This is a genomic window from Rhodoferax saidenbachensis, from assembly GCF_031457975.1.
Taxonomy (GTDB): domain Bacteria; phylum Pseudomonadota; class Gammaproteobacteria; order Burkholderiales; family Burkholderiaceae_C; genus Allorhodoferax; species Allorhodoferax saidenbachensis_A.
This window is the reverse complement of record NZ_JAVDXO010000003.1, coordinates 166,892-224,562: the sequence shown is the minus strand read 5'-3', so window position 1 is coordinate 224,562 and position 57,671 is coordinate 166,892. Positions and strand designations below refer to the sequence as shown.

Below are 57,671 nucleotides of genomic sequence, written 5' to 3'. Positions count from 1 at the left end.
TCACAATCGCCTTGGCCGATGCAAACAGCGGCATGGCGGCGGTCAGCGGTTCGGTAAAGCGCGCCGATTTGTTGGTCACCACGCCCCATAACAACTGGCGCTCCACGATGGCCTGCAGCAAGGGCGCGACCCCGTCAAAAGAAAACGTGCGATCGGTCATGCAGCGCTCGTAGTTGGCAAAGAACTCGTCGCGCAGTGCCTCATAGCCCGCCTCCTGGGGGCTGATGCCAAACGCAACCCCCAGCATGCCACGCGCACCTGCACCTGCCATGGGACGGTACTGCTCCAGAGGCAAAGACGGCAATCCGCGGCCCACCCGCATCTGGTCGGCGGCAGAGCCCAGATCCGGGGCGCTATCAATCAGTGTGCCATCCAGGTCGAACAACACCGCTGCAATCGGTCCGGTAAAACGTGTCATTGGAAATCCAACGGCTTTTGGGTGGCGAACAGGTAATTCACCTGGGTATTGGTGCTCAAGGCATAGCGCCGCGTCAATGGGTTGTAGCCCAAGCCCTGGGTGGCATGCAGTTCCAACCCCGCGCGTCGGCAGTAGGCGGCCAGCTCACTGGGGCGAATCATCTTGGCGTATTCATGCGTGCCGCGTGGCAGCAGGTTCAACAGGTACTCCGCCCCAAGAATGGCCTGCAAAAATGCACTCCCATTGCGGTTCAGGGTAGAGAAAAACACCCAGCCACCGGGTTTCACCAGCGTAGCGCAGGCCTGCACCACCGACGCCGGGTCGGGCACATGTTCCAGCATTTCCATGCAGGTCACCACATCAAAGCTGGCAGGCCTCTCCTGCGCCAAGGCTTCTGCGCTCACTTCGCGGTACGTCACACGGGGCGTTTGCGCCTCCAGGGCGTGCAGCTGCGCCACCTTAAGCGCTTTGGACGACAAATCGACCCCCAGCACCTCAGCACCCTGGCGAGCCATGGAATCCGCCAGGATGCCACCGCCGCAGCCTATGTCCAGGGTCTGCAAGCCCTGCAGCACACACATAGACTGGATCCACCCCAAGCGCAGGGGATTGATCTGGTGCAGCGGCCGAAACTCGCTGTCCATGTCCCACCAGCGATGGGCTAACTCGGAAAACTTGGCCAACTCGGCCGGATCGGCATTCAGTATGGGGTTCATAGGGCAATGGTGGCACAGACAAGAAAAAACCCGCCGAAGCGGGTTTTTTCACAAACCATGGGAATGGTCGAATTACTTGGCGCGAGTGCCAACCACTTCGATTTCCACGCGGCGGTTCTTGGCACGGCCTTCTTTGGTCTTGTTGTCAGCAACAGGTTGTTTCTCGCCCTTGCCTTCGGTGTACACGCGGTTCTTTTCGATGCCCTTGGACACCAGGTAAGCCTTGACAGCTTCAGAACGTGCAACCGACAACTTTTGGTTGTAAGCGTCAGCACCGGTCGCGTCGGTGTGACCCACAGCGATGATCACTTCCAGGTTGATACCCTTAACCTTGCTCACCAAGTCGTCCAGCTTGGCTTTGCCTTCGGGCTTCAGAACGGCCTTGTCAAAGTCAAAGAACGCATCAGCGGCATAAGTCACTTTGCTGGCAGCGGCTGCGGCAGGAGCTGCGGCAGCGGGGGCTGCTGCCGCAGGTGCAGGAGCGGCTGCGGCGGGCGCAGCAGGAGCTGCAGCAACAGGTGCGGGAGCAGCAATCGCGCCATCGCAGCCAGCAGCGGCCGTAGCGGGAGTCCAGCTGGCATCACGCCAGCATTCGCCGGATGCATTTTTCCAAACTTCGCCACCAGCATTGCGCCAGTTGTGGATTTCTTGCGCGCCAGCAGCAGTAGCCAAAACGGCTGTTGCAATCAGGATTGCTACTTTGTTCAATTGTTTCATGAGACCTTCCTTTGTCGAGACAAACTGCAGCGACGCTGCGACTAATTGTGTGACGCCCAAAGTTTTGTGCACCAGAGACGTTCACGCCATTGTGCCATAGCGCGCAGTCGCTTTTAGAACATCCGTATTCCCCATGTAACTGCTCGCGAGCAAGTCCGTGCTTTGTTGCTCTCAAGCCACAGCACGGCGGCCGTAGAATCAAAGGTTGTCCCTGACATAGCCTGCACCCACCCATGACCCAGTTCGCCAAAGAAACCCTGCCCATCAGCCTAGAAGAGGAAATGCGCCGGAGCTACCTCGACTACGCCATGAGCGTGATCGTGGGCCGCGCCCTGCCCGATGCGCGCGACGGCCTGAAGCCGGTGCACCGCCGCGTGTTGTTTGCGATGCATGAGCTGAACAACGACTGGAACCGTGCTTACAAAAAGTCCGCCCGTATCGTCGGTGACGTCATCGGTAAATACCACCCCCACGGTGACCAGTCGGTTTACGACACCATCGTGCGCATGGCGCAGGACTTCTCCATGCGCCATATGCTGGTGGATGGCCAGGGTAACTTCGGTTCGGTGGACGGCGACAACGCGGCGGCGATGCGGTACACCGAAATTCGCCTGTCCAAGATGGCCCACGAATTGTTGGCCGATTTGGATAAGGAGACGGTCGACTTCGGGCCTAACTATGACGGCTCGGAAAAAGAACCCTTGGTTCTGCCCACCCGCATCCCCAACCTGCTGGTGAACGGCTCCGGCGGTATTGCTGTGGGTATGGCGACCAACATCCCGCCACACAACCTGAATGAAGTGGTGGATGCATGCTTGCATCTGCTGAAAAATCCCGGTGCGTCCATTGACGAACTCATGGAAATCATCCCGGCGCCTGACTTCCCCACCGCCGGCATCATTTACGGCATCAATGGCGTGAAGGACGGCTACCGCACGGGCCGCGGCCGCGTGGTGATGCGCGCCAAGTGCCACTTTGAAGACATCGACAAGGGCCAGCGCCAGGCCATCATCGTCGACGAGCTGCCCTACCAGGTCAACAAGAAGACGCTGCAAGAGCGCATGGCTGAGCTGGTGCACGAAAAGAAGATTGAAGGCATTAGCCACATCCAGGACGAGTCGGATAAATCTGGCATGCGCCTGGTGATTGAACTCAAGCGCGGCGAAGTGCCCGAAGTGGTGCTGAACAACCTGTACAAGCAAACGCAGTTGCAGGACACCTTCGGCATCAACATGGTGGCGCTGGTCAACGGCCAGCCCAAGCTGTGCAACCTGAAGGACCTGATCGAGGTCTTCCTGCAACACCGCCGCGAAGTGGTGACACGCCGCACCGTGTTCAACCTGCGCAAGGCGCGCGAACGCGGCCACGTGCTGGAAGGCCTGGCGGTCGCCATGGCCAACATCGACGAGTTCATCCGCATCATCCGCGAATCGCCTACGCCGCCTGTGGCCAAGGTCGAGCTGATGAACCGCCCCTGGGACAGCAAGCTGGTGCGCGAGATGCTCACCCGCACGCGCGCCGATGGTGGCGTGGTGAATGCCGACGACTACCGCCCCGACGGGCTGGAAAAAGAATTTGGCATGGGCAAAGACGGCCTGTACCGCCTGAGCGACACACAAGCGCAAGAAATTCTGCAGATGCGTCTGCAACGCCTGACCGGCTTGGAGCAGGACAAGGTCGTCGCCGAGTACAAGGAAGTCATGGCCGAGATCGAAGATCTGCTGGACATTCTGGCCAAGCCCGAGCGCGTCTCCACCATCATTGGCGAAGAGCTAGGCCACGTGAAACAGGAATTCGGCCAGACCAAGCTGGGCGCACGCCGCTCGTTGGTCGAGCATTCGTCGTTCGACCTGTCCACCGAAGACCTGATCACGCCGACCGACATGGTCGTCACGATGAGCCACAGCGGCTACATCAAGAGCCAGCCGCTGGGCGAATACCGCGCCCAGAAGCGCGGCGGGCGCGGCAAACAGGCCACTGCGACCAAAGAGGACGACTGGGTCGACCAGCTCTTCGTGGCCAACACGCACGACTACATCCTGTGCTTCTCCAACCGCGGCCGTCTGTACTGGCTCAAGGTCTGGGAAGTGCCACAGGGCTCGCGCGGCTCACGCGGCCGCCCCATCGTCAATATGTTCCCGCTGCAAGAAGGCGAAAAGATCACTGTGGTGCTCGCACTGACCGGTGAAAAACGTACATTCCCGGCCGACCAGTATGTGTTCATGGCCACCAGCATGGGCACGGTCAAGAAGACCGCGCTGGACGAATTCAGCAACCCGCGCAAGGGCGGCATCATTGCCGTGAATCTTGACGAGGGCGACTACCTGATCGGCGCCGCGCTGACCGACGGCAAGCACGATGTGATGCTGTTCAGCGACGGCGGCAAGGCCGTGCGCTTTGACGAAGACGATGTGCGTCCGCTGGGCCGCAATGCCCGTGGCGTGCGCGGCATGTCGCTGGACGTGGGCCAAAGCGTGATTGCCATGCTAGTGGCCGAAGACGAGCAACAAAGCGTGCTAACCGCCACCGAAAACGGCTACGGCAAACGCACCAGCATCACCGAATACACCCGCCACGGCCGTGGCACCAAGGGCATGATTGCCATCCAACAATCCGAGCGCAATGGCAAGGTGGTTGCCGCCACGCTGGTGCACGTGGACGACGAAATCATGCTGATCACCGACAAGGGCGTGCTGGTGCGCACCCGTGTCAGCGAGATCCGCGAGCTGGGCCGTGCCACGCAGGGCGTGACCCTGATCGGTCTGGACGAAGGCTCCAAGCTCAGCGGCCTGCAACGCATTGTGGAAAACGACGCCAACCCGGCCGATGCAGAATCGGGTGAAGATGCCGGCGAAGAAGCCGAAGGCGCGTAAGCCCATCGCAGACGCTCCTGAATTGATAGCTGTTGGCGCATATTTAACGGGGGCTAGCGCCCTATTTAACCCATAACCTGCGAATGCAACGTCCCTACAATTTCTCGGCCGGACCGGCCGCCATGCCGGAGGAAGTGCTGACGCAAGCTGCCGACGAGATGCTGAACTGGCCCGACGCCAGCGGCCAGCGCTGTGGCATGGGCGTGATGGAGATGAGCCACCGCGGCAAAGAGTTTCAGAGCATTTACGAAGCCGCAGAAGCCGACCTGCGTGAACTGCTGGCCGTGCCCGCGAATTTCAAAATCCTGTTCATGCAGGGTGGCGGACTGGCCGAGAATGCCATCGTGCCGCTGAACCTCAGCGCGCAGCGCGCCCCGGCCGGTGAGCAAGGTACAGCCGATTTTGTGGTGACCGGCAGTTGGAGTGACAAATCGCTCAAGGAAGCGGCCAAGTACTGCCACACGAAGGCCGTAGCTACGGGCAAGCCCGAGGGATTCACCCACATCCCCGATGCCGCCACCTGGCAGCTGAGCCCCAACGCAAGCTATGTGCATCTGTGCACCAACGAGACCATCAATGGCGTCGAATTCCACGCACTGCCGGACCTGAAAGCCCTGGGCTCGCATGCCGAACTGGTGATCGATTTCTCGTCCCACGTCGCCTCGCGCCCGGTGGATTGGAGCAAGGTGGGTCTGGCCTTTGGCGGCGCGCAGAAGAACCTGGGCCCTGCGGGCGTGACCGTAGTGATCGTGCGCGAAGACCTGCTGGGCCACGCCCTGCCGGTCTGCCCCAGCGCGTTTGATTACAAAACGGTGGCCGACAACGGCTCCATGTTCAATACGCCCCCCACCTTCGCCATTTATATGGCCGGCTTGGTCTTTAAGTGGCTCAAGCGCCAGGGTGGCGTGGCGGCCATGGAGGCGCGCAACATCGCCAAAGCCGAGCTGCTGTACGCAGCTATCGACGGCAGCAGCCTGTACTTCAACAAGGTGAGCCCAGCCTGCCGCTCGCGCATGAACGTCCCCTTCTTCCTGCGCAACGAGGCGCTGAACGACGACTTTCTGGCCGGTGCCAAGGCAGCAGGGCTGCTGCAGCTCAAGGGCCACAAGTCAGTCGGTGGCATGCGTGCCAGCATCTACAACGCCATGCCGCTGGAAGGCGTACAGGCGCTGGTGCAATACCTGCAAGAGTTCGAACGCACCCACGGCTAAGACACCCACCATGGCACGCACCCTCCCCGAACTCCGAGTCCTGATCGACGCCGTCGACCAGGAGCTGCTGACCCTGCTCTCTCGCCGTGCAGCCTTGGCCAACGAGGTCGGCGAGGTCAAGAAGCTCGATGGCTCTGCCGTCTTCCGCCCCGACCGCGAAGCCCAGGTCATCGCCAACTTGCAACAGGCGAACCAGGGCGCGCTAAAAAGCGAAAGCGTGGCCGTCATCTGGCGCGAAATCATGTCAGCCTGCCGCGCCTTGGAGGCGCCGCAACGCGTGGCCTACCTGGGCCCCAAGGGCACCTTCAGCGAAGAAGCCGCCCTGCGTTTCTTCGGCTCCAGCATCACCCACGTGCCCTGCGCCAACTTTGACGAGGTGTTCCACGCGGCGACTGCGGGCTCGGCAGAATTTGGTGTGATTCCTGTAGAGAACAGCACCGAGGGCGTGGTGACGCGCTCGCTGGACCTGCTGCTCAACTCGCCACTGCACATCGTGGGCGAAATCAGCCTGCTGGTGCGCCACCATCTGCTTCGCAGCACCGCATCGTTGGAGGGCATTGAAGTGGTGCTGGCTCACCCCCAGGCGCTGGCCCAGTGCCAGCAGTGGCTCACCACCCACTTGCCCCATGCCGAGCGCCGCGCTGTCTCCAGCAATGCCGAAGGCGCACGTCTAGCCGCCAGCAACCCAGCCTGGGCTGGCATTGCCAGCGAGCGCGCGGGTTCCGAATTTGGCCTGCACATCGCGTCGCACGCCATCCAGGACGAGGCCTTCAACCGCACCCGCTTTGTCGTGGTCTGCCTGCCCAGCGTGCTGCCAGCCCCTGAGGCGTCCGGCAAGGACTGCACCAGCCTGGTGGTGTCCGTGCCCAACAAACCCGGCGCCGTGCATGACATGCTGGTGCCACTCAAACTCCACGGCGTGTCCATGACACGTTTTGAATCCCGGCCGGCACGTTCCGGCCAATGGGAATACTATTTCTACATCGACTTGCAAGGCCACCCGTCGCAGCCCCACGTGGCGGCGGCCCTGAAAGACTTGTCCAGCCTGTGCGCCTTCTACAAGGTGCTGGGAACCTACCCGCTGGCCGACTGATGCACACCAGGACACCTTATGTTTGAACAGCTTGGCTTGATTGGATGTGGCTTGATGGGCGGCTCGTTTGCCCTGGCCCTCAAACGGGCCGGCCTGGTCAAGCGGGTCGTCGGTTACAGCAAGTCCCCGTCCACCACCGAGCGCGCGCGCCAGATGGGCGTGATCGACATCGAAGCGCCCTCAGCCTTGCTGGCCGTGTCGGGCGCCGACATCGTGCTGGTGGCTGTGCCCGTATCTGCTACCGAGGCCACCTTCAAGGCCATCAAGCACCTGGTCACGCCCAATATGCTGATCATGGACGTGGGTTCCACCAAGCGCGAAGTGATCGACGCGGGCCGCCGCGGCCTGCGTGAGCACATTGGTTCGTTTGTGCCCGCCCACCCCATTGCCGGCAAAGAGCTGTCGGGCGTGGAGCATGCCGATGCCGACCTGTACGCCGGCCGCCAGATCATCCTGACCCCGATTGAGCGCACCCTGACCACCCAGCTGCAAAAAGCCGTGGACGTGTGGACCGCGCTGGGCTGCCGCGTGCTCAAGATGTCACCCGAGCAGCACGACGCGGCCTTTGCTGCGGTCAGCCACCTGCCACACCTGATTGCGTTTGCACTCATGAACGCCATTTCGGGCCAGACCCTGGGCAAGGACTACCTCTCGCTGGCGGGCCCCGGCTTCCGCGACTTCACCCGCATTGCCGCCGGTGACCCCAAGATCTGGCGCGACATCATGGTCTCCAACCGCGAAGAGCTGCTGGAGCAAAGCAAGATTTTCCAGCGCACCCTGCAGGCCATGGAACTCATGATTTCCAGCGGCAATGGCGATGCGCTCGAAGGCCTGATCGAACAGGCCAGCAACACCCGCGCCCACTGGACCATGGCGTCCAAACACAATAAATAATGTTCTCCACTGCCTTTCTGGACCTCCCCCCCCTCGCCCATGCGGCGGGCACCGTCACCCTCCCCGGCTCCAAAAGTATTTCCAACCGCGTGCTGCTGCTCGCCGCCATGAGCGCGGGCACCACCACCGTCCACGACCTGCTGGACTCTGACGACACCCGCGTGATGCTGGTGGCCCTGCGCACGCTGGGCTGCGGAGTGGAAGAATCCGGCGCCATCGTGCGCATCACCGGCCTGGGCGGTAAGCTGCCCAACCCGTCGGCGAAGCTGTTCCTGGGCAACGCCGGCACCGCCATGCGCCCGCTGACCGCCGCCCTGGCCGTGCTGGGTGGCGACTTTGAACTCAGCGGCGTGCCGCGTATGCACGAGCGCCCGATTGGCGACCTGGTGGACGCGCTGCGCCAGCTGGGCTGTCAGATTGACTACCTGGGCAACGACGGCTACCCGCCGCTGCGCCTGGGCCGCCCGACACTGAAGCTTGACGCGCCCATCCAGGTGCGTGGCGATGTGTCCAGCCAATTCCTCACAGCGCTGTTGATGGCGCTTCCACTGGTGGCTGCCAAAGACATCGTGATTGAGGTGGTGGGTGAACTGATTTCTCGTCCCTACATTGAGATCACGCTGAACCTGCTGGCACGCTTTGGCGTGCAGGTGCAGCGCGATGGCTGGCAACGCTTCACCATCCCCACCGGCTGCCAGCTGCAGTCGCCGGGTGACATCCATGTCGAAGCCGACGCCTCCAGCGCTAGCTATTTCATAGCACTTGGCGCAATAACGACGGGGGCTAGTGGCCACAATGGCATAAAAATCCAGGGCGTAGGCGCCGATTCCATCCAGGGCGACATCCGCTTCATGGACGCAGCCCAGGCCATGGGCGCCCAGATCGAAAGTGGGCCGAACTGGCTGAAGATTCAGCGCGATGCCTGGCCTCTGAAGGCCATTGACCTGGACTGCAACCACATCCCTGATGCGGCCATGACCCTGGCCGTGATGGCGCTGTACGCTGACGGCACCACCACCCTGCACAACATCGCCAGCTGGCGTGTGAAAGAAACCGACCGCATCGCCGCCATGGCCACCGAGCTGCGCAAGCTGGGCGCCACCGTGGTGGAGGGGCAGGACTTCATCCAGGTGACTCCCCCAGCCTCCCGTGCCGACTGGAAGGCCGCCAGCATCCACACCTATGACGACCACCGCGTTGCCATGTGTTTCTCGCTGGCCGCCTTCAACCCGGCTGACTTGCCTGTACGCATTGAAGATCCCAAATGCGTGGCCAAGACCTTCCCGGACTACTTTGAGGCGCTGTTTTCGGTCGCCACGGCCAATACCACCGCCATTCCCGTGGTCTGCGTGGACGGCCCCACGGCTTCTGGCAAAGGCACGTTGGCGGCTGTACTGGCCGAAAAGCTGGGTTACCACTTTCTGGACTCCGGCTCGCTCTACCGCATCACCGGGCTGGCGGCCACCCGCGCCGGCATCGCGCTGGACGTCGCCAACGAACAGGCCATCGTCAGCCTGCTGCGCAGCCTGCCCATCCACTTCGAGGGCAGCCACATCTGGCTGGCCAACGAGGATGTGAGCGAGGCCATCCGCACCGAAGACGCGGGTATGAACGCCTCCAAAGTGTCGGCTTTTCCTGCGGTACGGGCTGCGCTGATCGACCTCCAGCGCGGTTTTCGCAAGCTGCCCGGCCTGGTGGCCGACGGGCGCGACATGGGCACGGTGATCTTCCCGGACGCCCCGCTGAAGGTCTACCTGACCGCCAGCGCCGCCTGTCGCGCCGAGCGGCGCTATAAGCAGTTGATTTCAAAGGGAATTCCCACTACAATCGACAGTCTTCGTGCCGACCTGGAGGCGCGCGACGCGCGAGACTCGTCTCGAACCGTCGCCCCCTTGAAGCCTGCAGAAGATGCCCAGTTGCTGGACAACTCGGATTTGACAGTCGAATCGTCTGTTGAAACGGTGTTGGCCTGGTGGCAAGGCAAACAGCCTTTCTAGCCCCGGCTAGCTAGGCAGTTGGTAGAAAACAAAGGCTTGTGCCTTTGTGTGGTCCCCATAGCTCTTCTCGCGCGTCTGCGCACCGGCTCTGGGGTTCAATAACGTAACCCCGCGGTAAAACGCGAATTAACCTGCGGTTAAACCCGCATCACCTCATGTCTGAATCTTTCGCAGCCCTATTTGAAGAGTCTCTACAACGCTCGGAAATGCGCACCGGTGAAGTTATCACCGCTGAAGTCGTCCGTATCGAGCACAGCTTCGTCGTGGTCAACGCTGGCCTCAAGTCCGAAGCCTATGTGCCAATCGAAGAGTTCAAGAGTGACAAGGGCGAACTCGAAGTCCAAGTGGGCGACTTCGTGTCTGTGGCCATCGATTCCGTGGAAAACGGCTATGGCGACACCATCCTTTCCCGCGACAAGGCCAAGCGTCTGGCTTCCTGGATGAGCCTGGAAAAGGCCCTGGAATCCGGCGAATTCGTGACCGGTACCACTTCCGGCAAGGTCAAGGGCGGTCTGACCGTTCTGGTCAACGGCATCCGTGCTTTCCTGCCCGGTTCGCTGGTCGACACACGTCCTACCAAGGACCTGTCTCCCTACGAAAACAAGACCCTGGAATTCAAGGTTATCAAGCTGGACCGCAAGCGCAACAACGTCGTGTTGTCTCGCCGTGCCGTGGTCGAAGCCTCCATGGGCGAAGAACGCGCCAAGCTGATGCACACCCTCAAAGAAGGTTCTGTGGTGCAAGGCGTGGTCAAGAACATCACCGAATACGGTGCATTCGTGGACCTGGGCGGTATCGACGGCCTGCTGCACATCACCGACATGGCATGGCGCCGTGTCCGTCACCCTTCCGAAGTGGTGACCGCTGGTCAAGAGATCACTGCCAAGATCCTGAAGTTCGACACCGAAAAGAACCGCGTGTCTCTGGGTCTGAAGCAAATGGGCGACGATCCCTGGATGGGCGTGAACCGCCGCTACCCCCAAGGTACCCGCATGTTCGGCAAGATCACCAACATCGCCGACTACGGCGCGTTTGTGGAACTGGAACCCGGAATCGAAGGTCTGGTGCACGTGTCCGAAATGGACTGGACCAACAAGAACGTTGCACCTTCGAAGATCGTTGCCTTGGGTGACGAAGTCGAAGTCATGGTTCTGGAAATCGACGAAGACAAGCGTCGCATCTCCCTGGGCATGAAGCAGTGCAAGGCCAACCCATGGCAAGAATTTGCTCAGAACACCAAGCGCGGCGACCGCGTGAAGGGCCCCATCAAGTCCATCACCGACTTCGGCGTGTTCGTGGGTCTGGCTGCCGGTATCGACGGCCTGGTGCACCTGTCCGACCTGTCTTGGAACGAGTCCGGCGAAACCGCCGTGCGCGAATTCAAGAAGGGCCAAGAAGTCGAGGCTTTGGTCTTGGCTGTGGACGTGGACCGCGAACGCATCTCCCTGGGTATCAAGCAGTTGGACTCCGATCCTTTCACCACCTTCGTGTCGGTCAACGACAAGGGCCAGATCGTGACCGGCAAGGTCAAGACCGTGGACGCCAAGGGTGCTGAAATCGACCTGGGTGAAGACATTCTGGGTTACCTGCGCGCTTCCGAAATCAGCCGCGACCGCGTTGAAGACGCACGCAACGTGCTGAAAGAAGGCGACGAAGTGACGGCTGTGGTGGTGAACGTGGATCGCAAGACCCGCAACATCCAGTTGTCCATCAAGGCGAAAGACATGGCTGACCAAAACGAAGCCATGCAATCCCTGAGCCAGCAGTCTGCCCGCGAAAACGCCGGTACGACCAGCCTTGGCGCTCTGTTGCGTGCCAAACTGGACAACAACTCCTAATCAGCTGGGGGCAGATCTAACGGTCTGCCCCACCAAACATCTGATATGTTGTTGACCTGAACGAACGACCGGCTTCCCTTGGGGTGCCGGTCGTTTTTTCTTAGCCTTATCCCTGGATTGCCATGACCCGCTCCGACCTCGTTGAAGAACTGGCCAACCGTTTCAGCCAGCTAACCCACCGCGATGCCGAATTCGCCGTGAAGGCCATTCTGGATGCCATGAACGACGCCCTGGTCCGTGGTCACCGCATTGAAATCCGTGGTTTTGGCAGCTTCTCGATCAACCGCCGCCCGCCCCGCATGGGCCGCAATCCGCGCAGCGGCGAGAGCGTGGCCATTCCCGAAAAACGCGTCCCCCACTTCAAGCCCGGCAAGGCCCTGCGTGAGGCTGTGGACCAACGTACTGCCGAGCTGGAATCCCACCCCAAGGGCTGAGTAGAATTCCTCGCTACTGAGGAGATCAATGAAACAGCTCGTATGGCTCTTTAAGTGGCTACTTAAAGCGGCCATTTTTTTTACCCTGTTCGCCTTCGCCCTGAACAACCAGGGCGATGTGACCGTGCACTTTTTCTTTGGCACGCACTGGACCGCACCGCTGGTGCTGGTGGTGCTGGTGGCCTTTGCCGCCGGTTTGCTGATTGGTGTGCTCGGCATGGTGCCGCGCTGGTGGCGCCACCGCCGGGCCGCCAGCCGCGCACGCCAGGCCGCGGCCACCGCGATTGCCAACGCCAACGCAGAATCCAACAAACCTCCGATGGCCCCACCGCATGGACTTTGACATCACCCTGATCCTCATGGGCCTGCCCGTGGCCTTTGTGCTGGGGTGGCTGGCCTCGCGCATGGACATGCGCCAGCTGCGCATGGAAAACCGCCAGGCGCCCAAGGCCTATTTCAAGGGCCTGAACTTTCTGCTCAACGAGCAGCAAGACCAGGCGATCGACGCCTTCATTGAGGCCGTACAAAACGACCCCGACACCTCGGAACTGCACTTTGCGCTGGGCAACCTGTTCCGCCGCCGGGGCGAGTACGAACGTGCTGTGCGGGTGCACGAGCACCTGCTGTCGCGCGGCGACCTGAGTCTGGACGACCGCCACCGTGCGCAGCACGCGCTGGCACTGGATTACCTCAAGGCTGGCCTGCTGGACCGTGCGGAGGACGCGCTGCTCAAGCTGGAAGGCACACGCTTTGAAGCCCAGGCCCGCCTGGCCCTGTTGGCCAACTACGAACGCTCACGTGACTGGGAGCAGGCCGCACTGGTGGCCCAAAAACTGGAGTCCAGCGACCAGGGCAGCTTCAAGGGCCGCCTGGCGCACTACCTGTGTGAACAGGCCGCCACACTGCGGGCCGCTGGCGAAACCGCCCAGGCACAGTTCCTGTTGCACCAGGCCATTGCCACCGCGCCTGACGTGCCACGCCCGCGCATGGACCTGGCCGACCTGCAGGCCCACAACGGGCACGCGGCCCAGGCCTACGCCACGCTGACCGAGGCCATGCAGGCCGCCCCCGGTGCCGTGGCCCTGATCGCTCCGCTCTTGGCCCAGCAAGCTGTGGCCGCGGGCCAAGGCGTGGCCGCGCTGGCCCTGCTCAAGGATTGCTACGCCCAGGTTGCCTCGCTGGACGTGCTGGACGCCATCGTGGCGCTGGAAGCCGCCAGTAGCGAAACCACGCCCACCGCCCGCGACTGGTACGCCCGCCACCTCGAGAAAGAACCTTCGCTGGTCGCAGCGGCCAAATGGATTGCCGGCGAAAAGCTGGAGCGCGAAGCCTTTCACCCCCAGGTCCAGCGCGCGCTGGACCATGCGGTCAAACCCCTCACACGCTACCGCTGCGCGGCCTGCGGCTTTGAAGCCAAGGTGCACTTCTGGCAATGTCCAGGCTGCCAGGCCTGGGACAGCTACCCCGCACGCCGTGTGGAAGAACTCTGAATCGCTATAACAAGACCATGACGATTTCCAAACTGACTCTTTCAAAAGCCCGCGTGTTGGTCGTGGGCGATGTGATGCTGGACCGCTACTGGTACGGTGCGGTAGACCGCATCAGCCCGGAAGCGCCGGTGCCCGTGGTACGCGTCACGCGCGAAGAAGAGCGCTGCGGTGGCGCCGCCAACGTGGCCTTCAACGCCGCCACGCTGGGCGCCCAGGCGTCGTTGTTGACCGTGGTGGGTGACGATGAAGCCAGCCACAAGCTAGAAGCGCTGGTGGCCACCACCGGCATCCGCACCCACTTTGGCCGCGACAGCGACCTGAAGACCACGGTCAAGCTGCGCGTCATTGGCCGCCAGCAGCAATTGATCCGCCTGGACTTTGAGAACACCCCCAACCATGAGATCCTGGCGGGTCAAACTGCCATTTTTGAAAACCTGCTGCCCCAGCACGATGCGATTCTGTTTTCCGACTACGGCAAGGGCGGACTGGCCCACGTAAGCGACATGATTGCGCGCGCGCGCACTGCGGGCAAACCGATCTTCATCGACCCCAAGGGGAGCGATTACTCGCGCTACCAGCAGGCCACCGTCATCACACCGAACCGCGCTGAGCTGCAGCAGGTGATTGGCGCCTGGCACAGCGAAGACGAGCTGCGCAACAAGGTCAGCGCCCTGCGCGAACAACTCCAGCTGGACGCCGTGCTGCTGACCCGCAGCGAGGAAGGCATGACGCTGTTCGATGCCGCGGGCCAATTGCATGTGAGCGCCCAGGCGCGCGAAGTGTTTGACGTGACCGGCGCCGGCGACACGGTGATTGCCACCATGGCGGCCATGGTCGGGGCCGGATTGAGTTTGCGCGAGGCCGTGCCTCTGGCGAACCGCGCCGGTGGTTTGGTGGTGGGTAAATTCGGCACCGCCACGGTGTCTTACGAGGAGCTATTTGCATGACACGCATCGTGGTCACCGGCGCCGCCGGTTTCATTGGCAGCAACATCATCGCAGGGCTGAACGCCCGCGGACTCACCGACATCATCGCGGTGGACGACCTCAAGCAGGGTGACAAATTCCGCAACCTGGCCGACCTGCAGATTGCCGACTATGTGGACGCCGACAGCTTCTACGACGACTTTGCCTCCGGCCACTATGGCCAGGTAGAAGCCGTGTTCCACGAAGGCGCCTGCAGCGACACCATGGAGCAGGACGGCAAGTACATGATGGCGAACAACTACACGCTGTCGTGGCACTTGTTCCAGGCCTGCCAAAAGCGCGGTGCGCGCCTGCTGTATGCATCCAGCGCGGCCACCTATGGCGGCTCGGACACCTTCCGTGAAGAGCCCGCGTTCGAGGCACCGCTCAACGTCTACGGCTATTCCAAGCTGCTCTTTGACCAGCGCATGCGCCGTGAGTGCGGCAACGACTTCCAGCGTACCAAGGCCGGCAAGACGCACCAGGTGGTGGGCTTTCGCTACTTCAACGTCTATGGCCCGCGCGAGCAGCACAAGGGCCGCATGGCCAGTGTGGCCTTCCACCAATACCACCAGTTCAACGCCGAAGGCAAGGTCAAGCTGTTTGGCGAGTACGGCGGCTACCCGCAAGGTGGCCAGATGCGCGACTTTGTCTTTATTGACGACGTGGTCGCCGTGAACCTCTGGTTCTTTGACCATCCCACACAAAGCGGCATCTTCAACCTCGGCTCCGGCCGCGCCCAGCCCTTCAACGACGTGGCAAGCTCCGTGGTCAACGCCATGCGCGGCCTACGGGGTGAAGGCGCCTTGCCGCTGGCCGACATCGCCGCCCAGGGTCTGGTGGAGTACATCCCCTTCCCCGACGCGCTGCGCGGCAAGTACCAGTGCTACACCCAGGCCGACCTGACGGCCCTGCGCGCTACGGGCTGCGACCACGCGTTTGTGGACGTGCAAACCGGCGTGGGCAAGTACGTGCAGTGGCTGGCCAGCCGTAAGGCCTAAGCCCATGGCCTACGCACGCTCCCTGGCCCTGCTGGCTGCCGGCCTGCTGCTCAACCTCTCCAGCTGGGCGTTGGAGGTGAATGACGCCACCGAGGCGCAGCTAGACGGCGTGCGTGGACTGGGCCCCAGCCAGACCGCACGCATTCTGCAGGCACGCGAGATCGGTCCCTTCAAGAGCTGGGCCGACTTCATGGCCCGTGTCAAAGGCATCAAAGCCAGCAGCGCCACCAAACTGTCTGCCCAAGGCCTGACAGTGGGCGGCGCGCCCTACCCCGGAGTCACCCCGTAATGCTGGCCGTCTTCGCTATCTGTGTGGGTGCCTGCGCCGGTGCCTTGGCGCGCTGGCAATTGGGCCTGTGGTTCAACCCTGCAGCCGCAGCAGCGGGCACCACACTGCCGCTGGGCACGCTGGCCGCCAACCTCATCGGTGGCTACCTGATTGGCGTGTGCGTGGCCGTGTTCCAGGCCCTGCCGCAGCTGGACCCGGCCTGGCGGCTGGCGCTGGTCACCGGCTTTCTGGGTGCACTCACCACCTTCTCCAGTTTCTCGGCAGAAGTCGTAGGCATGCTGGGCCAGCAGCGCTATGCGCTGGCGCTGGGCACCTCGGCCGTGCACCTGCTGGGCTCTCTCCTGCTCACCGTGGCGGGCATCCGGTCTGCTACGTATTTCATAGCTTCTCACGCATAGTTCATGAGGGCTAGTGGCCTGTTTGGCATCAAGCCAGGGCCGTCATCGAGCTGAAACACTTGCACTGCGGTGCGCAGATGCTGGGTTTCCTGGGCCAGGCTCAGGGCGCCCGCCGCCGACTCCTCCACCATGGCCGCGTTTTGTTGCGTCGCTTGGTCAATCTGGTCCAGCGTGATGCGCAGCTGGCCAATGCCGGTGTGCTGCGCCTGGGCGGCACTGCGGATGGTCTCGATGGTCAGGGACACTTGGCCCACGCTGCGCACAATGTCCTGCATGGTGCGCCCGGCACTTGCCACCAGCACGGTGCCCTGCTCCACCGCCTCTACCGAGCGGCCAATGATGGCCTTGATCTCACGCGCGGCCTCGGCCGAGCGGCCCGCCAGGCCGCGTACTTCGCTGGCCACCACCGCAAAGCCACGGCCCTGGTCGCCCGCGCGTGCGGCTTCCACGGCGGCGTTCAGCGCCAGGATGTTGGTCTGAAACGCAATACCGTCGATGACCTGGATGATGTCGGCAATCTTGCGCGACGCGCCATTGATGTCCTGCATGGTCTGCACCACCTGGGCCACCACGGCACCGCCACGTTCTGCCACCTGGTGAGCTGCCACGGCCGAGTGCACGGCCTGCTGGGCCGATTCGGCCGTGTGGCGCACGGCATCTGACAACTGGCCCACGGCCACTGCGGTGCGCTGCAGCGAGACTGCGGCCTTCTCCGTGCGTTCGGACAGCTCGGTATTGGCCATGGCAATTTCATCGGTGTTGCTGCTCACCACGTCCACGCCTGCGCGTACCTGGGTCACCAGGCCCGCCAGGGCGGTGTGCATGCGCCCCAGGTCGCGCTGCACAGCGCCCAGTTCGTCGTGGCCGTGCACCTGCAGCGGGGCACGCAAATCCCCCTGGCCCCAGGCATCAGCGGTGGTTTGTAGCTGGGCAATCGGCCGCAGGATGGAGCGCACGATGGCCAGCACCAGTGCAGTCGCCAGTGCAGCCACCAGCAACGTGGCCACGCCGACCAACCAAGGTGCCTGCGCACCGGTGGCCTCCAGTGCATCGCGCCGCTGCGCAGCCCGGGCCGAGATGGATGCAGTCAATGTCTGCAACGCGGCCTCGGCCTGCTGAATCTGCGCCTTGTGCGGCGCCATGGCCCGGTTGCCAGCCCAGGGATCGTTGAGCTCGCCACGGGCCATTTGCCCGAGGATGGATTTGAAGCCCGCCGCGTAGCGGTCCAAGGCCTGCAGCATGTCAGCCAGCGCCACCGCATCTGCGGGCTGTGCCAGCGCCTGGGTGCGGGCAATGGCCTCGCGTGTGCGGGCCACCTCGGCCGTCCACTGTGCGGTGAACTGCTCGGTCTCCTGCTCATCACCCATGGTCAGGAAAATGTCTTTTTCAAACCGGCGGGCGCTGCCCAGCGCGGTGCGCACATCGCCCAGGGTTTGCACGGCTTCAAACTCGGCGTCGATGAAGTCGGTGGCGCGCTGTGCCTCGCGGGTGATGGTGAAGGCGGCAAAGGTGCCCACCAGCGCCAGCGCACCTACAGAGAACGCCAACAGCAAGAACAACCGCGAACGAATCCGCCAATGCACCAACCACGCCATGGGAACCTCCTTGTGAAGCGCGATGGTCATGCATCGCCGTGACGCGGTTGTGACACAGCTTTACACTCCCCCGACCCGAGAAAGCCCCCCATGCAGACCGCCCTGATGTGTATCTTCGTTGTAGCCTATGTCGCCATCGCCCTGGAGCATCCGCTTGGGGTCAACAAGTCGGCCTCCGCACTGCTGGGGGCGGGCCTGCTGTGGACGCTGTATGCGCTGGGCCAAAACGACGCCACCCTGGTCAATACGCAACTGGGCGAATCACTCATGGGGACCGCGCAGATCGTCTTCTTCCTCATGGGCGCCATGACGATTGTGGAGGTGGTGGACGCACACAACGGCTTTGAGGTGATCACCTCGCGCATCAAGACCACGCGGCTATCGACGCTCATGTGGCTGGTCGGTCTGGTGTCCTTCTTTCTCAGCTCCATCCTGGACAACCTGACCACCACCATCGTGATGGTCTCGCTCATGAAGAAGCTGCTGCAAGAGCGCGATGACCGCCTCTTCTTTGCCGGCATCATCGTCATCGCCGCCAATGCCGGTGGCGCCTGGACACCCATTGGTGACGTCACCACCACCATGCTGTGGATTGGCGGTCAGATCACGGCACAGGAGATCATGAAGGGCTTGTTCCTGCCCTCGCTGGTCAACCTGTTGGTGCCACTGGCCGTGACCAGCTGGATGCTGGGCACGCGGCCCGTACGGGCCCCGCAGCGCAACGCCGACGAGGCGGGTCTGGAAACCAGCGCGTTCGAGCGCAACCTGATGTTCTTTCTGGGCCTGGCCATCCTGGTGCTGGTGCCGGTGTTCAAGACACTGACCCACCTGCCCCCGTTCATGGGCATCCTGCTGGGCCTGGGCCTGCTGTGGCTGGTGGGCGACCTGGTGCACCGCCAGGAAGAGGACCTGCGCAAGCAGCGCCTGACGCTGGCACGCGCCCTCACCCGCATCGACATGGGTTCGCTGGTGTTCTTTATTGGCATTTTGCTCAGCGTGGCGGTGCTGGAGCACACCCATGTGCTGTCCTCCATCGCCCAGTGGCTGGACCGTACTGTGGGGCGCCAGGACGCCATCGTGATGATCATTGGCCTGGTCAGCGCCGTGGTGGACAACGTCCCCCTCGTGGCCGCCAGCATGGGCATGTACAGCCTGGCCCAATACCCTGCCGACAGCTTTCTGTGGGAGTTCATGGCCTACTGCGCGGGTACCGGGGGCTCCATCCTCATCATTGGCTCGGCGGCGGGCGTAGCCGCCATGGGCCTGGAGAAGATCGACTTCCTCTGGTACGCCCGCAAAATCGGTGGGCTAGCGCTGCTGGGCTACCTGGCAGGCGCCGTGGTTTACATCGGCCTGGAACGCTGGCTGCACTAGTGCCAAAAGCGCATTGGGGCCCGGACTTAAGGGTAAACACCAAGCGCATGCGTCAGGCTTTCTACAGGGGATTTAAGGCACTATCCAAGACTTGAAAGCACGGCCTGCGCCTGCGCGTGCCCCCGAACAAGACTAATGGAGACTCCCCTGTGATTGCACTACTGAAATTTGCTTTTGGCATTGACTGGGTCAGCGAAAAGCTAGGCACCTTCGCGTCGTGGACGGTGTTGCTGGCCGCCCTGATCAGCGCGGGCAATGCCTTCATCCGCTACGGCTTCGACCTGACCTCCAACGGTTGGATCGAGATCCAGTGGTACCTGTTTGCCTACACCGTGATGGTGGGCGCCCCCATCGTGCTCAAGCTCAATGAACATGTGCGGGTGGACCTGATCTACGGCAAGCTCAAGGGCAACAAGCCGGTGTATGTAGACCTGTTCGGGCTGCTGTTTTTCCTGCTGCCCGTGATCTCCCTGCTCACCTACCTGTCGGCCCATTATTTCTGGGGCATTTACGTGTCCCACGAAATGTCGCAAAACGCCGGTGGCCTGATTCGTTGGCCTGCGGTGTTGGCCATGCCCGTAGGCTTTGCCATGGTGTGGTTGCAAGGCGTGGCTGAAATCATCAAGCGCGTGGCGTATTTGCAAGGCAAGTACCAGATGGACACCCATTACGAAAAACCCCTGCAGTAAGCACGGCCGCCCCCATACCTACAACGACAAGATACTCAGGAACCTCCTATGCAACTGGAACATTTTCCCCCGCTGATGTTCGCGGGATTGGTCGTCATCATGCTGATCGGATTTCCGGTCGCATTCTCCCTGGCTGCGCTGGGCCTGGCCAGCGGCTTTTACGCCATCCAGATGGGCTGGTTTCCCGCCGCCTTCATGGGCAACCTGCCCATCTCGCTGTTCTCCATCCTGAACAATGAGCTGCTGCTGGCCATCCCCTTCTTCACCTTCATGGGCACCATCCTGGAGAAGTGCGGCCTGGCCGAAGACATGCTGGACTCCATGGGCCAGCTGTTTGGCCCGGTGCGCGGTGGCGTGGGCTACTCGGTCATCATCGTAGGCTTCATCCTGGGTGCCATTACCGGCACCGTGGCCGGCCAAGTGATCGCCATGGCGCTGATTTCGCTACCCGTGATGATGAAGTACAACTACAACATGCGCTACGCCACCGGCGTGCTGGCGGCCTCGGGCACCATCACGCAGCTGGTGCCACCGTCGTTGGTGCTGGTGGTGCTGGCTGACCAGTTGGGCCAACCCGTGGGCGATATGTACAAGGGCGCCTGGGGTCCTTCCATTCTGCAAGTGCTGATGTTTGCGGCCTATACCTTTGCGCTCTCGCGCTTCAAGCCCGAGTACCTGCCTGGCATCCCCAAGAGCGAACGCACGTTGGACGGCTGGGCCCTGTGGTCCAAGTGCCTGCGCGGCATCATTCCCTCCGCCGTGTTGATTTTTGCGGTGCTGGGTTCCATGGGCGGCCTGCCCTTCCAGAACACCGCCATTGCCACACCAACCGAAGCCGGCGCCATGGGCGTGGTGGGCGCGTTGATCCTGGCCGCCATGTCCAAACGCTTGACTCCCGCTCTGATCTGGGAAGCCATGAGTGGCACGATGCGCCTGACGGCCATGGTGGTGTTCATCCTGATCGGTTCACGTGTGTTCAGCCAGGTGTTCCAGGGCGTGGACGGTGCCAAGTGGGTCGAGCATTTGTTGACCGGCCTGCCCGGCGGCCAAGTCGGCTTCCTGGTGGTGGTGAACGTGTTTGTGTTCTTCCTGGCCTTCTTCCTGGACTTCTTTGAGATCGCCTTCATCATCGTGCCCATGCTGGCCCCGGTGGCCGACAAGATGGGTATCGACCTGATCTGGTTCGGCGTGCTGCTGTGCGTGAACCTGCAAACCAGCTTCATGCACCCACCATTCGGCTTCGCGCTGTTTTACCTGCGCGGCATTGCCGACACGCTGTTCAAGGACAAGCGCATTCCCCGCCCCGTGCTGTCCAACGACATCTACCTCGGTGCCATCCCCTGGGTGCTAATGCAAATCATCCTGGTGGTGGTGGTGATTTTCCTGCCCCAGTCGGTCACCATGTTCCTGGACGAGAAGATCGTGGTGGACATCGACAAGGTGACGATTGAAATGCCCGCCGAAGAAGGAGCCCCTGCCACCATGGAACTCAAACCTGGTGAAGTAGCACCCCCTGTGGACGCTGCGGCGGTCGACAAGGCTGCAGAAAAAGCTGCCGAAGACGAGCAGAAAAAAATCGACGAGCTGTTCAAAAAATAAGGCCCCCGCTCCAGCCCCGCTGGGGCCCTGCCTGCCACGGCCCCGCCTTCAATGGGTGGGGCCTTTTTACTTTCAGGAACCTGCATGCCCCGAGACACCTCCGCTCCCCTGGCGCCCACACCTCCCGCCGTGCTGAACTTCACCCCCGAGGCTGGTGAAGTCACCTCGCCCGCCTATGGCACCGCGTTCAAGGGCATTGCCCTGGTGCTGCTGGTACTGGCCGGCGCGTGGGCCTGGCAGATGCACCAATGGAATCTGCAGCAGGCCGCGCCGCAGCCCGTTTTCTGGCTGTTAGCACCCTGGGGGCTGATGGCCTACACCGTATGGTTTGTGATCACCGGCACTACACGACTCAACGGCCAGTTTTTGGAGCAATCGTGGATGTGGCGCAAGCGCGTGGAGTTGAACAACCTGGCCTATGCCAAAGTCATCCGCATTGGCGGGCTGGACTGGCTGATTGCCCCACGGCTCTACACCAAGAGCTTTGGTGGCAAGCTGATCATCTTTTATGCGGCCGATGCCGCCATGCTGGCCGAATTCAAACGCTTGGAACTGGCACTGACCGAACTGCGCAACGACCCCTGAAGACTGCGCGTGCGCCCATAAAAAAACCGCGCCGTAGCGCGGTTTTTTGTTGCCACTAAAGTCGTGGTTTTACAGCTTCTGATTTTGCATGAAGCCGTCGAACTTGGCTTCGGTGAAACGGAACCAGAGGTTAGAGTCGGCGCGGAACTTGGAGTAGTCGGCGTAGATCTTCTTCCAATCTTCGTTCTTGTCGTTCAGTTCGGCGTACAGGGCTTCGGCAGCCTTGAACGCAGCAGCCATCACGTCGTTGGGGAACGGACGCAGTTTGGTCCCGCTGCCCACCAACTGCTTCAGCGCAGCAGGGTTGCGGGCATCGTACTTGGCTTGCATGTCGGTGTGGGCATAGGCGGCAGCGCACTCGACGATGGCCTTGTTTTCGGCCGACAGGGCGTCGTAGGCCTTCTGGTTGATGTACAGGTCCAGCTGAGGACCGCCTTCCCACCATCCGGGGTAGTAGTAGTACGGTGCCACCTTGTTGAAGCCCAGCTTCTGGTCATCGTAGGGACCGACCCACTCGGCCGCATCGATGGTGCCTTTTTCCAGCGCGGTGTAGATTTCGCCGCCGGGAATGTTCTGGGGCACCACACCGATTTTTTCCATCACCTTGCCGGGGAAACCACCGGTACGGAACTTCAGACCTTGCAGGTCCTTCACCGACTTGATTTCCTTGCGGTACCAGCCACCCATCTGGGCGCCTGTGTTGCCCATGGGGAAGCTGATCATGTTGTACTTGGTGTAGAACTCGCGCATCAGCTTCAGGCCGTTGCCTTCGTACATCCAGGCGGTCATCTGGCGGCTGTTCAGGCCGAAGGGAATCGCACAGCCCAAAGCAAACGCTTCGTTCTTGCCGAAGAAGTAGTAAGGCGCCGTGTGTGCGCATTCCACCGCGCCATCTTTCACGGCATCGACCACACCGAACGGAGGCGTGATTTCGCCGCCCGCGTGGGTGGAGATTTCAAACTTGCCGCCCGACATTTCTTTCACTTTTTTGGCGAACACTTCGGCAGCACCGTAGATGGTGTCCAGCGCCTTGGGGAAGCTGGAAGCCAGGCGCCAGCGCACTGCGGCTTGTGCATGCACAGCAGGTGCTGCACCTGCGGCCAAAACGCCAGCAATGCCTGCGTTTTTGATGATTGAACGACGATCCATTCGGTGTACTCCGGTAATTGTGTTGTAACCATCTCACGGCGAAGTGCTCCCTTGCCGCAAGGACTGTAGTAGTCAAGCGCGATTGTAGGAACGCGGTGCCCCCCTTTCGTGGGGGTTTTCCCTCGACACGGGCAGGCTGGCGCGCCGCATTCAGGATTCTGCAAGCCAGCGCGTTGCGCGCTGGCTTTCTAACTGACTGGTGGCTTACGCAGCGCGTGCGGCAGGTGCCAACAATGCACCAAAACGCTGCGCAATCGAAGCCTGCATGCCCTTGGCGTCCAGCCCCTGCAATTGCAGCAAATAGGCCGGGTCTCCATGCTCGATGAACTCGTCCGCCAGTCCCAACTGCAGCACCGGCAGCTCAAGCCCGGCGGCCTGCAGGGCCTCCAGCACTGCGCTGCCCGCACCGCCCATGGTGGCGCCTTCTTCCACGGTTACCAGCGCCTGGTGGCTGTTCGCCACCTGCAGCAGCAAGGCCGTGTCCAGCGGCTTGGCCCAACGCATGTTCACCACCGTGGCTCCCAGCGCCTCGGCAGCCACCAGCGCGGGCTGCAACAGCGTGCCAAAGGCGAGGATGGCAATGCTTTGGCCCTGGCGGCGAATCTCTCCCTTGCCAAAGGGCAGCCCTTCCAGGCTGCTTTGCACGGCCACACCGGCGCCACTGCCACGCGGGTAGCGCACAGCCACCGGGTGGTTTTGCGCAAACGCGGTGCTCAGCAACTGGCGGCACTCGGCCTCATCGGCCGGGCAGGCGATGCTCATATTGGGAATGCAACGCAGGAAGGGAATGTCGTACGCGCCTGCATGGGTGGCCCCATCTGCGCCCACCAAGCCAGCGCGGTCCAGCGCAAACACCACAGGCAGGTTTTGCAGCGCCACGTCATGGATCAGCTGGTCATACGCACGCTGCAAAAAGGTAGAGTAAATCGCCACCACGGGCTTCAGCCCTTCGCAAGCCAAGCCACCGGCAAAGGTGACTGCGTGCTGCTCGGCAATGCCCACGTCAAAGTAGCGCGCCGGAAAGCGTTTTTCAAACTCCACCATGCCCGAACCCTCACGCATGGCCGGCGTGATACCGACCAGACGTGGGTCGGCAGCGGCCATGTCGCACAACCACTGGCCAAACACCTGGGTGAAGGTGGGCTTGGCCACGGCGGTGGACTTGACCAACCCCACAGCGGGGTCGAACTTGCCAGGGCCGTGGTAGGCCACGGGGTCGGCCTCGGCCAGCTTGTAGCCCTGGCCTTTTTTGGTGACCACATGTAAAAACTGCGGGCCCTTCAGGTGCTTGATGTTTTCCAGCGTGGGAATCAGCGAATCGAGGTCGTGGCCGTCGATGGGGCCGATGTAGTTGAAGCCGAACTTCTCGAACAGCGTGGCAGGCACCACCATACCCTTGGCCTGCTCTTCAATGCGTTTGGCCAGCGCAAACAGCGGCGGAGCGCCCTTGAGCACGCTCTTGCCCACATTTTTGGCCGCGGCGTAAAACTGGCCGCTCATGAGCTGTGCCAGATAGCGGTTCAGCGCGCCCACGGGCGGGCTGATGCTCATGTCGTTGTCATTCAAGATGACCAGCAGCTTGCAGTCTTCCACGCCAGCGTTGTTCAGCGCCTCAAACGCCATGCCGGCGGTCAGCGCGCCGTCGCCAATCACGGCCACCGAGTAACGGTCTTCGCCCTTGATGCGGGCGGCAAGCGCCATGCCCAGCGCGGCCGAGATGGAGGTGCTGGAGTGCGCGGTGCCAAAGGTGTCGTAGGGGCTCTCATCACGGCGCGGAAAGCCGGAGAGACCGCCGAACTGGCGCAGGCTGTGCATGCGGTCACGCCGGCCGGTGAGGATCTTGTGCGGATAGGTCTGGTGGCCCACGTCCCAGACCACACGGTCTTCAGGGGTGTTGAACACATAGTGCAGCGCCACGGTCAGCTCCACGGTGCCCAGGTTGGAGCTCAGGTGCCCACCGGTCTTGGCCACGCTGTTGAGCAGGTAGGTGCGCAACTCGTCGGCCAGGGTGCGCAGCTGCGCGCGCGGCAGTTGGCGCAGTGCCGCGGGGTCCTCAATCGTGGAGAGCAAGGGCAATGGAATGATGTCGTTAGAGGGCATTTGCTATCTTTTTAGTAGCTGCTTGCGCATATTATTCGGGGGCTAGAGGCCTATTTCTCTCTCAACACCTAGCTTGCGCGGTGCACCACCATGCCGGCCAGGGCCTGCAGGGCACGGGTGTCGGCCAGGCCACTGGCATGCAGTGCGTCCAGCGCCTGTTGCAGCAGCTGGGCCGCATAGGCCTGGCTGGCGGCCAGCCCCATCAGCGAAACATAGGTGGGCTTGTCATTGTCGGCGTCTTTGCCCGCGGTCTTGCCCAGCGTGGCCGAGTCGGCGGTCACGTCCAGAATATCGTCCACCACCTGGAAGGCCAGGCCAATGGCCGCACCGTAGGCCTCCAGGCCCTTGAGCGCCTGGGCCGAGGGGGCGGCGCAGTGCGCGCCCATCACCACGCTGCCCTGCAGCAGCGCGCCGGTCTTGAGCTGGTGCATCTCGCGCAGCTGGTTCTCCGTCAGCGGCAGGCCCACGCTGGCCAAGTCAATGGCCTGACCGCCCGCCATGCCTGCGCTGCCCGCGGCGCGCGCCAGCAGGCCACACAGGCGGGCCTGCACGGTACAGGGCACCGAGTCGTCCTGCGGGGTCAAAAATTCAAACGCCAGGGCTTGTAACGCATCACCGGCCAGCAGGGCGCTGGCCTCGCCAAACTGCACATGCACCGTGGGCTTGCCCCGGCGCAGCACGTCGTTGTCCATGCAGGGCATGTCGTCGTGCACCAGCGAATACGCGTGGATCAGCTCCACTGCGCAGGCCGCGCGCAAGGCGGCGGCTGGGCAGCCATGGCCATCGGCCGCAACGGCTTCGTGCGCGGCCAGCACCAGCAGCGGGCGCAGGCGCTTGCCGCCATCCAGCACCGAATAGCGCATGGCCTCCACCAGAGCGGCGGGCGCGCCGTGGTCCACGCCCTGGGGCGCGTCAGCGGTGATCCAGGCTTCCAGCGCGCGTTCCACCTGGTTCAGGCGTTCGCGGCTCCAGCTGTCCAGGTCAAAGGGGGCCACGGGGCGGGGGGCAACGGCGGCGAGCATCAGGCTTTCCAGGGTTTCAGGGCGCCGTCGTCCAGCACCTTGATTTGTTCTTCCACCGCCTGCAGCTTGTCGCGGCAGAACTGCAGCAACGCCGCGCCACGTTGGTAACCGCTCAGTAATTGGTCCAGCGGCATCTCGCCCGACTCCAGTCGGGCGACCAAGCGCTCCAACTCTTCCATGGCAGCCTCGTAGCTGGCGGGCGGGGCCACGCTGCTGTCGGCAGCGGCGTTGGCAAGGGTAGGAGAGGAAGCACTGGCCTTGGGCATGGGAGACGTTCAAAAAGCAAACCGCGATTTTAGGCCCAAGCAGGTACAATCGCCCCTCCCGCCTCCGGCCTCCCGCTTCTGGGATGGACGGCTCCCATTTACCGAGCACCTTGTTGCGCACAAAAATGCGCACCGTATGGCGCACCCCCCTGTGGGGAGTCTTCAGGTCAGGTCACCCATGTCTGATTTAAGTCTTCAACTGCAGCAGGCACACAGCCAACTACCAGTTTCAAGCTACTTTGACCCGGCGCTCTATGCGCTTGAGATGCAAAGTATCTTTCAGCAAGGGCCCCGCTATGTGGGGCACTCCCTGAGCGTTCCCAACGTGGGGGACTACTACGCCCTGCCCCAGGAAAAAGAAGGCCGCGCGCTGGTGCGCAATGCGGGCGGGATCGAACTTATCTCCAACGTCTGCCGCCACCGCCAGGCCGTGATGCTCAAGGGCCGTGGCTCGCTGACCCACAACGCCCAAGGCAGCGCCAGTGGCAACATCATCTGCCCGCTGCACCGCTGGACCTACAGCGGCGCCCATGCGGGCCACAACGGCAGCCAGAGCGGCACGCTGATTGGCGCCCCCCACTTCGCCCAAGACCCCTGCCTGAACCTGAACAACTACAAGCTGCAGGAGTGGAACGGCCTGCTGTTTGAAGCCAATGGCGTGGACGTAGCGGCGCAGTTGGCCCACATGGGCCCGCGCGCCGACCTGAGCTTTGACGGCTATGTGCTGGACCGCGTGGAGATGCACGAGTGCAACTACAACTGGAAGACCTTTATCGAGGTCTACTTGGAGGACTACCACGTGGGCCCCTTCCACCCCGGGCTGGGCCAGTTCGTCACCTGCGAAGACCTGCGCTGGGAAATGCACGAGAACTATTCGGTGCAAACCGTGGGTGTGGCCAACCGCCTGGGCAAGGCCGACGCCTCCGGCGGCTCCCCTGCCTACGAGCGCTGGCAAAACGCGCTGCTGAACTACCGAGGCGGCGTGCCACCCAAGTACGGCGCCATCTGGCTCACCTACTACCCGCACATCATGGTGGAGTGGTACCCGCATGTGCTGACCGTGTCCACGCTGCACCCCATGGGTCCCAACAAGACCATGAACATGGTCGAGTTCTACTACCCCGAAGAGATTGCCGCGTTCGAGCGCGAGTTCGTCGAAGCCCAGCAGGCCGCTTACATGGAAACCTGTGTGGAAGACGACGAAATCGCCGAACGCATGGACGCCGGCCGCGCGGCCCTGCTGGCGCGTGGCGACAACGAGGTAGGCCCCTACCAAAGCCCCATGGAAGACGGCATGCAGCACTTCCACGAGTGGTACCGCGGCAAGGTCGACCTGAGCAACCTGCGGGCCTGAGCGTTCACATGCAAGCCCTGTGGATGGTTCTGGCCTCGTTCTGGTTCGCGTTGATGGCGGTGGGCATCAAGTTCGCATCCCACAGCTTTGGCACCTTTGAGCTGGTGTTCTACCGCGGCATCGTCAGCATCATCTTCATGGGCATCGTGGTGCGGGCCCGGGGTGCTACGCTGCGCACGCCGGTGCCCATGATGCATTTGTGGCGCAGCTTCATCGGCGTGGCTTCGCTGAGTTCGTGGTTTTACGCCATCGCCCACCTGCCCCTGGCTACCGCCATGACGCTGAACTACATGAGCGGCGTGTGGGTAGCAGCATTTGTGGTGGGTGGTGCCCTGCTCTATGGCAAAAACCAGCCCCAAGGCGCGCTGCTGGGCACAGTGTTCATGGGCTTTGCCGGCGTGGTGATGACGCTGCGCCCGACCATCGACCAGAACCAGCTGTTTGGCGGCGTGGTGGGCCTACTCTCGGGTCTGGGCTCCGCCCTGGCCTATATGCAGGTCACCGCGCTGGGCAAAGTGGGCGAGCCCGAAGAACGCACGGTGTTTTATTTCTCGGTGGGCAGCGCCGTGGTGGGCGGCGTGGGCACGCTGTTCACCCACATCACGCCCTGGAGCGAAGTGGCCTGGCAAGACGCGGCCTGGGTGATTCCCATTGGCATCCTGGCTTCACTGGGCCAGTGGTGCATGACGCGCGCCTACCGCAAGGGCGCCACGCTGGTGGTAGCCAGCATGCAGTATTCAGGCATCGTATTTGCCGTGGTCTTCAGCCTGGTGCTGTTTGGCGACCACATCGCGCCGATGGGCTGGGCGGGTATTGCGGTCATCGTGACCAGCGGGGTGCTGGCTACCATCCTGCGGTCGCGGGCGTTGCCGGATACGCCGGCTGAAGAGCATTGAAAACTTTAGTCTAAAAGCAGATCCCAACGACTGCCCATAGGGGTCATTTACAGGGATTTGCTGCGCAAGTCTAAGGAGCTTAAATTGGGTCCAGATCCTTCGGGTAGCTGAGGCGCCTGCAGACTGATTGGCGACTTTCGTAGCGATCCAAAGAAGTCGTTAACGTGAATGCAAACCGGACCGCAACATCTGCCGCGAAGCCGCCTCCTGCAGCTGAGGGGTCATATTGGACGACCAATTAGCTGTTCTCACTCTGCCAGAGCTGTCTTTAAGTCAGCCATCAGTTGCGAGATGGAAGCATTAAGTCGCTCTTGTCCTTGAGCGTTCATCGTTTTGCTGAATTCGGTCATAGCGGTTTGAGATGCGAAAACATCCTTCCTTCCGACCGGGGACTGATAGTACGAGAGGATTTGATCGAGCTCAGACTCCGTGATGTCCTTGCCATAAAACCGCGACCATGTATCGACCAATTCCTTGGCGGAAAACATGGTTGCACATTCATCCATATAGCGCTGAAAGACTTGCTCAAGCCTTGAATTCGTCTGACCTTTAGGCGCGCCGGTCTCAGCTAGTATCTTTTGCACGATGCTCTTTCCAATATCACTGGCGGATGCCTTGCCCTGGTCGAGCTGTTGTTGGAACATTTGGGTGAGGCCCTGAGCATCCACAATCTTCGCGATTTTTTCTCGGCGAGTTGTTTCATCGGCAACTGCCGCCCCCCAAAAGAGTACCCCAATGGCAAACGCGAATAGTGTTCTCATTCAATCTCCAGGTTGAAATAGTCGAGTCGGTGACAACGGTTAACGTAACTAATGCCGCAAGGCCATGCTAGATAAAGCGGGACTGTGGTCTATAAAACATGGAATTTGCTGATATCAATCCTGCGCAGCTGCACTTTTAAAAAGAGCGGTCCTCGCATTTTGACGCCCTCATTCAGCCCTGAATATCCCCCATTCGAGTGAATTTTCTAACGACCGCTTCTGCCGCATAGCTCAGGCGTCTACAGACTGACTGCAGACATTCGTTGCACTCCGAAACGGTCATTGACGTCGGCCGTGAATGGAGCGCACTCAGCGTTGAAGAATGGCGACCACGCTTGCCGCCGTTGTGGGGCCATTCGACGAACCTGTTAAAGCGTGGGCGTCGCCCGGAAAAGATGACGTTACAGACAATTGACAACAAGTCCGTCCTTTTCTCGAAAGATAGTTTGGAGAGCCGCTTCAACCAAACCTACGCCTTGCGGCGTGGAAAGAAACTCGATTTCGTATTCAGTGTGACCGTCGAGTTCTGCTGCAATACTTGGCTCCAGGTGCGCGACAAAACCTTCTTTGGACAGTTCTAGTCGCAGTCCCAAAACTCTTCGAACCCGTTGATCCACAACCATTACCTCAACGTCCTCCGAGTCAGGGCTGCGCGTCAACGAGAAACAGTAGTTCAATTCGGGATCATGACAATAGATGTACGCCATACCATCGTAGCCATTGTCGGACGAAGAGGCCAATACAGTTGCTCGAAGCTTCATGGACAAATGCGCTTTAACGTTGAAAATAACCGGCGCCGCGCCGGAATGGTTGAGGAAACGACGGGTGTTTCACGGCGTCCGGGTTGATTGACCTGTTAGGCTGCGCAGTTTGGAGGCATATCAACTACCCCATGATTTAGCAGCCAACTGTGAAGTTCATGATGGTTTTTCACCGCATAGTCTCCCACCCAATCTGAGCTTCGAAGCAAGCTTCCCAAAACAACACCAACGCTTCCGATTAGGCATTTACCGCTTAGAAACCCAACATAGACATCGACAGGACTCATCCAACTGCCTTTGAACGAGTTCAGATCTACGAGAAATACGTCCTTCGCTAGCCCAATCGATTTAGTGTTCCGTATATCAGCCAGAACATCGTTGCTCTTCTTCTTTCTTGGATCAAATGGGTTTGCCGTTACAACAATTCTGTTGCACCCGGATAGCAGGCTCTCAATGTGCTTGTTTACATCAACGCTCATAGCAGCCTAACTTGATATATGAGTGAAATCTGTCTTATGAACAAAGCCGCCTTGAATCAAGATTTCACTCCCAGTGAACGTAAGCAATTGATTTATATGAGAAATTCTAGCTGCGCCAATTGCTGCGCAAAACGCTCGGCTTCCAAACGCCCGCTGAGATGTTCAGCGAATGTGTTGCATCGACCGGTTGAATCCGCCCCGCATTGCTGCCCTCCCCAAGAATACCCCCGCCTGGGCGGCGCATACCCGGTAGCCGATTTGCTGGCCGCGCAGCGGACTGATGAGGCCACCGGGTAGACGCCACGCAGGCAAGCGAACGCAAGAATGCAGGCGAATAGATAATCGCAAGACCATGACCTACACCACCCTGATCTCCGTCGCCCAACTCCAAGCCCTACAAGCCAGTGCCACGCCCGCTGTTGTGTTTGACTGCAGCTGTGACTTGATGCAACCCGCGCAAGGCCCGGCACAGTACGCCGAAAGCCACATTGCCGGCGCGCTGTATGCGCACCTCGACAACAACCTCAGCGCCAAGGGTGATCCGGCCGTGACGGGAGCCGCCTCAGGCGGGCGACATCCCCTGCCCCCTCGCAACACGTTCGCCGCGTGGCTCGGCAGCGTGGGCCTGAAGAATACCGACCAGGTGGTGGTCTACGACCGCCAGGGGGCCAACTACTGCGGCCGCCTGTGGTGGATGCTCAAGTGGCTGGGCCATGCAAACGTGGCCGTGCTGGACGGTGGCTTTCAGGCCTGGCAGGCTGCGGGCGGTGCCGTGGCCAGCGGTGCCGAGGCGCCTCGCACTGCAACCAGCTTTGCGGTCGGCGACCCGCTAGTGACGCTGGTGGGCGTGGACACTGTGCTGCGCAACCTCCACAAGGGAACCCAACACATCATTGACGCGCGCGGCGCACCACGTTTTCGCGGTGAGGTGGAGCCCATCGATCCCGTGGCAGGCCACATCCCCGGCGCGCTGAACCGCGTCTTCAGCAGCAACCTGGGGCCGGATGGTTTCTTCAAGCCCGCAGCCCAGCTGCGCGCCGAGTTTGAAGCCCTGCTGGGCCAGCGTGCGCCGCAGGACGTGGTGCACCACTGCGGCAGCGGTGTGAGCGCCGTGCCCAATGTACTGGCCATGGAAATTGCCGGGCTGGGCGGCACTGCCCTGTTTGCCGGCAGCTGGAGCGAATGGGTCAGCGACCCCAGCCGCCCCGTCGCCCAGGGCTAAGCCCTTCCACGTCAGCCCTCTAGCACGGCCGCCACTGGCGGCCTACACTGCAGCACCATGGAGTCTCGTTCGCCCTCCACACCTTTGCCCGCTGTCCGGCGCCTGCCTGATGCGGCAGTGCTCAGTGCTGTGGTCGTGGTGGGGTTGCTGTGCAGTGGGGCGATCTTCTACAGCTTGCGCCAGACCGAGGCACTGCGTATTCAGGAGATCCGCAACGCCAGCGCCAAAACCGTGATCGATGCACTGGAGCTGGACATCACCCGCACCGTGGAAGCCACGCACAACGCGGGCCTGATGGTGGAGACCCAACCCCGGCTGCAACGCCCCCAGTTCAACGCCTACATGCGTCGTGTGATGGCCGATTTGCACACGGTGTCAGCGCTGCAGTGGCAGCCCTTGGTGAACGGGCGCGCCCTGCCCGCCTACGTATGGCCCGAGGACCATGGCCCATTGGGGCTGGGCCAGAGCCCCGATGCGCTGGCCCAACCGGAGCAGCATGCGTTGGTAGTGGGGCGTCCCGTGGCGTCGGAGACCTTCCCCATTGCCAGCACGCCGCCCGACAACGGGCTGGCCACCGCTCTGTCAGTGTCGTCTCCCGTGTATGAGCGCGACCCGCTGAGCGGTGGCACGCAGCGCCATCTGGGTTATGTGGCGGCTGAGGTGCCCCTCAAGGCCCTGCTGCGTGAGGCCAGCTACCGTGCCGACCTGGCGGGCATGGACCTGCTGGTTTTTGACCTTACCGCCCCAGACGAACAGGCCAACCAGCCCATCTACACCTGGTATGGCGGTGCGGCCGACACGCCACGGCAGTTCAGCTTTCTGGTGGACGCCAAGCTGGACGACTATGCGCTCACGGTGGACATGGCCACCCGCCCCTGGGAAGTGGTGCTGCGCCCGCGTGCGGCCTTTCAGCGCAGCCTGCCCGCCAGCCAGGCACCCTACCTGCTGGCAGGGGCGCTGGCCGCTACCGCACTGGTGACCTGGACCGTGTGGCGCGCCCAGCGCTACCGCCGCCGCATTGAGGCCGCCAAACAACGCGAGCAGGCAGCGCGCGAACAGTTGGCGACCGAACAAAAGCGGCTGCAAAACATCATCGAAGGCACGGGCGTGGCGACCTGGGAGTTTGACTACAAGACCCGCCAGTTGCGGATGAGCGAACGCTGGGCCTCTCTGGCCGGCTACACCCTGCGGGATTTGGGCGATAACCTCTATGCGCGCTGGCTGGAGTTGGTCCACCCCGACGATTTAGCCGCCTTCTTTGCTGCGCTGGCGCAGCACTACGCGGGCAACAGCGAGCACCTGAATTTTGAATACCGGCTGCGCCACCAGAAAGGGCACTGGATCTGGATTGCCGCGCGCGCCCGGCTGATGGAACGCGCAGCCGATGGCACCCCGCTGCTGCTAGCCGGAACGCATTTAGAGATCACCGAGCGCAAGGAGGCGGAAGCCCGCATTCAGGAGCTGAACGCCACGCTGGAGCTGCGCATGCAGGAGGCCCTGGCCCGCAGCGAGGCCCGTGCCACCATGGGCACACTGATCGCCAGCGTGTCCCACGAAATGGGCACGCCCATGGGCAACAGCCTCATGACTGCCAGCACGCTGGTGGACCAGGCACGCCATTTCCAGTCGCTACTGGATGCGGGCACCCTGCGCAAATCGACCCTGCAACAGTTTGTGGAACAGGTGCGCGAGGGCAATGGCCTGCTGCTGCGCAACCTGGAGCGCGCCGTGGCCCTGCTCAAGAGCTTTCGCCAGGTGGCGGCAGACCAGGCCAGCGAGCAGCGCCGCAGCTTTGATGTGCGCCAAGTGCTCGACGAAGTGATGCTGACACTGGCCCCCAGCCTGAAGCGCCAGACCCACAGCGTGAAACTGGAAGTGCCCGAGGACATCCGCATGGACAGCTACCCTGGGCCACTGGGCCAGGTGGTGATCAACCTCGTCAACAACGCCTATCTGCACGCGTTTGAAGGCATGGAGCTCGGCGTGGTGCAGTTGCGTGTACACGCCGATGAAAGCCACGTCACCCTCACCTGCAGCGACAACGGCCGCGGCATTGCGCCCGATATTCTGGAGAAGATGTTCCAGCCGTTCTTCAGCACGCGCATTGGCAGCGGCGGTACGGGCTTGGGCATGTCCATCGTGGACAACCTGGTGAAGTTCACGCTGGGCGGCACCCTGGAAGTGCACAGCGCGCTGGGCCAGGGCACCACTATCACCATCACGCTACCACGCGTGGCACCCGAGCCCACGCGCAGCGACGAGGTCTAAGCGCGCTAGAAACCCAGGCTTGCGCCCGCTCCCAGCAAGGTTGCCAGCCCCAGCAGCGCAAAGATGGCAGCCGCAATGCCATGCACCAGCTTCATGGGGATTTTGGCGGCCAGCCGGTCGCCCACAAAGACCGCAGGCACATCGGCAATCAGCATGCCCAGCGTGGTGCCGATGACCACCAGCAACGGGTTGGCATAGTGCGCGGCCATGGCGATGGTGGCGATCTGCGTCTTGTCGCCCATCTCGGCCAAAAAGAAGGTGACGAAAGTGGCACCGAACACACCCAGCTTACTGGCCACGCGGGTTTCTTCTTCCTCAATCTTGTCGGGAATCAGCGTCCAGATGGCCATGCCCAGAAAGGACGCGCCCAGCACCCAGCGCAGCACGCCGGGACTCAGCACCGAGGTGATCCAGGCGCCCAGCGCACCGGCCAGACCATGGTTGAGCACGGTGGCGGCCAGGATGCCGGCAATGATGGGCAGGGGTTTCTTGAAACGTGCGGCCAGGATGAAGGCCAGCAGCTGGGTCTTGTCGCCGATTTCGGCAAGGGCGACAACCCCGGTAGAAACTAAAAGAGCTTCCACGCCACTCACTTGCCCACAGGGGCCACCTCGCCCGCGGGCGCTGCAGGCCGGCGCAGCACCTTCGCCTTGATGCGACCGACAAAGTGTTCAATGTCGTCCACGATGGTGAAGAAGCTGGGCGTCACCAACAGGCTGAGCACGGTGGACGTGATCAGTCCGCCAATCACCGCCGCAGCCATGGGCGCGCGGAAGCTGTTGTCGGCATGGCCCAGACCAATCACCAGCGGCAGCATGCCCGCCACCATTGCAATGGTCGTCATGATGATGGGGCGCGCACGCTTGTGGCAGGCGTCGATCAGCGCGTCGAAGCGCGAAAGCCCATGCTCACGCTGCGCCATGATGGCGTACTCCACCAGCAAAATCGAGTTCTTGGTGGATACGCCAATCAGCATCACCAGACCGATGAAGGACGGCATGGACAGCATCTTGCCAGTCACCAGCAGGCCGATGAAGGCACCGCCGAAGGACAGGATCACCGCGGGGATGATGGAGATGGGGTGCAGGAAGTCCTTGAACAGCAGCACCAGCACGATGTAGATGCACAGCACGCCGGTCAGCATGGCCAGGCCAAAGCCAGCCACCATCTCGGCCTGCACTTCGGCATCGCCCACTTCGAGCTGCTGCACACCCGCAGGCATGTTCACGATACTGGGCAGCTTGGCCACGGCCTCGGTCACTTCGCCCAGCGGCACGCCCGAGAGCTCCACCTCAAAGTTCACGTTGCGCACACGGTTCAGGCGGCTGATCACGGCGGGGCCACCCGACATTTCGAGCGCGGCCACCTGGCTCAGCATCACCGGGCCCTTGACGCCGGGCACCATCAGGCGGCCCAGCAGCTCCAGGTCCTGGCGCGCATCGGTGTCGAGCTTGACCACGATGGGCACCTGGCGTTGGCTCAGGTTGAGCTTGGACAGGGCCGACTCGTAGTCGCCCACCGTCGCAATGCGCAGGGTCTCGGCAATCGCGCTGCTGGTCACGCCCATGTCGGCGGCCTTGCCAAAGTCGGGGCGGATGGCGATTTCTGCGCGTGTCAGGCTGGCGCTGGACGAAATATTGCCCAGACCCGGAATCTTGCGCAGATCGCGCTCCACAGCCGCAGCAGCTTGTGCCAGCGCCACCGGGTCTTCACCCTTCAGGGCCAACTGGTATTTCTCACCCGAACCACCCAGGCCCACCTTGAAGCGAGCGCCCGGCAACTCGGCCAGCGCGCTGCGCATCTGGCTCTCAATCACCTGCTTGACGGGGCGCGCACCGCGCTCGTCCAGCAGCACGGTCAGTGTGGCCTTGCGCACTTCTGCCGTCGCACCGCCCTGGAACGGGTCGGAGCCCACGGCACCACCACCGATGGTGGTGTAAACGCTCTTCACATGCTCCACCTTGGCAATCAGGCTACGTGCCTGCTCGGCCGCGGCATGGGTCTGGCCCAACGTGCTGCCTGGGGGCAGTTCCACATACACCTGCGTCTGCGAGTTATCGTCCGGCGGAATGAAGCCGCTGGGAATCAGGGGCACCAGGAACAGCGAGCCGATGAAGAAGGCGACGGCGGAGAGCATGGTGATCCAGCGGTGGCTCAGTGTCCAGCGCGTGATGCGCAGGTACAGCGGCATCCAGGTCGGCTCTTCGTGCACATGGGTGGACGGCTTCATGATGTAGGCCGCCATCATGGGCGTGAGCACGCGCGCCACGACCAGCGACGCAAACACCGCGAACACGGCGGTCCAGCCAAACTGCTTGAAGAACTTACCGACTACGCCGCTCATGAAGGCGGTGGGCAAAAACACGGCGATCAGCGCGAAGGTGGTGGCAATCACGGCCAGGCCGATTTCGTCAGCCGCTTCCATCGCGGCCTGGTAGGGCGTCTTGCCCATGCGCAGGTGGCGCTCGATGTTTTCCACTTCCACAATCGCATCGTCCACCAGAATCCCGATGACGAGTGACAGCGCCAAGAGCGTCACGATGTTGGTCGTGAAGCCCATGTAGTTCATGCCGATGAAGGCCGGAATGGCCGACAGCGGCAGCGCCACGGCGGACACCAGTGTGGCGCGCCAGCTGCGCAGGAAGAACCACACCACAATGACCGCCAGCACGGCGCCTTCGTACAGCATGGTCATGGAGGCGTCGAACTCCTCCTGCACCGGTGTCACAAAGTCAAAGGCCTGGGTCAGTTCCAGATCGGGGTGCTGCGCCTTCAGGTCGGCCAGCGCCTTGTGCACGGCCGCGCCCACTTCCACCTCACTGGCGCCCTTGCTGCGGGTAATCTCGAAACCCACCACGGGCTTGCCGTTGAGCAAGGCCAGGCTGCGTTGCTCGGCCACGGTGTCTTTGACACTGGCCACTTCATCCAGGCGCACGCGCTTGCCGCTGGAAAGGCTCAGCTCCAGGCGTGACAGTTCTTCGACCGTGGCCACGGTGGCCAGGGTGCGCATGGGTTGCTCCGAGCCACCCAGGTCGGCACGGCCGCCGGCGCTCTCTGTCTGCACTGCCTTTAGCTGTCGCGAAATGTCGGCCGCGGTGGCGCCCAGGGCCTGCAGCTTCAGCGGGTCCAACGCCACTTGCACTTCACGCGTCACACCGCCCACGCGGGCCACAGATCCCACGCCACGCACACCGAGCAAGGCGCGCGAGATGGTGTTGTCCACAAACCAGCTCAAACCCTCGTCGTCCATATTGCTGGAGCGGATGGTGAACGCCAGAATGGGCGCACCCGACAGGTTCATCTTGCTGACGATGGGGTCGCGCACATCGCTGGGCAGATCGCTGCGCACACTTTGCACGGCGCTGCGCACATCGTCCACCGCTTCCTGCGTGGCTTTCTCAAGCCGGAACTCGGCGGTCACGGACACGTTGCCGTCGTACACGCGGGTGTAGATATTTTTCAGACCCTGCAGAGGCGCAATCGCGTTTTCCAGCTTGCGCGCCACTTCAGTTTCCAGCTGCGCCGGTGCGGCGCCAGGCAGGCTGGCGGACACGGTGACGGTGGGCAGCTCCAGGTCGGGGAATTGCTGCACCTTCATGGCGTTGAAGGACATGAGTCCCGCCAGCGTCAGCAGCACAAACAGCATGACCGCCGGTATGGGGTTTTTAATCGACCAAGCAGAAACATTCATCTGTTTTGCTCCTTATTTAGTAGCTGCTTGCGCAGTCTTCTCGGGGGCTACAGCCTCTTTTGGCTTGGAGGCCGCCTTGGGCGCCTCCACCACCTTGACGAGATCACCCTCGCTCAGGAAGCTGCCGCCCACAGCCACCAGCTTGTCTTCGGGCTTCACGCCGCTTTGCACTTCAATCTGGTCGCCGACCACGCGGCCGGTCTGCACCTTGAGCTGGGCAATGCGGTTGTCCGCCCCCACGCGGTACACATAGCTGAAGCCATCGCGCACCACCACCGCGGTCTGCGGCACGGTCAGCGCGCCGGAGCTGCCCAGTTCGAACTCGCCGCGTGCGTACATGCCCGGCTTGAACGCACCTGGGGTCGCCTTGGTACCGGCCACGGCGCCGTTCAGGTCCACATAAACGAGACCGTTGCGTGTCGCCGCATCCACCGTGGGTGCGAGCATGCGCACGCGGCCCTTGTACTGTGCGCCCGTGGGTGAGGTGACCACCACATTCGTGCCCACGGTGATGCGGCCCAGCTCGGCCGAGGTGACTTCACCACGCCACTCCAGCCGGCTTTGGCGGATCAGCTTGAACAACTCGGTGCCCGCACCCACCACGGAGCCCACCGAGGCGGTGCGCGACGAAATAGTGCCGCTGTCGGGCGACAGCAGCTGGGTGTGCTTGAGGCGCAGCAGCTGCGAATCGAGCTGGGCCTTGGCCGACTCGACCCGTGCCTTGGCAGTGAGTTCGCCGGTGAGGTATTGGTTGACCTGCTGAGCGCTCAGCGCGCCGGTGCCCTGCACAGCGCGGGCGCGGTCGGCGTTGGCCAAGGCTTCTGCCGCGTTGGCCTGGGCTTCGGACACTGCGGCGCGGGCCAGCGCCACATCGGCCTGCACGCTCTCGGCCGCAAAGGTGGCGAGCACCTGGCCGCGTTGCACATAGTCGCCCACCGCAGCGTGCAGCTCCTGCACACGCAGGCCGCTCACTTCGGTGCCCACACTGGCCTCTTGCCAAGCCGCCACGCTGCCGTTGGCCGCCAGTTTGATCGGCAGCATGCCGCTCTGGGCTTGGGTGGTGGTCACGGTAAGCGAAGGCTTGGTCGCGGTAGCGGCGCCCGGCTTGGCCGTGTCGGCCGCCTGGCTGCGCGTGGCGAACAGACCCAGACCGGCCAGCGTGAGCAGGCCAGCGGCCATCAGGCCCAGTGTCAGGGGTTGGAATGGGAGGCGGTTCAAAAGACGGTTCATGGTGAGGATCTCGCTAAAAATCAATCAGACAAATGGTTTCGATTCGGGTCAGTTGCTGGGCTCAAAGCCGCCGCCCAGGGCGCGGTACAGAGCCACCCAGGCGCGGTTGCGCTCCAATGCCAACGACAGTTCGGCCGACTGCGAAGCCAGCGCCGAGCGGCGGGCGTCTTCCAGCTCCACCAGGTTGGCCAGGCCCTGGCCGTAGCGCGACTGCGTGGCCGCCAGCGATTCAGCGTAGCCCTGGGTGGAGACCTCGGCATCCTGCCTGCGCGCATCGGTGCTTTGCAGGTTCACCAGCGCCTCTTCCACCTCGCGCACGGCCTGGCGCACCTTGGCTCGGTACACCGCCACGGCCTGGGTGTAGTTGGCCTCGGCGGCCACCACGTTGGCCTTGCGTTGGCCACCGTCAAAAATCGGCAGCGTCAGCGCCAGGGGGCCAAAGGACCAGGTGTCCAGATTCGTTTCAGTACCCATGCTGCTGTAGCGCATGGCGCCCACGTTGCCGCTCAGGGTCAGGCGCGGGTAGCGCTGGGCCTTGGCGCTGCCCACCTGGGCACTGGCCACCACCACCTCACGCTCGGCGGCGAACACATCGGGGCGTTGGGTGAGCGTTTGGGCCGGCACGCTTGCTATGGAAACAGGAGCTGCTTGCGCAGGTTTTGCGAGGGCTGCAGCCAGTTTTTGTCTCAAATCAGCTTCTGCAAGGCCAGTCAGCGCCACCAGTGCTTTGGTGTCGATGTCGCAAGCGGCGGACTGCTGGGTCACACGGCTGCTGCCATCGGCCGCGCTGGCACGGGCCAAAGCGGCAACGGACGGCGCGGTGAAGCCGGCCTTGGCGCTGATATCGGCCAGACGCGCAGTCTCTTGGCGCGATGCCGCGTCCTTGCGGGCCACGTCCAGCAGCTGGTAGCAGGTGGAGAGGCTGTAGTAGGTGCTGGCCACCTCGGCCGCCACCGACACGCGGGCGTCGTGCCACTGGGCCTGGGTGCCCTGGAACTGGGCGTCGGCCGCATTGCTCACGGCGCGGTTGGCGCCCACCAGGTCCAGTTCCCAGGTGGCTTGCAAGCCGATGGTCTGGGTGGTGGCCACGGGCACATTGGGCTGGCTCACGCCACGGCTGGCAGCCACCGAGGCGTCGACCTTGGGCAGCAGCGCGGCATTGGCTGTGGTGCGCTGGGCGCGTGCGGACTCGACCCGTGCAACCGCCTGCGCAACGGAGGGGCTGACGGCCTGTGCGGCTTCAATCAATTCCACCAGCAGGGGATCGCCCTGCTGCTGCCACCACTGACTCAAAGCGCCCACGGTACCCTGGTGTGGCAGGGGGGCCTGCCACTGGGGTGCAACGGCGGCATCGACCTTGGTGGCGGGCATGGTGATGGCGCAACCACTGAGCGCGAGCACGCAGGCCGACAGGGCCAGCGCAGAGAGGTGGCGGGGCGTGCCGCGCAGTGCAGATGGTTTCATAGGAGTACGGAGGTGCAATGCAAGTGCCATGGGTATGAATCGGGTCGGGTTATGGGGTGGCCGGGGCGGACGACAGGGCCTGGCGGCGGCGCACTTCGCCTTCCACCATGGACAGGGCGGCCCCCAGCATGTGCTCGGCATAAGCATCGATCGCGGTGGGCGAGCCGATCAGCTCCGGGCGGATAGCCTGGATGACGTCGCTGCCCACATGCAGGATCATGCCCAGCCCGACGATGGAAAAGGCCAGACGGTGCACATCGTCGTCGGGTTGTGTGACACCCAGATGGCGGCACAGCGTTTGCACCAGGGCGTTGTGGGCGGGCTTGATGCGATCATCGATCTCGGCCTGCCACAGGCCCGTGGGCTCCAGCATCTCACGGATGTGCAGCTTCATGCAGTTCTGCATGGCCACACCGTTCTTCATGGGCTCGGTGAAGGTGTCGAGCATGGCGCGCAGCGAGTCGGCCAAGGTCTGCTCGGGATGGTTGATGCTGGAGGGCTCGACGCTGGGGTTGCTGCGTGGGTCGGTAAACACGGCGCGGTACAGGCCAGCCTTGTCGCCAAAGTAGTAGCTGATGGAGGCCACGTTGACATTGGCAGCCAGCGCAATTTCGCGGGTGGAGGTTTTGGCAAAACCCCGGTCGGCAAACAGCACCAGGGCGGCGTCCAGCAGGCGGGTGCGAGCCTCTTGCCCATCGCTGCGCAGGTGCTTGGCGGCCGCGGGGGCGAGAGGCAGGGGAAGTGGAACGGCAGGAGTCGGCATAGCGGCCGATTCTAGCGAGTTAAATCAAACGATTGATTTAACTACACGAAACGTAGGGGCTTTCCCTTAGTCCTCTGCCCCGCATGCCCACTAACAGGCCAGCGACTCCTGAAAGTCCCAGCCCTGCTGCAGCGTGCAGACCAGTTGTGTGGCCTGCCAGCGCAGGCTGGCACCCTGCGCGAAGTCCAACTCCAGCGTCAGGGGCTCTTGCCAGCGGCCCGGGATGTCCAGCTGCGTGAGCCCAGCGCCTGTGGAGGCTAGCAAAACGCGCCCATCGCGCAGGCGCCCCATGGCGTCTACAGCCGCCCCTTCTGGCACACCCTGCAATTGCATCTGCAAGCCCCGCACATAACCCGTCAAAGGCGCAGCGCCTGGCAGACGGCGTTGAACCCAGGCGGCTGAAAAATGCACGGTCACTGTGGGGCCGGCACACGCCAAGCACAACACTTCCGAGTCGGAAAAACTGAACCGCAGTAAGGCAGCGTCAGTGGCCATGGCCCAGGCCGCTGACCACGGCGACCAGCACAATGCCTGCCGCCAGCCACGCAATCTGCGCCGCAGTCTGGCGCGCGGTCAGCCGCTTTTGCAGCTGCGGAATCAGGTCGGCCAGCGCCACGTAAATAAAACTGCTGGAGGCCACGACCAAAAAGTAGGGCAAATAGTCCTGCATCTGGTCCACCAACCAATAGCCAGCCAAGCCGCCCAACGCGGTGACCGCACCGGCCAGCGTCACCTTGACCAGGGCCGCGCGCTTGTTGCTGGAGCCTGCACGCAGCACCATCAGGTCGCCCATGTGGTGGGGCACCTCGTGGGCCAGCACGGCGAGCGAGGCGATGGCGCCCAGGCGCATATCGGCCATGAAGGCCGAGGCAATCAACACGCCGTCGCCAAAGCAATGCACGCTGTCGCCGGTGAGCACGGCCCAGGAGCCCGAACCTGACGGAGCCCCGTGGCTGTGACCGTGACCGTGCGCATGGCCGTGGCCGTGGCCATGGCTGTGGTCATCGTGGTGATGCTCGTGGCCGTGATGCCAGAGCTCGGCCTTGTCCAGCAGGAAGAAAAACACCACGCCGATCAACAGCGTGAGGAACAGGTCATGGGCACCGGCCTGGCTCTCGAAAGCCTCGGGCAGCAGGTGCATGAAGGCTGTGGCCATCAACGCACCGGCCGCCAGGCTCAGCATGTGCTGGGTGTAACGCCCCAGCGCGCCAAAACTCAGGGCGGCCGCCAGCCAGACACTGCCAATGCCAGCCGCCAGGGTGCCTGCCAATATTGCAATCAGCGTCAAGCCACGCCCTTCGCTTTGAACCACGCGAGTGCGCGCTGAAAGCCATCCTCGGCCGCGGCCTTGTTGTAGCTGGAGCGGTAGTCCGCATGGAAGGCATGGCCCACGCCGGGGTAGACCACAAATTCCGAGGCCTTGGCGGCGGCGTTGCCCTTGGCACCGGCGGTCGCCAGTGCGTCCTTCATCTCGTTCACCGTGGTCAGCGGAATACCGCCGTCGGCCCCGCCGTACAGGCCCAGCACTGGTGCCTTCAGCGACGTGACCAGCTCCACGGGCTGCTTGGGGTTCATCGGATTGGGCGCGCCCACCAGGCGGCCATACCAGGCCACACCGGCCTTGACCTTCTTGTTGTACTCGGCATACAGCCAGGTGATACGACCACCCCAGCAAAAACCGGTGATACCGATCTTGTGTGGGTTGCCACCGTTGTGAATGGCCCAATCGACCGCACCGTCCAGATCAGCCAGCACCTGCGCATCCGGCACCTTGGCAACCACTTCGGACAGCAGCTTGCCGATGTCGGTGTAGCTGGCGGCGTTACCCTGGCGGGCATACAGGTCGGGGGCAATGGCCAGGTAACCGGCCTTGGCAAAGCGGCGGCAGGTATCGGCGATGTACTCGTGCACACCAAAGATTTCTTGCACCACGATCACCACGGGCAGGTTTTTCTTGCCAGCGGGGGCGGCAAAGTAAAACGGCACGGGATAGTTGTCCACCTCGTACACCGGGGTGCCGGTGACCAGGCCGGCGTCGGAGGTCTTGATGGCCGTCTGCGCCATGATGGGCATGGCAGTCGCCGCATAGCCCACACCTAGTGCGGCCTTCAGCGCAGTGCGACGGGTCGCGCCGTCCTCGGTCGACTTACCGGGCAGCAGGGAAATAATTCCGTTTTTCAGATCATCAAGCACTAGCGTCTCCTTGGTTGAAATAGAAACAGCAGGAAGTGTATGCACAACACATTCCTGCTGTGGTTGGCGGGACTTTGGCAGACCCGCTCTGGCTCAAAAAGTTTCCCAGTCGTCGTCACCGCCCGCTGGTGTCACGCGGGTGGAGGTGTGGACAGCAGGCTTGGGCGTCGCGGCCGCAACCGGCACTTTGGGTGCGGGGGCCTTGGCAGCCATTGGGGCCGCAGGCTTGGCGGCTGCGGGCCGGGGCGCAGGCTTGGGCGCCCCGGCCCCACGGCGCTCAGCGCCCTTGAAGGGCTTGGCGAGTGGCACGCTGGAACGTACCTTCGCCACGGGCAGGCCAGCCGCATGCTCCTGCGCGCCCAGCTTGAAGGTGGCCACCACCTGCACCAGGTCCTGCGCCTGGCTCTTGAGGCTGCTGGCCGCAGCAGCCATCTCTTCCACGAGCGCAGCGTTTTGCTGGGTGGCCTGGTCCATCTGAGTGACCGCCTCGCCCACCTGTGACACGCCCGAACTTTGCTCGGCGCTGGCCGCACTGATCTCACCCATGATGTCGGTCACGCGGCGGATGCTGGTCACCACTTCGGTCATGGTGGTGCCAGCCTTGTCGACCAGGGCAGAGCCCTGCTCCACCCGCTCCACGCTGGCACCAATCAGGCTCTTGATTTCCTTGGCAGCTTCGGCACTGCGGCCTGCCAGGCTGCGCACCTCAGAGGCCACCACGGCAAAGCCTCGGCCCTGTTCGCCTGCACGCGCCGCTTCCACCGCCGCGTTCAGCGCCAGGATGTTGGTCTGAAATGCGATGCCGTCGATGACGCTGATGATGTCGGCAATCTTGCGGCTGGATTCGTTGATGCCCTTCATGGTTTCGACCACCTGGCCCACCACCTCGCCGCCCTGGATAGCCACAGTCGATGCCGTCATGGCCAGTTGGTTGGCCTGGCGTGCGTTGTCTGCGTTTTGCTTGACGGTGGAGCCCAGTTCTTCCATGGAGGCTGCGGTTTCCTCCAACGCACTGGCTTGCTGCTCGGTGCGCGCACTCAGGTCGTGGTTGCCCTGGGCGATTTCTGAGCTGGCCGTAGCCACCGATTCAGACCCGCTGCGTACATTGCTCACCAAATTCACCAGATTGCCCTGCATGTCGTGCAACGTGGTGAGCAGTTGGCCCACCTCGTCGGTACGACCGTGTCGGATTTCCCCCGTGAGATCCCCATCCGCCACTTTTCTCGCCACCAAGGTGGCCTCACTCAGCGGGCCCGTGATGGAGGCAGAGAGCAGCCAGGCCAGAACCACGCTGAACAGCAGACTCACCGCGCCCAGCGCAATCAGCAACCGACGACTGCTCGTGTGGTTGTCCTGGATTTCCTTGGCAAGCTGGTCGATGGCATTGCGCTGGCTCTGCAACATCGCATCCATCTTGGCCAGATACACCTTGGAAGCCGGCGTGAACCTCTCATCCAGCACCTTGTTGGCCTCCTCAGCCTTGCCCTCTTTCTTGAGGGCTACCGTCTCGTCCCGGGCCGCAATATAGATCTTGCGCTGCTCCGCGATTTCCTTGTACAGCGTCTTCTCCTCTGCCGATGTCATAAGCGGTTCCAGCGCCTTCTGGAACTCGGTCGAGGATTTGCTGGATGCCGCCTGATCTTCGGCAAAGTACTCGGCCAGCGCCGGGTCGGCACTGCGCGCAATCGCGGCCGTGCGGCGCACACCCGTATGGATGTTGCGGTACCAATCGCCCACCAGGCGTTCGGTCTTGATGGGGTCGCTCAGCATGAGCTCGGTGGCATCAGCGACCGAATTCAGCCGCCCAATGCTGACCAGAATGACGACCAACAGCAAAGCCAGGATGGCCGCAAAAGCCAGCCCCAGGCGCCTGCGGATGGAAAGGTTGTTGAGGAATGAACCCATGTTGGCTCCTGTGAGTAGATCGTTCGGAAAAGTGACGCGCCGGGACTAAAACGTTTCCCAGTCCTCGTCACCACCTGCAGGAGTGACGCGGGTGCTGGCATGCACCGTGGGCTTGGGTGCAGCCGCGGCCGGTTTGCGGGCTGATGGCGCTGCGGTGGCTCGGGCAGCCGGGCCATTGTCTTGGCCACTGCGGCGCTCCGGGCCCTTGAACGGCGTAGCCTTGGGCTGGTTGGAACGCACCGGCGCCACGGCCAGCACCTGGCCCGAGTCGGCCACCGCACCCACCTTGAACACCGCCACCGCCTGCTTCATGCGTTCAGCCTGGTCGCGCAGGCTTTCGGCAGCGGCGGCACTCTGCTCCACCAGCGCGGCGTTTTGCTGCGTCATCTGGTCCAGCGTGCCAATCGCCTGGTTGACACCGGCAATGCCTGCGCTCTGTTCTTGTGCTGCAGCGGTAATCTCACCAATCACATCGGCCACACGGCGCACGCTCTGCACGATCTCCTGCATAGTCGCACCGGCGTCGGTCACGAGCTTGGTGCCGGATTCGACCTTGTCCACCGAGGTGCCAATCAGCCCCTTGATCTCTTTGGCGGCCTCGGCACTGCGGCCCGCCAGGCTGCGCACTTCGCTGGCGACTACCGCAAAACCACGACCCTGCTCACCGGCCCGCGCGGCTTCCACGGCCGCATTCAGCGCCAGGATGTTGGTCTGGAATGCGATGCCATCGATCACGCTGATGATGTCGGCAATCTTCTTGCTGCTGGCGTCGATCTCCTGCATGGTGCTGACCACCTGGGTGACCACCTCACCACCGCGCTGCGCCACACTGGAGGCGCTGGCGGCCAGCGCGCTGGCCTGGCGCGCGTTGTCCGTGCTGTGTTGCACCGTGGTGGTCAGCCCGTCCATGCTGGAGGCCGTGGCCTGCAGGTTGCTGGAGGTCTGTTCGGTGCGCTGCGCCAGGTCGTTGTTGCCCATGGCAATCTCGGCGCTGGCGATGGCGATGCTGTCGGTGCTGCTGCGCACCTGAGACACCATGCGCGCCAGCGACTCATTCATGCTGCGCAGCGAGACCAACAGGGAACCGAATTCGTCCTGCCGGTTGGTGTTGATCACCGAGCTAAGGTCGCCCTGCGCAATGCGGGCTGCCAGCTCGTTGGCCTGCACCAGCGGCTCGCGGATGGAACGCACCAGCCAGGCCGTGCCCGCAAAAATGGCGGCGACGATGACCGCCAACCCCACCAGAATGCCCACGCTGTTGGCAGAGCGGCGGCGCTCGGTTTCTGCGGCCACCTCGGCCACACGGCGCTTCTGCATCTCCACCATCTCTTTTTGCGCGGCGATGTAATTGCCCATGGTGGGCAGATACTGCGATTCCATGATCTGCAGCGCCTCCGGCTCGCTGCCGGCGGCCTTGAGTTCACGCGCCTTGTCGCGCAGTGCTATGACCGACTTGCGCAGCTCGCCAATCTTCTGCATTTGCGCCTTGTCGGCGTCGGACAACGGCATGGCTTCGATTTTTTTCTGCAGCTCGCCAATCTGGGCGCTGGTGGCATTTACGGGCTCCTTGAAAGCCTCGGCCACCGCAGGGCCCTGGCTCAGCAGAATGGCCTGGTTGCGCGCCGCGTTGGTCATGGTCAGGCCATTCCACTCGGTGGCGATCTGCACCAGGTCCACGGCATTGGCCTGTGTCGCACGCCCTTCACCCAAGATGCTGGCACTGCGAATCAGGCCCACCACCGCTACGGCGCAAATCGCTCCAATGACCAGCAAAATGAACGCCCACAGTTTGGTGGCAATCTTCATGCGTTGGAGCCCCATAGGTCGTCCTCTTCTTTCTTATTCGTTACCGATGTTCCAACCGTTGACCGGATTACCGACCAACCCATCGTCCCCCTTAATGGGCTTTGTCCCAATTAGGGCCAACCCCAACCTCGGCCAGCAGGGGCACCTTCAGGGTCGCCACGCCGGCCATGAGGCGCGGAATCTCGGTTTTGAGCCAGTCCACCTCGGCCTCTGGCACCTCGAACACCAGTTCGTCATGCACTTGCATGATCATTTTGGTCACTCTGTGCTGAGCGTCAAGCACTTGCTGCACCTGCACCATGCTGAGCTTGATCAGGTCGGCGGCCGTTCCCTGCATGGGCGCGTTGATGGCCGCACGCTCCAGCCCCGCCAGCAGTGCACCCTTGGCCGACTGGATGCCCGCGAGCTGCAGGCGCCGGCCAAATACGGTTTCCACATAGCCCTGCTCTTTGGCCAGCGCGCGGGTGGACTCCATGTAGAGCTTCACACCGGGGTAGCGCTCAAAGTAGCGCGCGATGTAGTTTTTTGCCGCGGTGTTGTCTATCCCTAAGTTGCGCGCCAGGCCAAACGCGCTCATGCCGTAGATCAGGCCGAAATTGATGACCTTGGCATAGCGACGCTGCTCGCTGCTCACCTGGTCCACCGCCACGCCGAACACTTCGGCCGCGGTGGCACGGTGCACGTCCAGTCCATCGGTAAACGCGCGCAACAGCGCCTCGTCGCCACTGATGTGGGCCATGATGCGCAGCTCGATCTGCGAATAGTCTGCACTCGCAATGACGCAGCCCGGCGCAGCCACAAAGGCCTCGCGCACGCGCCGGCCTTCTGCGGTGCGGATGGGGATGTTCTGCAGGTTGGGGTCATTGCTGCTCAAGCGGCCGGTCACCGCCACGGCCTGCGCGTAGTGCGTGTGCACGCGGCCCGTACGCGGTAGCGCCAGTAGGGCCAGCTTGTCGGTGTAGGTGCCCTTGAGCTTGGACAGGCTGCGGTGCTCCAGCAGCTTGGCCGGCAGGGGGTAGTCCTCGGCCAATTTCTCCAGCACCTCTTCGTCGGTGCTACGGGCGCCAGTCGCGGTCTTCTTGACCACGGGCATGCCCAGCTTGTCGAAGAAGATTTCACCCAACTGCTTGGGGCTGCTGAGGTTGAAGGGCTGGCCCGCAATCTCGTAGGCCTCGGTCTCCAGCTGCAGGATGCGCTGGCCCAACTCGTGGCTCTGCGCCGCCAGCGTGGGCGCGTCGATCAGCACGCCATTGCGCTCGATGCGGTACAGCGCCTCGCTGCTGGCGATCTCCAGCTCGTAGATGAACTTCAGCTTGTCGTCGGTTTCAAGTTGTGGCCACAGCGCCAGGTGCACGTCCAGCGTCTGGTCGGAGTCTTCGCAGGAGTATTCGGAGGCCTTGGCAATGTCCACCTGGTCAAAGCTGATCTGGTTGGCGCCCTTGCCGCACAGGTCTTCAAAGCTGATGCCGCTGCGGCCCAGGTGGCGCTCGGCCAAGCTGGAGAGGCCGTGGGGCTTGTGCACTTCCAGCACATAGCTTTGCAGCATGGTGTCGTGGGCATAGCCTTGCACCTCAATGCCGTGGTTGGCAAACACATGGCGGTCGTATTTGATGTGCTGGCCCAGCTTTTTGGCCTGCGGATTTTCCAGCCAGGGCTTGAGTTTGGCCAGCACCTCTTCGCGGTTCAGCTGGTCCGGCGCATCGGGGTAGCGGTGGGCCACGGGAATGTAGGCGGCGTGACCCACCTCCACGCTGAAGCTGATGCCCACAATCTCGGCACGCATTTCGTCCAGCGAGGTGGTTTCGGTGTCCAGCGCCACCAGCTCGGCCGACTGCAGCTTGGCCAGCCAGGCGTCAAAGGACTCCCAGGTCAGCACGGTGTCGTAGTTCAGGTTGCTGGCACGGGGCGGCGTCGCTGGCACAGCATCAGCCCCAACCTCGGCGGGCTCATCAAACAGTCCGGGCGCAGCGGCAGCCGCTTTGGAGGCTTTGGGTGCCTTGACCGCGAGCGCAGGAGCGTCGCCACCACTGGCAGCACCGGCTGCCTTGGCCAGGCCCTTGAAGCCGTATTTTTCATAAAAACCGACCAGAGCCCTCGTATTCTCTGCGCCGACAGCTACAGAATCCATAGCAGGCAGGCTCGGCAGCCAGTCCTTCAAATCGCAGTCAGTCTTGATGGTCAGCAAGGAGCGCCCCGTGGGCAGCCAGTCCAGCGTTTTGCGCAGGTTCTCGCCCACCACGCCGCCAATCTTGTCCGCGTTCTCCACCACGGCTTGCAGCGAACCGTATTCCAGCAGCCACTTCACGGCCGTCTTCGGGCCCACCTTGGGTACCCCAGGCACGTTGTCCACGGTGTCTCCCACCAGGTTCTGGTAGTCCAGCATCAGGTGGGCGGGTATGCCGAATTCGGCCTGCACGCCGGCCAGGTCGCGGCGCTTGCCGTTCATGGTGTCGATGATGGTGATGCGCTCGGTCACTAGCTGGGCCAGGTCCTTGTCGCCGCTGCTCACCACCACATCAAAGTCCTGTTGCGCGGCCAACACGGCCAGCGTGCCGATTACGTCGTCGGCCTCGACGCCGGGTACGTCCAACACGGTCCAGCCCAGGTGGCGCACCACCTCATGGATGGGTGCAATCTGGCTGCGCAGGTCGTCGGGCATGGGATCGCGGTGGGCCTTGTACTCGGGGTAGATGGCGTCGCGGAAGGTCGGGCCCTTGGCATCGAACACACAGGCTACGTAGTCGGCTGGCACTTCCTTGCGCAGGCTGTTCATCATGTTGATCATGATGCGGATGGCGCCGGTCTTTTGCACCGTGCCGTCGGGCAACGTGATGCTCATGGTCTCGCCACCGGCAAAGAAGGCGCGGTACAGGTAGCTGGAACCATCGACCAGCAGCAGGGTTTTACGGGGTTCGCTCATCCTGTGTATTGTGCCCCCACGCTCCACCGCTTCGCGGGTCGCTGCCCCCCAAGGGGGCTAATTCGTCTTGGGGCGGCCCGGCGACGAATTTGTGCCTCGAAGCTGCACGGGGTGTCCCCCTACAATTACCTCATGGCGGTTTACACAGAGGTCTCGCTCGACGAGGCCAGCACTTTCCTCACATCCCTTAAGCTGGGCAACCTTCAAACCCTGGAAGGTTGCTCCGGGGGCATTGAAAACACCAACTACTTCGTCACCACCGACCAGGCGCCCTATGTGCTGACCCTGTTCGAGCGACTGAGTGCGGAGCAGTTGCCGTTTTACCTGCGGCTGATGAAACACTTGGCCTTCCACGGCATTCCCGTGCCCGATCCGGCTGCCAACCGCGATGGCGACGTGCTGCACAGCCTGAACGGCAAGCCCGCCGCCGTGGTGAACCGCCTGAAGGGCAAGAGCGAACTGGCACCCGGCGTGGACCACTGCCGCCAGGTGGGCGCCATGCTGGCGCGCATGCACCTGGCCGGGCGCGACTTCAGCATGCAGCAGCCCAACCTGCGCGCCTTGCCCTGGTGGAACGAGACCGTGCCCGTGGTGCTGCCCCACCTGGAGCCCGCCCAGGCCCAGCTGCTGCAGGCCGAGCTGGCCTACCAAAACCATGTGGCCAGCCAAAGCGCTTACACCGCCCTGCCGCGCGGCGCCATCCACGCCGACCTGTTCCGCGACAACGTGATGTTTGACACCGTGGACGGCGTGCCCACGCTGAGTGGTTTTTTCGACTTTTACTTTGCCGGCACCGATGCCTGGCTGTTTGACCTGGCGGTATGCCTGAACGACTGGTGCATCGACCTGCCCACGGGCGCAGCCGATCTGGAGCGCTCCGCGGCGTTTGTGGATGCCTACGCCAGCGTGCGCCCGCTCACCCCACAAGAGCGCGAGCTGCTGCCCGCCATGCTGCGTGCCGGAGCCCTGCGGTTCTGGATCTCCCGGCTGTGGGACTGGCACCTGCCCCGCGAGGCCTCCATGCTCCAAGCCCACGACCCCACCCACTTTGAACGCGTGCTGCGCCAGCGCGTGGCCTACCCGCTCACGCTGCAACAGCTGCACAACGCCGACGCCCTCCCCGCATGAAACTTCAACTCGTTCCAGCCGGCCGCGGGGTGCAATGGGTGCGCCAAGGCATACGCACTTTCTTCCGACAGCCGCTCGCGTTGACGGGCCTGTTCTTTCTGTTCATGGCGGCCATGTCGGTGCTGAGCCTGGTGCCATTGCTGGGCAATGCCATTGCACTGGCGCTGCTGCCTGCTGCCACGCTGGGCCTGATGGCCGCCACCGAAGAAACCACCAAGGGCAAGTTCCCCATGCCCACCGTGCTGGTCAGCGCGTTTCGGGCCGGGCGCCAGCAGCTGCGTGCCATGCTGGTGTTGGGCGCTCTGTATGCGCTGGGCTTTTTGCTGGTGATGGGCGTGTCAGCCCTGGTGGACGGTGGCAAATTTGCCAGCCTGTACCTGCTGGGCGGCGAGCTCAATGCCGAGGTGCTGCAGCAAGGCGATTTTCAGACCGCGGCCCTGGTGGCCATGGTGCTGTACCTGCCGCTGTCGCTGCTGTTCTGGCACGCGCCGGCCCTGGTGCATTGGCATGGCATCTCGCCCGTCAAAAGCCTGTTTTTCAGCATGGTGGCCTGTTTGCGGAACTTCTGGGCCTTCACTCTGTTTGGGCTGGTGTGGATGGCGGTGTTCCTATCCATGGGCCTCACGGTGGCCATCGTGGCGGCCATTTTGGGCAGCCCGGAGCTGATCACGGCTATCCTCTTCCCTGCGGGCCTGGCCATGGCGGCCATGTTTTTCACGTCGATCTATTTCACCTTCCAAGACTCGTTTGAAGTCACTCCCGGAGATCCAAATGACGCAACACTCCCTCCAAGGCCGTAGCGAATCCGAGGTGTCGTGGTTCCAACGCCGCGGCTTTCTGCAGGCTGCCGCAGGTTGGACCGCCATGGGCGGCTTTGCCGCGGCACAGGCCCAGTCGCGCAGCAATATTGTCGAGCTGGTGGGTGACGCCACCCTGAATGGCAGCCGCCTGCGCGCGCAGCAAGCGGTGCAAACCGGTGACGAAATCGTCACCGGCCCGGGCTCCAGCCTGATCTTTGTGGTGGGCAGTTCGGCGTTTCATGTGCGGCAGAACTCGCGCATCACCGTGGAGCGTGGCGCCACCCTCAATGCAGTCAGCGTGCTGCGCATGATCACCGGCGCAGTGGTCAGCGTCTGGGGCAAGGGAACCAGCCGCCAGATCATCACCCCAACCATGACCGCCGGCATCCGCGGCACCGGCGTGTACACCGAGATTTTCGCCAACCAAGACAACCGCAGCTACTTCTGCAACTGCTACGGCACGGTGGAAATGGCCGCTGGCAACGACAAAACGGTGAGCCGCTCCAGCTACCACCAGGCCTTCTGGGGCGAGGTGCAGCCCAAGGAGGGCCGCATGCTGACGCCGGCCAAGGCCATCAACCACACCGACGAAGAGTTGGAATACCTGGCCAAGCTGGTGGACCAGCAAACCGCCTGGCAGATCCTCGGCAAAAAAGGCGTGAAGGACGGCAAAGGCTATATGGAAGAGAAGGAAGGCCAGATGCACCCGGCAGAGATGCTGGGGCGCTGAAAGCATCTCTCTCCATAAAAAAAGCCGGGCACTGCCCGGCTTTTTTGTTCACGGGCTTGCCGCTCAGCCCAGCTTGATGGCGACAGGAGCACCCGTGAGGTAACCCACCGCAGCACCAAAGCGGTTTTTGTAGTTGGCGCGCACCAGCGGGTCCAACGTGGCCTGCACCTTGCCGTGCAGCGCGGGCAGCCAGTCACCAGGGTGCTGGAAGTTGGTGGTGATGTAGGTCCAACCATTCAGGTCGTCCACCACACCCAGGCCCGTCGCTTCGGCACCCGAAGGCATGGACATCAGGCGGCTGAGCTGCTTGGTGTCCACGTTGTAGGCCCAGACAAAGTTGTTCACGTGGGTGCTGCTGTCCTCGCCAATGAACAGCGTACGCAGCTTCTCGGAGAACTTCAGGTTGTCGGGGTTGGACACCAGGTCGGGGTTGGCACGGTTGCCCAGCGCATCGGGCGCAATGTCTTCACCCACCAGCAGCGCGCGGGTCAGCGAGGGCACCCAGTCGCTCTTGATGGCGGCACCGGTCTGGTCGTTCTGGCCGGCACTCAGGGTATGGGCCATCACGCCACCGGCAATCAGCGGCTTGTCCAGCGCAATGCCGCTGGCTGCGTTCCAGCCCTTGCCGGTTTTCACCATGGAGTCCTGGATGTTCTGCAGCGCAGAGTAGGCAATCTTGTCTTTGATGTTGACAGTAGTGCCTTCCATCTTGGTGAAGCCCATGCTGCCGCCCATGAGGTAGGCGTAGCGCTGGGTTTCCAGGAAGGCGGCTGCCTTTTCCATGCCGGGCTTGACCTTGACCCAGTTGGCCGCGCCGTTGTAAAAAATCTTGGTGAAGCTGGCGTCATTAGGATCCGTCTTGCGCACGTCCATGATGTCCGTAGGCTTGAGCTTGTTGGCGAGTTTTTCAATCTCGTCGCTAGTCGCATGGCCCAGCTTGATCCAGCTGAGTTTGGTACCGGGTGCGGCAGGGTCGATGGAGAAGCCCTCGCCCAGCTTGGCCACATACAAGGTGCCGGCGGACAGGGTCTTTTCCTTGTCGGCCACGAACATGAACAGGCCGCTGTTGGTCGCATCGTTGCCCATCAGCGCGGTGCGGTTGTCGGGCATGACCTGGATCAGCTCGTGCGAGAGACGACCCATGCAGTAGTGCTTGACCAAGGTGCCCGTGCCGTCGGGGTTCACGGTCACTTCAGGCTGGTGCCCATAGTGGTAGGGGTTGGCGATGCTTTCTTCACCAAACAGGTTTTTGCTGAAGGATTTGAACACCTTGTTCTCGGCCACGAAGAAGGCATCGGGTTCGTACTCTTCGCTGGACAAGTGCGTGCCCCAGGGGGACAGGCTGGAGCCACAGGTGATCCACAGACCTTGCGCCTGCGAGGTGTCCACGTTGTGGTATTTCACCAGCGTGAGCTTGCCGGTGGCAGGGTCTTGGTCCAGTGTCAGCACGGCAATGGGGGATGGCAATGTGCCGTAGGCGTCGGCACCGCTCTGGTCGGCATTGGTGTACTCAAATTGCACCACGGCAAACACAGCCTTGCCCTTGATGCCCTTGACGGTGGTGGTGGGCAGTTGCAGCAGCGAGGTGCCGTCCGGACAGTCCGAGAAAAACTGGCGCTCTTTGCCGGGTACCGAGGTGTCGATGATGGGCTTGTTCAGAATGTCCACATAGCCGCCAGCCAGCATGGTGCCGCCATTGCCGTCAGGCACGCGGTCGCCTGTGATGAAGAACGGCTCGTAGGCCAGCTTGTAGGCACGGGTGCTACCGTCTTGCAAGGTCACTTGCAGGCTGGACGCCACGGTGGTGGTCGCCATGGCGGCAGGGTTGGCCAGCGAAGGGGCTGCCATGGCACTGAAAGCGGCAGAGGCAAATGGCGCGCTCGATCCGGCGGCGCTGGTGGTGGCGCAACCACCCAAGAGGGAGCTGGAGGCCAGCGCGCCCAATGGCAGCATGGGGGCCGTGGCCAGGAATTTGAGCGCCGAGCGGCGGGTGGTCAAAGGGGTGTGCGACATGAAAGGCTTCCGTTCGAGGGTGGACAAACAGAGCGCATCCTAGAAACCCAATGTGACAGTTTGGTGAACAAACCGTGGCAAGCCGCCAAACCGATCGCTAGACCGTGGGCTTGAGTTTGAGGCAACTGCCTTCGCTCACCCGCTTGGCGCCAGCTTTCTCACGCGCCTCGCCGGTGGCCTCGCACATGAAGATCAGGCCGTAGTACATGCGGCGCCAGTACACATCGTCGCCCGGGGCGTCTTTTTGCATGTTGGCAATGAACAGCGTTTCGATCTGGTGCAGCACGTCCTTGCGTTGGGCCGGGGTCCAGTCCTGCTGCAGAGGCTGTTCCATGAACAGGCGCTCCAGCTCGGGCACGCTGCGGCTGTGGCCCCACAGCGCGGGGGTTGAGGCCAGCACCACTTTTTCATTCAACACCATGCTGATCAGCATGGAACGGTACAGGCACTCTCGCGAATCGGGATGGAAACTGTCCGCACGGGCTTTGATGGACAGCAATTGGTTGGCAATGACTGACGGCGCCATGTACTTGACGTTGCGAGCCTGCTGTTCCAGCTGGGCCACGGTCATGCGCGTCATCGGGGTGTCGTAGACGGCCAGCTGCACGCATTCGGGCATCTCGCCGGTGGAGGAAGCGGCAACAGTCGGGGCCGTGGCGACAGGGGTGGCCATCGCAGGAGCGGGAGTAACCGCCACTTTGCCAGGGGGCTGTACCGCTGGTTTGACAGGCAATGACGCGGGGGCCACTACAGGCGCGGCAGCTACGGCCGCGGCAGCCGGCTGCACCACGGGCGCGCGGGCACTGCGTTGGTCCAGCGCCACCCACAGCGCGGTGCTGGCCAGCCCCACCGCCAACACGCCCACCGCAATGGCCGCCCAGGCGCTGGCGCGAATCTGCAAAAAGGTTTTACGCCCAGGGCGCGGCAGTTGCACCGGCTCGCGGGCGGACACGTCCGATCCGCTGAACATGGCGCGTGGCCGCCGCGGCACCGCCACGGGTACGCCCCACCACAGGGGCGACTGCAGGCCACGCAGCGCGGCCACCAGGGCCTGCATGCTGAGAAACCGCTCTTCTGGAGCCTTGGCACAGGCCTGGGCAATCACGGCGTCCAGCGCCGGATAATCGCGCAGCGGCTGCACCTCGATGAGCGTGGGCACCGGGTCGTGGAGCTGCGCCCACAGCAGCTGCGAGGTACTGTCACGGGTAAAGGCCTCGCGCCCGCTCAATGCCTCGAACAGCACCAGGCCCAATGCATACACATCCGCGCGGGCATCGATGGTGCCTGCAGAAATCTGCTCCGGCGCCATGTAGCGCGGCGTTCCGGCCACACTGCCGTCCGCCGTGAGCTGGGTGCCCACCCCGTCCATCAGGCGGGCAATGCCAAAGTCCAGCACCTTCACGTGCAGACCCGCCAGATCACGGCGCACGCGGATGTTCTCGGGTTTGATATCCCGGTGCACCACGCCCTTGGCATGGGCAAAGGCCAGCACCTCGGCCACCTTGCACGTGAGCGTGATGGCGTCGTCAAACGAGAGCGCGCCTTCCCGGTCCAGCAAGGTGGAGAGGTCGTCGCCCTCCACGTACTCAAAGGCCAGGTAGAGCTGGCCGTCGACATCGGTGCCGGTGTCCAGCAACTGGGCTGCACCGGGATGGTTTACCTCCAGGTTCAGCGCCGCCTCGCGCTCGAAGCGCTTGCGCAGTTGCGGGTCGTCCGATAAATGGGCAGGCAAAAACTTCAGCGCCACCTGGTTGCCCACGCCGATTTGCTTGGCCAGGTACACCGCCCCCATGCCGCCATTGCCGATCTTGCGCAGCAACTGGTAACGCCCCGCTACCACCTGCAGGGACGGGCGGGAGGGAGACCGGGCGAAATCGCTCATGCGCAAAACGGTCGCTTACAGTGCGTAATCGCGCTCCACACGCGCAATGCGGGTCTTGAACGCGGCGTACCACTTCTCGTGGCCCAGTTGTTGCGCCACCTGGTGTTCGGCATTGGCCTTCCAAGCGCGGATGGATTCCAGGTCGGTCCAGTACGACACGGTGATGCCCACGCCATCGCGCGCAGACTCCACGCCCAGAAAACCCGGCTGCTGGGCAACCAGCGCCACCATCTTCTCGGCCATGTCGCCATAGCCCTCGTCCACGGCGGTGCGCAGACTGGTGAAGATGACCGCGTAGTACGGCGCGGGTGGGGTGTTGGCAATGTCCAGGCTCATGGGATGCTTTCTGAAAGTTCAGTGTTCAAGGAACCGGTGTGAGTTTGGCCACACTGAGCGCCAGCCACTTGGTGCCGTGACGCGGGAAGTTGATCTGCGCGCGCGCGTCGTCGCCCGCACCTTCCAGCGTGAGCACCGTACCCTCGCCAAATTTGGTGTGGAAGACCTTCTGGCCCTTGCGCAGGCCGGTAGGCTCTTCCTTGCGGGGTACTTCCTTCTGCGGCGCAGAATAAGTGCCAAACTGGCCTGTAGCCCCCGTAGAATATGCACGGCCAGCTCCTGAATTTGTAGCGTACCCGCCGCCGCCCCAACTGCTGCCAAAACCGCCACCCGCCAGCATGGGCTGCTGCTTGGGT

Annotated in this window: 49 protein-coding genes (2 of these 49 running past the window's edge); 24 read left to right on the top strand and 25 right to left on the bottom strand. The window is 62.7% G+C overall.

Annotation, left to right across the window (positions count from 1 at the left end; all coding sequences use genetic code 11):
- The 3 genes from J2X15_RS09050 to ompA all read right to left on the bottom strand — a co-directional run.
- Positions 1–418: the 5' portion of an HAD family hydrolase gene (locus tag J2X15_RS09050; protein WP_310341736.1), read on the bottom strand. Its footprint begins 248 nt before the window's first position; the window shows 418 of its 666 coding nt (coding positions 1–418); its start codon is at positions 416–418; its stop codon lies off the left edge, out of view.
- Entirely contained in the window at positions 415–1,134 is a 720-nt protein-coding gene (gene ubiG / locus J2X15_RS09045; protein ID WP_310341735.1) for a bifunctional 2-polyprenyl-6-hydroxyphenol methylase/3-demethylubiquinol 3-O-methyltransferase UbiG, read from the bottom strand. Before ubiG ends, J2X15_RS09050 begins: the two co-directional genes overlap by 4 nt.
- Positions 1,135–1,206: 72 nt before the next feature.
- Positions 1,207–1,851 (bottom strand): outer membrane protein OmpA, encoded by a 645-nt coding sequence (gene ompA / locus J2X15_RS09040; RefSeq protein WP_310341734.1) that lies wholly within the window; start codon positions 1,849–1,851, stop codon positions 1,207–1,209.
- A gap of 233 nt (positions 1,852–2,084) precedes the next feature.
- On the opposite strand from ompA, the gene gyrA reads away from it, so the two are divergent.
- From gyrA to crcB, 13 genes are all read left to right on the top strand, one after another.
- Positions 2,085–4,724 carry a DNA gyrase subunit A gene (gene gyrA / locus J2X15_RS09035; protein ID WP_310341733.1) on the top strand — a complete coding sequence of 880 codons (2,640 nt, stop codon included), beginning with the start codon at positions 2,085–2,087 and terminating at the stop codon, positions 4,722–4,724.
- An 83-nt stretch (positions 4,725–4,807) separates the two neighbouring features.
- Positions 4,808–5,935, top strand: a complete 1,128-nt coding sequence (gene serC / locus J2X15_RS09030) for a 3-phosphoserine/phosphohydroxythreonine transaminase (protein ID WP_310341732.1) — start codon at positions 4,808–4,810, stop codon at positions 5,933–5,935.
- 10 nt (positions 5,936–5,945) lie between these two features.
- Positions 5,946–7,028 carry a prephenate dehydratase gene (gene pheA / locus J2X15_RS09025; protein ID WP_310341729.1) on the top strand — a complete coding sequence of 361 codons (1,083 nt, stop codon included), beginning with the start codon at positions 5,946–5,948 and terminating at the stop codon, positions 7,026–7,028.
- Positions 7,029–7,046: 18 nt separating this feature from the next.
- Positions 7,047–7,922 carry a prephenate dehydrogenase gene (locus tag J2X15_RS09020; RefSeq protein WP_310341728.1) on the top strand — a complete coding sequence of 292 codons (876 nt, stop codon included), beginning with the start codon at positions 7,047–7,049 and terminating at the stop codon, positions 7,920–7,922.
- Positions 7,922–9,919 (top strand): bifunctional 3-phosphoshikimate 1-carboxyvinyltransferase/cytidylate kinase, encoded by a 1,998-nt coding sequence (locus J2X15_RS09015; protein WP_310341727.1) that lies wholly within the window; start codon positions 7,922–7,924, stop codon positions 9,917–9,919. The genes J2X15_RS09020 and J2X15_RS09015 overlap by 1 nt, the downstream gene beginning before the upstream one ends.
- 155 nt (positions 9,920–10,074) lie before the next feature.
- Complete coding sequence (gene rpsA, locus J2X15_RS09010; RefSeq protein ID WP_310341726.1) at positions 10,075–11,757, top strand: 30S ribosomal protein S1; 1,683 nt, start codon at positions 10,075–10,077, stop codon at positions 11,755–11,757.
- A 122-nt stretch (positions 11,758–11,879) separates the two neighbouring features.
- Positions 11,880–12,191, top strand: a complete 312-nt coding sequence (locus J2X15_RS09005; protein WP_310341725.1) for an integration host factor subunit beta — start codon at positions 11,880–11,882, stop codon at positions 12,189–12,191.
- A 28-nt stretch (positions 12,192–12,219) separates the two neighbouring features.
- On the top strand, positions 12,220–12,534 hold the full coding sequence (locus tag J2X15_RS09000; protein ID WP_310341724.1) for a LapA family protein: 315 nt from the start codon (positions 12,220–12,222) through the stop codon (positions 12,532–12,534).
- Positions 12,524–13,681 (top strand): lipopolysaccharide assembly protein LapB, encoded by a 1,158-nt coding sequence (gene lapB, locus J2X15_RS08995; RefSeq protein ID WP_310341723.1) that lies wholly within the window; start codon positions 12,524–12,526, stop codon positions 13,679–13,681. Before J2X15_RS09000 ends, lapB begins: the two co-directional genes overlap by 11 nt.
- A 17-nt stretch (positions 13,682–13,698) precedes the next feature.
- Positions 13,699–14,628 carry a D-glycero-beta-D-manno-heptose-7-phosphate kinase gene (gene rfaE1 / locus J2X15_RS08990; RefSeq protein WP_310341722.1) on the top strand — a complete coding sequence of 310 codons (930 nt, stop codon included), beginning with the start codon at positions 13,699–13,701 and terminating at the stop codon, positions 14,626–14,628.
- Positions 14,625–15,647 (top strand): ADP-glyceromanno-heptose 6-epimerase, encoded by a 1,023-nt coding sequence (rfaD, locus tag J2X15_RS08985; protein ID WP_310341720.1) that lies wholly within the window; start codon positions 14,625–14,627, stop codon positions 15,645–15,647. Before rfaE1 ends, rfaD begins: the two co-directional genes overlap by 4 nt.
- Before the next feature lie 4 nt (positions 15,648–15,651).
- Positions 15,652–15,936, top strand: coding sequence for a ComEA family DNA-binding protein (locus tag J2X15_RS08980; RefSeq protein WP_310341719.1), 285 nt, complete (start codon positions 15,652–15,654; stop codon positions 15,934–15,936).
- Positions 15,936–16,334: a fluoride efflux transporter CrcB gene (gene crcB, locus J2X15_RS08975; protein ID WP_310341717.1), complete on the top strand. Its 399-nt coding sequence runs from the start codon at positions 15,936–15,938 to the stop codon at positions 16,332–16,334. The genes J2X15_RS08980 and crcB overlap by 1 nt, the downstream gene beginning before the upstream one ends.
- Here the strand turns inward: crcB and J2X15_RS08970 are convergent.
- Complete coding sequence (locus tag J2X15_RS08970) at positions 16,325–17,929, bottom strand: methyl-accepting chemotaxis protein (RefSeq protein WP_310341715.1); 1,605 nt, start codon at positions 17,927–17,929, stop codon at positions 16,325–16,327. The genes crcB and J2X15_RS08970 overlap by 10 nt on opposite strands.
- Before the next feature lie 90 nt (positions 17,930–18,019).
- Here J2X15_RS08970 and nhaD point away from each other — a divergent pair, with 90 nt between their 5' ends.
- From nhaD to J2X15_RS08950, 4 genes are all read left to right on the top strand, one after another.
- Positions 18,020–19,303 carry a sodium:proton antiporter NhaD gene (nhaD, locus tag J2X15_RS08965; RefSeq protein WP_310341712.1) on the top strand — a complete coding sequence of 428 codons (1,284 nt, stop codon included), beginning with the start codon at positions 18,020–18,022 and terminating at the stop codon, positions 19,301–19,303.
- A 149-nt stretch (positions 19,304–19,452) separates the two neighbouring features.
- Positions 19,453–19,992, top strand: a complete 540-nt coding sequence (locus tag J2X15_RS08960; RefSeq protein WP_310341709.1) for a TRAP transporter small permease subunit — start codon at positions 19,453–19,455, stop codon at positions 19,990–19,992.
- Between the two features lie 48 nt (positions 19,993–20,040).
- Positions 20,041–21,591 carry a TRAP transporter large permease gene (locus J2X15_RS08955; protein ID WP_310341707.1) on the top strand — a complete coding sequence of 517 codons (1,551 nt, stop codon included), beginning with the start codon at positions 20,041–20,043 and terminating at the stop codon, positions 21,589–21,591.
- 84 nt (positions 21,592–21,675) lie between these two features.
- Positions 21,676–22,176, top strand: coding sequence for a hypothetical protein (locus tag J2X15_RS08950; RefSeq protein WP_310341704.1), 501 nt, complete (start codon positions 21,676–21,678; stop codon positions 22,174–22,176).
- A 69-nt stretch (positions 22,177–22,245) separates the two neighbouring features.
- On the opposite strand, the gene J2X15_RS08945 is transcribed toward J2X15_RS08950, so the two are convergent.
- From J2X15_RS08945 to J2X15_RS08930, 4 genes are all read right to left on the bottom strand, one after another.
- Positions 22,246–23,325 (bottom strand): TRAP transporter substrate-binding protein, encoded by a 1,080-nt coding sequence (locus tag J2X15_RS08945; protein WP_310341703.1) that lies wholly within the window; start codon positions 23,323–23,325, stop codon positions 22,246–22,248.
- A gap of 204 nt (positions 23,326–23,529) precedes the next feature.
- Positions 23,530–25,425 (bottom strand): 1-deoxy-D-xylulose-5-phosphate synthase, encoded by a 1,896-nt coding sequence (gene dxs / locus J2X15_RS08940; RefSeq protein ID WP_310341699.1) that lies wholly within the window; start codon positions 25,423–25,425, stop codon positions 23,530–23,532.
- Between the two features lie 68 nt (positions 25,426–25,493).
- Entirely contained in the window at positions 25,494–26,447 is a 954-nt protein-coding gene (locus J2X15_RS08935; protein ID WP_310341697.1) for a polyprenyl synthetase family protein, read from the bottom strand.
- A complete protein-coding gene (locus tag J2X15_RS08930; RefSeq protein ID WP_310341694.1) occupies positions 26,447–26,713 on the bottom strand; it encodes an exodeoxyribonuclease VII small subunit in 267 nt (88 codons plus the stop codon). Before J2X15_RS08930 ends, J2X15_RS08935 begins: the two co-directional genes overlap by 1 nt.
- Positions 26,714–26,891: 178 nt before the next feature.
- Here J2X15_RS08930 and J2X15_RS08925 point away from each other — a divergent pair, with 178 nt between their 5' ends.
- Entirely contained in the window at positions 26,892–28,067 is a 1,176-nt protein-coding gene (locus J2X15_RS08925; RefSeq protein WP_310341691.1) for an aromatic ring-hydroxylating oxygenase subunit alpha, read from the top strand.
- Positions 28,068–28,075: 8 nt separating this feature from the next.
- A complete protein-coding gene (locus tag J2X15_RS08920; RefSeq protein WP_310341689.1) occupies positions 28,076–28,963 on the top strand; it encodes a DMT family transporter in 888 nt (295 codons plus the stop codon).
- Between the two features lie 248 nt (positions 28,964–29,211).
- On the opposite strand, the gene J2X15_RS08915 is transcribed toward J2X15_RS08920, so the two are convergent.
- Positions 29,212–29,724 (bottom strand): DUF2059 domain-containing protein, encoded by a 513-nt coding sequence (locus J2X15_RS08915; RefSeq protein ID WP_310341687.1) that lies wholly within the window; start codon positions 29,722–29,724, stop codon positions 29,212–29,214.
- A gap of 401 nt (positions 29,725–30,125) precedes the next feature.
- Entirely contained in the window at positions 30,126–30,485 is a 360-nt protein-coding gene (locus J2X15_RS08910; RefSeq protein WP_310341685.1) for a transcriptional repressor, read from the bottom strand.
- 831 nt (positions 30,486–31,316) lie between these two features.
- Between J2X15_RS08910 and J2X15_RS08905 the strand changes: the two genes are divergently transcribed.
- Positions 31,317–32,186, top strand: coding sequence for a sulfurtransferase (locus J2X15_RS08905; protein ID WP_310341683.1), 870 nt, complete (start codon positions 31,317–31,319; stop codon positions 32,184–32,186).
- A gap of 57 nt (positions 32,187–32,243) precedes the next feature.
- Complete coding sequence (locus J2X15_RS08900) at positions 32,244–34,454, top strand: ATP-binding protein (protein WP_310341681.1); 2,211 nt, start codon at positions 32,244–32,246, stop codon at positions 34,452–34,454.
- 5 nt (positions 34,455–34,459) lie between these two features.
- On the opposite strand, the gene J2X15_RS08895 is transcribed toward J2X15_RS08900, so the two are convergent.
- The 11 genes from J2X15_RS08895 to polA form a co-directional block, all read right to left on the bottom strand.
- Positions 34,460–35,038: a TMEM165/GDT1 family protein gene (locus J2X15_RS08895; protein WP_310341679.1), complete on the bottom strand. Its 579-nt coding sequence runs from the start codon at positions 35,036–35,038 to the stop codon at positions 34,460–34,462.
- 5 nt (positions 35,039–35,043) lie between these two features.
- Positions 35,044–38,145, bottom strand: coding sequence for an efflux RND transporter permease subunit (locus J2X15_RS08890; RefSeq protein ID WP_310341677.1), 3,102 nt, complete (start codon positions 38,143–38,145; stop codon positions 35,044–35,046).
- 12 nt (positions 38,146–38,157) lie between these two features.
- Positions 38,158–39,375 carry an efflux RND transporter periplasmic adaptor subunit gene (locus J2X15_RS08885; RefSeq protein WP_310341675.1) on the bottom strand — a complete coding sequence of 406 codons (1,218 nt, stop codon included), beginning with the start codon at positions 39,373–39,375 and terminating at the stop codon, positions 38,158–38,160.
- Between the two features lie 48 nt (positions 39,376–39,423).
- Positions 39,424–40,839 carry an efflux transporter outer membrane subunit gene (locus tag J2X15_RS08880; protein WP_310341673.1) on the bottom strand — a complete coding sequence of 472 codons (1,416 nt, stop codon included), beginning with the start codon at positions 40,837–40,839 and terminating at the stop codon, positions 39,424–39,426.
- Between the two features lie 49 nt (positions 40,840–40,888).
- On the bottom strand, positions 40,889–41,602 hold the full coding sequence (locus tag J2X15_RS08875; protein ID WP_310341670.1) for a CerR family C-terminal domain-containing protein: 714 nt from the start codon (positions 41,600–41,602) through the stop codon (positions 40,889–40,891).
- A gap of 90 nt (positions 41,603–41,692) precedes the next feature.
- Complete coding sequence (locus J2X15_RS08870) at positions 41,693–42,097, bottom strand: hypothetical protein (RefSeq protein ID WP_310341668.1); 405 nt, start codon at positions 42,095–42,097, stop codon at positions 41,693–41,695.
- Positions 42,087–42,890, bottom strand: a complete 804-nt coding sequence (locus J2X15_RS08865; protein WP_310341665.1) for a ZIP family metal transporter — start codon at positions 42,888–42,890, stop codon at positions 42,087–42,089. Before J2X15_RS08865 ends, J2X15_RS08870 begins: the two co-directional genes overlap by 11 nt.
- Positions 42,887–43,795 (bottom strand): dienelactone hydrolase family protein, encoded by a 909-nt coding sequence (locus J2X15_RS08860; protein ID WP_310341662.1) that lies wholly within the window; start codon positions 43,793–43,795, stop codon positions 42,887–42,889. The genes J2X15_RS08865 and J2X15_RS08860 overlap by 4 nt, the downstream gene beginning before the upstream one ends.
- Before the next feature lie 93 nt (positions 43,796–43,888).
- Entirely contained in the window at positions 43,889–45,700 is a 1,812-nt protein-coding gene (locus tag J2X15_RS08855; RefSeq protein ID WP_310341659.1) for a methyl-accepting chemotaxis protein, read from the bottom strand.
- Positions 45,701–45,745: 45 nt separating this feature from the next.
- The gene (locus J2X15_RS08850; RefSeq protein ID WP_310341656.1) at positions 45,746–47,521 is read right to left on the bottom strand and encodes a methyl-accepting chemotaxis protein; all 1,776 of its coding nucleotides are present in this window, start codon (positions 47,519–47,521) and stop codon (positions 45,746–45,748) included.
- Positions 47,522–47,597: 76 nt separating this feature from the next.
- Complete coding sequence (gene polA, locus J2X15_RS08845) at positions 47,598–50,426, bottom strand: DNA polymerase I (RefSeq protein ID WP_310341653.1); 2,829 nt, start codon at positions 50,424–50,426, stop codon at positions 47,598–47,600.
- 132 nt (positions 50,427–50,558) lie between these two features.
- Here polA and J2X15_RS08840 point away from each other — a divergent pair, with 132 nt between their 5' ends.
- Genes J2X15_RS08840 through J2X15_RS08830 form a run of 3 tightly spaced genes read left to right on the top strand, consistent with a single transcriptional unit; the run spans position 50,559 to position 53,084 of the window.
- Positions 50,559–51,554: a homoserine kinase gene (locus J2X15_RS08840; RefSeq protein ID WP_310341651.1), complete on the top strand. Its 996-nt coding sequence runs from the start codon at positions 50,559–50,561 to the stop codon at positions 51,552–51,554.
- On the top strand, positions 51,551–52,354 hold the full coding sequence (locus J2X15_RS08835) for a BPSS1780 family membrane protein (protein WP_310341649.1): 804 nt from the start codon (positions 51,551–51,553) through the stop codon (positions 52,352–52,354). Before J2X15_RS08840 ends, J2X15_RS08835 begins: the two co-directional genes overlap by 4 nt.
- Positions 52,326–53,084 carry a FecR family protein gene (locus J2X15_RS08830; protein WP_310341648.1) on the top strand — a complete coding sequence of 253 codons (759 nt, stop codon included), beginning with the start codon at positions 52,326–52,328 and terminating at the stop codon, positions 53,082–53,084. The genes J2X15_RS08835 and J2X15_RS08830 overlap by 29 nt, the downstream gene beginning before the upstream one ends.
- A 63-nt stretch (positions 53,085–53,147) precedes the next feature.
- On the opposite strand, the gene J2X15_RS08825 is transcribed toward J2X15_RS08830, so the two are convergent.
- The 4 genes from J2X15_RS08825 to J2X15_RS08810 form a co-directional block, all read right to left on the bottom strand.
- Complete coding sequence (locus tag J2X15_RS08825) at positions 53,148–55,097, bottom strand: PhoX family protein (RefSeq protein WP_310341645.1); 1,950 nt, start codon at positions 55,095–55,097, stop codon at positions 53,148–53,150.
- A 97-nt stretch (positions 55,098–55,194) separates the two neighbouring features.
- Positions 55,195–56,979, bottom strand: coding sequence for a serine/threonine protein kinase (locus J2X15_RS08820; RefSeq protein WP_310341644.1), 1,785 nt, complete (start codon positions 56,977–56,979; stop codon positions 55,195–55,197).
- Positions 56,980–56,994: 15 nt separating this feature from the next.
- Positions 56,995–57,309: an antibiotic biosynthesis monooxygenase family protein gene (locus tag J2X15_RS08815; protein ID WP_409034268.1), complete on the bottom strand. Its 315-nt coding sequence runs from the start codon at positions 57,307–57,309 to the stop codon at positions 56,995–56,997.
- A 31-nt stretch (positions 57,310–57,340) separates the two neighbouring features.
- A protein-coding gene (locus J2X15_RS08810) for a UvrD-helicase domain-containing protein (RefSeq protein WP_310341639.1) crosses the window boundary here: on the bottom strand, positions 57,341–57,671 show its end. The gene runs 2,081 nt beyond the window's last position; the window shows 331 of its 2,412 coding nt (coding positions 2,082–2,412); the start codon falls outside the window, past its right edge — the gene reads right to left on this strand; its stop codon occupies positions 57,341–57,343.

Coding starts and splice junctions, on each gene's coding strand:
- ubiG (WP_310341735.1), bottom strand. CDS start 1,134: ATGAACCCCATACTGAATGCCGATCCGGCCGAGTTGGCCAAGTTTTCC.
- ompA (WP_310341734.1), bottom strand. CDS start 1,851: ATGAAACAATTGAACAAAGTAGCAATCCTGATTGCAACAGCCGTTTTG.
- gyrA (WP_310341733.1), top strand. CDS start 2,085: ATGACCCAGTTCGCCAAAGAAACCCTGCCCATCAGCCTAGAAGAGGAA.
- serC (WP_310341732.1), top strand. CDS start 4,808: ATGCAACGTCCCTACAATTTCTCGGCCGGACCGGCCGCCATGCCGGAG.
- pheA (WP_310341729.1), top strand. CDS start 5,946: ATGGCACGCACCCTCCCCGAACTCCGAGTCCTGATCGACGCCGTCGAC.
- J2X15_RS09020 (WP_310341728.1), top strand. CDS start 7,047: ATGTTTGAACAGCTTGGCTTGATTGGATGTGGCTTGATGGGCGGCTCG.
- J2X15_RS09015 (WP_310341727.1), top strand. CDS start 7,922: ATGTTCTCCACTGCCTTTCTGGACCTCCCCCCCCTCGCCCATGCGGCG.
- rpsA (WP_310341726.1), top strand. CDS start 10,075: ATGTCTGAATCTTTCGCAGCCCTATTTGAAGAGTCTCTACAACGCTCG.
- J2X15_RS09005 (WP_310341725.1), top strand. CDS start 11,880: ATGACCCGCTCCGACCTCGTTGAAGAACTGGCCAACCGTTTCAGCCAG.
- J2X15_RS09000 (WP_310341724.1), top strand. CDS start 12,220: ATGAAACAGCTCGTATGGCTCTTTAAGTGGCTACTTAAAGCGGCCATT.
- lapB (WP_310341723.1), top strand. CDS start 12,524: ATGGACTTTGACATCACCCTGATCCTCATGGGCCTGCCCGTGGCCTTT.
- rfaE1 (WP_310341722.1), top strand. CDS start 13,699: ATGACGATTTCCAAACTGACTCTTTCAAAAGCCCGCGTGTTGGTCGTG.
- rfaD (WP_310341720.1), top strand. CDS start 14,625: ATGACACGCATCGTGGTCACCGGCGCCGCCGGTTTCATTGGCAGCAAC.
- J2X15_RS08980 (WP_310341719.1), top strand. CDS start 15,652: ATGGCCTACGCACGCTCCCTGGCCCTGCTGGCTGCCGGCCTGCTGCTC.
- crcB (WP_310341717.1), top strand. CDS start 15,936: ATGCTGGCCGTCTTCGCTATCTGTGTGGGTGCCTGCGCCGGTGCCTTG.
- J2X15_RS08970 (WP_310341715.1), bottom strand. CDS start 17,929: ATGGCGTGGTTGGTGCATTGGCGGATTCGTTCGCGGTTGTTCTTGCTG.
- nhaD (WP_310341712.1), top strand. CDS start 18,020: ATGCAGACCGCCCTGATGTGTATCTTCGTTGTAGCCTATGTCGCCATC.
- J2X15_RS08955 (WP_310341707.1), top strand. CDS start 20,041: ATGCAACTGGAACATTTTCCCCCGCTGATGTTCGCGGGATTGGTCGTC.
- J2X15_RS08950 (WP_310341704.1), top strand. CDS start 21,676: ATGCCCCGAGACACCTCCGCTCCCCTGGCGCCCACACCTCCCGCCGTG.
- J2X15_RS08945 (WP_310341703.1), bottom strand. CDS start 23,325: ATGGATCGTCGTTCAATCATCAAAAACGCAGGCATTGCTGGCGTTTTG.
- dxs (WP_310341699.1), bottom strand. CDS start 25,425: ATGCCCTCTAACGACATCATTCCATTGCCCTTGCTCTCCACGATTGAG.
- J2X15_RS08935 (WP_310341697.1), bottom strand. CDS start 26,447: ATGCTCGCCGCCGTTGCCCCCCGCCCCGTGGCCCCCTTTGACCTGGAC.
- J2X15_RS08930 (WP_310341694.1), bottom strand. CDS start 26,713: ATGCCCAAGGCCAGTGCTTCCTCTCCTACCCTTGCCAACGCCGCTGCC.
- J2X15_RS08925 (WP_310341691.1), top strand. CDS start 26,892: ATGTCTGATTTAAGTCTTCAACTGCAGCAGGCACACAGCCAACTACCA.
- J2X15_RS08920 (WP_310341689.1), top strand. CDS start 28,076: ATGCAAGCCCTGTGGATGGTTCTGGCCTCGTTCTGGTTCGCGTTGATG.
- J2X15_RS08915 (WP_310341687.1), bottom strand. CDS start 29,724: ATGAGAACACTATTCGCGTTTGCCATTGGGGTACTCTTTTGGGGGGCG.
- J2X15_RS08910 (WP_310341685.1), bottom strand. CDS start 30,485: ATGAAGCTTCGAGCAACTGTATTGGCCTCTTCGTCCGACAATGGCTAC.
- J2X15_RS08905 (WP_310341683.1), top strand. CDS start 31,317: ATGACCTACACCACCCTGATCTCCGTCGCCCAACTCCAAGCCCTACAA.
- J2X15_RS08900 (WP_310341681.1), top strand. CDS start 32,244: ATGGAGTCTCGTTCGCCCTCCACACCTTTGCCCGCTGTCCGGCGCCTG.
- J2X15_RS08890 (WP_310341677.1), bottom strand. CDS start 38,145: ATGAATGTTTCTGCTTGGTCGATTAAAAACCCCATACCGGCGGTCATG.
- J2X15_RS08885 (WP_310341675.1), bottom strand. CDS start 39,375: ATGAACCGTCTTTTGAACCGCCTCCCATTCCAACCCCTGACACTGGGC.
- J2X15_RS08880 (WP_310341673.1), bottom strand. CDS start 40,839: ATGAAACCATCTGCACTGCGCGGCACGCCCCGCCACCTCTCTGCGCTG.
- J2X15_RS08875 (WP_310341670.1), bottom strand. CDS start 41,602: ATGCCGACTCCTGCCGTTCCACTTCCCCTGCCTCTCGCCCCCGCGGCC.
- J2X15_RS08870 (WP_310341668.1), bottom strand. CDS start 42,097: ATGGCCACTGACGCTGCCTTACTGCGGTTCAGTTTTTCCGACTCGGAA.
- J2X15_RS08855 (WP_310341659.1), bottom strand. CDS start 45,700: ATGGGTTCATTCCTCAACAACCTTTCCATCCGCAGGCGCCTGGGGCTG.
- J2X15_RS08850 (WP_310341656.1), bottom strand. CDS start 47,521: ATGGGGCTCCAACGCATGAAGATTGCCACCAAACTGTGGGCGTTCATT.
- polA (WP_310341653.1), bottom strand. CDS start 50,426: ATGAGCGAACCCCGTAAAACCCTGCTGCTGGTCGATGGTTCCAGCTAC.
- J2X15_RS08840 (WP_310341651.1), top strand. CDS start 50,559: ATGGCGGTTTACACAGAGGTCTCGCTCGACGAGGCCAGCACTTTCCTC.
- J2X15_RS08835 (WP_310341649.1), top strand. CDS start 51,551: ATGAAACTTCAACTCGTTCCAGCCGGCCGCGGGGTGCAATGGGTGCGC.
- J2X15_RS08830 (WP_310341648.1), top strand. CDS start 52,326: ATGACGCAACACTCCCTCCAAGGCCGTAGCGAATCCGAGGTGTCGTGG.
- J2X15_RS08825 (WP_310341645.1), bottom strand. CDS start 55,097: ATGTCGCACACCCCTTTGACCACCCGCCGCTCGGCGCTCAAATTCCTG.
- J2X15_RS08820 (WP_310341644.1), bottom strand. CDS start 56,979: ATGAGCGATTTCGCCCGGTCTCCCTCCCGCCCGTCCCTGCAGGTGGTA.